Raw genomic sequence first — 57671 nt, forward strand, 5'->3', positions numbered from 1 at the left:
CCTCCTTAGACTTTCTCATACAAAAAGGTGGAAAGCTTCCTGAACCCGAAACTGGCCGGGTTATATATGGCTTCTGTCGCACCGGTAAAGAAGATGCCACCCTTTTCTAATGATTCGCTGATTTTTCTGTATACTTCATTCTTTGCTTCATTTTTGAAATAAATGGTCACATTTCTGCAGATGACCGCATGAAAGTTCTTTTCATACCGGTCAAGAAGAAGATCATGCTTCTTGAACTGCACACGGCTTTTGATGGCATCGGTAATGAGGTAGTCATTACCCGAGCGGTGAAAGTACTGTTCAAGCTCCTTGGCTTCCACATTCTTGAGCTCTGAATCCTTGTACTTGCCTTCCTTGGCTTTTACAAGGATGGTATCATCGATATCCGTTGCAATGATCTTTGCATTTCTGATCTTATGCTTTTCCATGATCATCGCCACAGAATAGGGCTCTGCTCCTATGGAGCATGCCGCGCTCCAGATCTTAAGACTATTGAATCTCGGTACAAGCACATCATTTACCGCCGCTTCGAATTCATCGAAGATTTCTTTGTTTCTGTAAAACTCCGTGACATTGATGGTGATGTAGTCCAGAAACACACGCCTGACATGGCTGTCCTTCTCGATAAGGGCAGCGTATTCCTTAAGGTCGCTGCACCCTGCACTGGTCATGACACTTGTGATTCTCCTATGCAGCTGTTTCTCCTTATAGGAATCAAGATCCATCTTAAGTCTGTCTTTTACCCATGCTTTGAAAATATCAAATTCAAGTTCCATTTTTCACCTTCACAATCTTTAGAATATGTTCCGAGATTTCTTCCGGTGTGAGAATCTCATCGACAACGCCTGAGGAAACGGCAAAACCGGGCATACCGTAGACTACGCAGGTTTCCTTGTTCTGTGCAAGATTATATCCGCCTTCATCCTTAATGGAGATCATTCCTGAAGCGCCATCCTTGCCCATTCCGGTGAGGATCACTGCAAGAAGCCCTTTTCCGTATTTCACTGAGGCCGACTCAAAAAGATAATCTGCAGCAGGTCTTACGCCATGAAGCTTAGGTTTCTGATTGAGCCTTACCTTTGTCCCTTCAATCACCATGTGGTGATCTCCAGGCGCGACATAGACCACACCGCTTCTGATGTCCATATTGTCCTCGGCTTCCAGAACCTTCAAGGCACATTCGCTGTCCAGTCTTTCCGCAAAAGACTTCGTAAATCCTTTGGGCATATGCTGAACGATGAAAACCGGAAGGTTAAGTTCCTTTGGAAGGGACCGTACGATTTCAAAGAGAACTTTTGGTCCTCCTGTGGACGCTCCGATGACGATGGCCTTCACCTTTTTATGATCAAAGCTTCCTGCTGGCAGAAGACTGTCCTTTATGCTGTCCTCAGCTGTCCTTTTTTCTTTTCTTGGACTTTTCGAGATGAGATCGAAGACCTTCAGCTTTTCTTCAAGCTCTTCCGTGATGAAATTCGTGTCTCCTCTGTCGGAAGACTTCTCGATGAAATCAAGTGCGCCCATCTCGAGAGCCTCCATGGTCACAGTGCTTCCCTCTTTTGAGTGAGAGCTCAGCATGATGACCTCTATGCCCGGATGTTTCTCCTTGATGATCTTCAAGGCATCAATACCGTTCATCTTCGGCATCTCGATGTCCATGGTGATCACGTCGGGTCTGTGTCTTTCTATATTGTCTATGGCGTCCTGTCCGTTTCTTGCGGTCCCGACCACCATGACTCCGTCTATCTTAGATGCGGCATCTGAAACGATCTTTCTCATGAAAGCCGAATCATCCACCACCATGAGTCTTATTTGCATCCTTTATCCTCCGTTTAAAGTACAACGATACTTTTGCTTGCTGTGCGGATGTCCACATTGAAATCCGAAAGATCCACGATCATGGTCCTTCCGATGGACCCTCCAGTATGACTGCCAAGAATCGGGATACCCAGATCCTGGAGTATTTTCTCCACTGCTTCAACATTCCTTTTCCCGATATCGGATGTCATCTTCTTGTCGGGAAAATTGAACATGCTTGCTCCGCCTGCGATCTTTGCCACAAGATTTCTGGTCTGTATGCTCCCTCCGTAGAGCTCCATGATCATCTTGGGGATGGCAAGATCCGCAAACTTCTCCGCTTTGACTTCCTTATTGAAAACCGTACTGTCCGGCAGCATGATATGACTGAGTCCGCCGACTTTTTTCACTCTATCGTACAGCGCGATGCCCACACATGAACCAAGGCCTAAAGTGATGATTTTCTGCGGATCTTTTCCGATCTTATAGTCGGCTATTCCGACCTTCATCTGTTCTTCCATTAATCAAACCACCAAACTTTTATCGATTCTACGCTTCAAGCTGCATCTCTTCCTTCAGATCCAGCAGTTCTCTTGTCTGCATGAAGCTGAAGAGTTTATTGGTATCCATAAGTATAATTATGTCTTCATCAAGCTTGATGAATCCCTTGATGTATTCACTGGAGATGCTTCCTTCACCAATGGATGAATCTTCAAATGACTCCTCATCTATGGTCTTGATGCCAAGTATGTCGTCAACGATGAGCCCCAGGTGAGCACTATGCCACAGGATCACGATGATCTTGCTGCTGGGCTTTATCTCCCCCGGTGTGCCATAAAGCCTCATATTGAGATCGATGATGGGCAGGACCTTTTCATTGTATTTGATCACACCCTGGATGTAATCTGCAGTTTCCGGCAGCTTCTTAGGGCTTGAATAGTCGATGATTCTCTCGATCCGGTCTATTTCCAGAGCGAAGTTCTGCTGGCAGTTGTTGAATATGATTACTTGTTTCATCCACTTTGTCTCCTGTACAGTATTTCTTATTTTCTATATCGACTGTTATTGAAATGTTTTAATGGAAGAGTTTAATTTTATTCCATATGTTACAATAAATCCTTTATTCTCTGAACGCCTTCAAAAAATCAGACCCTGAGCTCAGTTTCCTGAACAGGGTATGCCCTGCAGCGTTGCATCGCAGCAGGGCATATCTGTATGACTATATACGGACGTCTGCAAGTTTTGCGCTGATGGCACTTAAAGACTCCACCGCAGAATTGATACTTGTAATCTGACTGTTTTCTTCTTCGATGGTTGCCTGAATCTCTTCAATCGAAGCCGCATGCTCTTCCGAGATAACCGCGATATTTTCAACTCTCTTTCCCATTTCACTGAAGGTTTCAAAAAGAATCCTGAGATTATCTGATTTAAGATTCGTCAGCTCATTAACACGGTTGAAAGTCGAAGCTGCATCTTTGTAGTTTTCTTCCAGCTGCTTCATCAGACCCAGTCCTTTTTCAGTCGCTTCTTCTCCCCTATGTACCCCACCGATTGTCTTGTTTTTCATTGCAGTGATTTCCGTAATCAGCATAGAGGCTTCATCAACATTCTGTTTGCTCATGTCGGCAAGCTTTCTCACTTCTTCAGCGACTACCGCAAAGCCTCTTCCGTGCTCTCCTGCTCTTGCAGCTTCAATGGCTGCATTTAAAGAGAGAAGATTCGTCTGACTGGAGATGGTGATCAGTCCCTGGAAGATTTCATTAATGCTGTCTATCTTGTTATTCAGCTCAATCATATCCTGACTGATTTCCTGTACGATAATCTGAATGTTTTCCATCTGATGAGTTGAGTCTTTCAGCTCTTCAAGGCTTCTTGTGATTTTTACAGAAGAATGACCCGCCCGTTCTGCAATTTCATCTGATGCTTCTTTAATCTCGCCCAGTTTATCTCCGTTGTCCTTCACCGAGACCAGAATGTTCTGGATGCTTCCTGCCTCTTCCATGATTCCTGCTGCAATTTCCTGAGAAGCCGCATTGATAGATGAACTGACTTCCTTGATTGTCTTCATGTTGTCACTGAGCTGCCTGATTCCTCCATCCAGTTCATGTGCACTCTCCTCTGAAGTCTTCAGAATGAGACCCAACTTCTCTACAAGCTCCGATGCTTCCTTCTCTTTTTCCTCTGCGCTCATGATATATTCATTTCCCCATTTTGCCACGTAATAAAGCACGAAGGCATTGATGTCAAACAGAGCGATGAACGAGATGAACTCATTGAGATTGCCGGAAGGCAATATCGATGTGGGGAGGAAATAGAAGAGAACCGAAAGTACTGCATTCAGTATAACGGTATAATAGATGACCATTCGGGTATTGAAGTAGAGACCGATGGTTAAAAGAGAAATATAAAACGTGAAGAACAGCTTGTATTCCCCCTGGAATGCGATCATAAGCGCGAGCCCCGAAAGAGCTCCTCCGGATGCTATGATGAGACACTTCAGGTGCTCATTGAATATGAACCGGTTGAGAATGGTGATGGCGAGAATGATCGGCGCTACCCGGATCGTCAGATCCAGCGCATAGGATAAATCATAGTTTAAATAAGCCTGCAGAACGAGTATGGCTAAGATTCCCCATTGCAGTCTGATGGTGAAGCTGTTCACTCTTGAAGAGTTATGAATTCTGTCTTGTTTCTTGGTTTTCATCTTTCGTGTCCCCTTTTCATATATGTATATATCAATAATCAGCCGTCAGATTGGCAATCTGTAATCATTACTGTCTATAATGAGATTCCGCCTGCTCAGGCTTTGAAGAATCCCTAGTTCTCTAGCTAATATCACCTTGTGGTGTAATGACAAATTAAGACACTTCCTATAACCGCTTTCTTATTTATATATTAGTTAGTGATGTTCATTCACTATATCGGTTCAATTACCTGATTTTATAGTATGCATGAAATATTATGTTTCCGGATTGTAATAATTTCCACAAAAACAGTATAAATTCATGAAAAACAGGTTTAATCTCCTAGGTACTGAAGAACAGGATATTTCCATGAAATTATATGCTCTCTCCCAAAATCCGTAAGGTGGAATGTTTTCGTAAGATTGAGTATAATGATAATATATAGGCTAAATATTGAAATCGATAAAGATGTTTAATCTGAAACACTATAAGGAGGCTATGATGAGGAGTGAGTCTGAGGAAAGAAAAAGGCAAATCAGAAACAATGTCATAGATTGGATTAAATCGATTGGTATCGCAATAGCAACCACGATGTTTGTGACGACTTTTGTTTTCAATACGGCAGTCGTACAAGGAGACTCCATGAATCCGACACTTGAAGACAGCGACAGACTGATCGTAAAAAAATATGAGACCTTCCTTAAAACTGAAGAATACAAAAGAGGCGATCTCATCATATTCGAATCTCCACTGGAAGATGATGATCGGGTTTTCATCAAAAGAGTCATCGGACTTCCGGGAGAGACAATCAACATTACAGACGGGGAACTTTATGTAAACGAGATGAAAATCGAAGAGCCATATATCGACAAAAATATCTATACACAGCCCCTGCTATATGGAAGAGACTATCTGGTCTCGGAGAATGAACTCTTTGTCATGGGAGACAACAGATATCCCGATAAAAGCAATGACAGCAGAAGTTTCGGCAGTATCTCCTTCGATCATATTGAAGGAAAGATTGTACTGAGAATTCTCCCTCTTGATAAAGCAGGTACAGACTTCAGTAAATAGTATGTCAGATGAAGTACATTTTAGAGTATTTCCTTATCGAAAATAAACACTACTTCTGGAGGTAAAAATGAAAAAGATGATGCTTGCCATAATCCTGTCCGCCTTTGCATTGACGGTTACAGGCTGCAACAACAGAGATTACAACGATCTCCTGACTGAGCCCCAATATGACCTGGCAGAGTATCGGTCAGAAATCGGCAATCTGTTCTATGAGACTGAGGATAAGGTCGGAATCACCACATCATTCGGTTTTTTTATCTACAGTCTGGATGAAGACAAACTGATTTCAGCTTTTGACCTGGATGAAACAAAAGCCTTTGGAGAAGATTTTTTCGCTGATGCCAGGTTAAGCAAAGACGAAAAGTCAATTTATCTCTTTGGCTACTCTCATGAAAAAACTGTTGATGACTACTTCTACAGATATGATTTAGAGAACGGCAATTTGTATAAAGAGGAAGAAACATTCGATGAAAATGAATTATATCCCCTTCCTGACCAGAACCGGACAGCACTGAAAACCACCAGCTGGAAAGCAGAAGATCTGGCCTACTTTAGAAAAGATTCAGGTACACCCTACTACCCATTCAAAGACATTGACTAAGAGATGGAAAAGATCACTTAAAGCAGAATGTAAGCCTCCAGAAGAACGTCTGATTCTTCTGGAGGCTTACATTATTGTGTCTTGTTCAATTACTTGATCTGATACTGAATCCGACTAGCTGTTCAGATTTCTGATCACGTCGTAATGGTGATCATGACTTTCGATGAATCCCTGAACTTTGGTTTCGATTCCTTCGTAATCATCAAAGCTGATAAAAGCCGTTTTGAGCGCATCGATGAGCTCAACCGGCAGATCCTTTCTCGCAGCCAGAACATCCTTCGGAATGTCCTCTGTCTTTGAAATGATCACTAGACTCTCCACATCAAGTCCTTTGAACTTAGCTGCATCAAATGCCTCATTGTAGGTAGCACCTGCATCCACTTCTCCTGATAGAACAGCTTCGATGACATTGTCATGATTACCGAGGAAGTCCACCTTGCTGAAGATTCTGTCCGGATCTAGTTTTGATTTTTTCATGCTGTCTCTGGCATAAAGATATCCTGATGCGCTGCTTGCATCCACATATCCGAACTTCTTTCCCTTGAGATCATTCATGTTCTTCACGCTGCCGTCTTTTCTTGCGATGATGTATCCGTTGTAGGAAGCCTTGCCGCTGACCTTGGGCGTGACCACAGGGATGGCGCTGCACTTGTCGTGGGCGTTGACATAGGCAAATGGGGAAAACCATCCGATGTCGATGACATTATTCTCCACCCCTTCACTTAAAGCTTCATAGCTTTTGACGATGATGGTTCTGGCTTTCTTGTTCATGGTCTTAGCCACACGTTCAAGAATCGGTACATACATTTTTCTGATCTGCATCGGGGAGATGAACGGATTGACCCCGAATATGATCTCATTGTCCTTCTTGAGATTGACCGCTTCCTTCTGGAGCCTTTCCGCCACTTCGCTGATTCTTCTGGAATAGCTCAGCATCTCCTCGTTCTTTCTGTTCTGGGTTTCCACAAGGGTTATGGATTTTGTGGTGATGTTGTGGGTTTCTTCCACAGCCATTGTGACATCTTCCACAGCTTTTTCAATTTCCAGTGTGGTCTGTTTCTGAGCTGAGGATACTTTCGTGAGCTCTCCGATATTAGCACGGACATCGCCCAGCACCTTTCCGATTTCATGGATGACCGCTGAGGATTCCTTGACCACCTGATCCGTTTCATCCATCTTGTCACCGATCTGTCCCATGGCCTTGTTGGAAGCGGTGATCTTTGTGAGGATGCCCTTGATAACCTCTTCGATGACCGTGATGGCCTCGTCGGTCTGCTCGGCTAGTTTTCTGATTTCACTGGCGACAACGGCAAAGCCTCTTCCCGCTTCTCCGGCTCTTGCCGCTTCAATGGCTGCATTGAGCGCCAGAAGGTTTGTCTGGCTGGAGATCTTTCTGATGTAGTCCACGATCTCATTGATCTTGTTGGAAGAGCTCTGAAGTTCCACATTGTTGTCCTCTGCCACCTTGATGAGATCCGACAGTCCGCGGATAAAGACGCTTATGCTGTCGATGGTCTCTTTGTTCATATGAAGCATGTCGATGGAAGTTTCGGAGTGTTTCTCGATCTCGATCACCGAAGAGTTGAGATCACTCGTTGTAGCCACCAGTTCGTTGACACTGGCATTGATTTCTTCTGAACTTGCGGCGTTCTGTTCGCTGTAGTTTTCGATCTCATAGGAGATCTTTGCAAGAGTGTTGAAGGTGTTGATATTGTCCTTCGACAGCCACAGAAGCTGCTGGGAGTCAAAGCCCATGTCTTCTGCGATGCCAAAAAGCGCCTCATCCAGATCATTGATATCTTCAGTCTTTGAAGCTGCAGCTGAATATGATTCGCCCTTGTCCCTTCTCAGAAAATGGTCAAGAAGGATGACCCCTGCGATGAGAAGAAGAGACGCTGCCGCCACTCCGATCCATTCAAGCTCAAGAAGATATCCCCCCACCTGTACGATGAGTACAAGAAGTGCTGTAAGAATGTAGAATAAGCCTTTTTTACCGGTCATAACTGTTCCTCCAATTTTTTTCTAAACTATAGCCATATATTCCCTGATCCTGTCTTTGATCATGAGGGTCGTACCCTTATGGAATCTGCCCAGAATATCGCCTTCCTCATCCATCACCTTGCAGAAGGTCTCGATCTCGCTGGGTGTACCGATGACGCCTGCACGGATGAACTTCCCTGCGATGAGCGTCCCACCGATGACGACATTTCCCGGCCGCTCGTATCGGATCTCGTTTCCTGCACTGAGCTTCGCCTGATAGCTGCCTTCACCTGTAATGATGATGTCACCGCTTGAAGTGATGGTGGCATTCTGCGCATAGACGAGCTTTATGACCCTCTGGTCCTGAAGCTCAAGTTTCATGGACTCGGCCATGTTCTTCAGCATCTCATAGAGGTCATTGAGTTCAATGAACCCCTCTTTATGAAGAAGCCTGATTTCCTTGAAACAGTGGGCGAAGGATCTTTTCAGTCTGTCTATGGTTTCCTTCTGCTTCTCGTTGAAGAGACTTCTGATTCTGTCCATTTCATCCAGGTTGAGACCGATCTTTTCCTTTCCTTCATGGATGCTGTCCATGATCCCCTGGACGCCTCGTCCTTCCGTCATATGAAGTCCGGAGAAGATTTCTTCCGTGACGACGATCATCTTCTCGATGATGGTGAGCAGAAGATTGAACGCACTGTTCTCGTCCCCTGCATGAATTCTTCCTCCGATGATCTTTCCCTGAATTTCCACATTCTGATGGGCATTGATTTCCGAGTGATACACCGAGCCGATTATGGAGATGTTTCCTGAAGCTTTGATGACCATATTGTCCTGGACATTTCCTTTGACCACAACATCGCCGTCAAAATCGATGTCTTCCGTGTCCTTATCAAGGTCTCCTACAACGGTCAGAAGTGGAAGAACCCCGACCTGTCCGTTTTTAAGATAGGGCCTTCCATCCCGAAGGGCATAAATCCTGTTTCCCCTCATCTCAGCGCCTTCAGTGGATTCAATATCTCGGTCGGTTACTTTCTGCACATTAATTTCATTTCCTTTGACATCCATGCCGGGAACCCCCATGACCGCTTCAGAAAGCTTCTCTGCCAGCAGGCTTCCGGTGGAAATCACAGGCTCAAGTCCTCTCAGGATGTCTTTCACAAAGATCTCATCGCAGTACCTGATTTCCGTCTGTCTGCTCTCTACAGGAGCCTTCCCTGCAGCTGCCACAACGCGTATGGTGTCTTTTGCATTACATGCTTTCTTCAGACTCTCCCTGTCGATGAATTCAGGCAGCACACCAAAATCCATAAGCACCTTGATGCACTCCTCTTCAGTTAAAGGATCCGTTTCAATCTCCTCTTCATGGGGAGAAATCTGAGCCCTGAAGGTCTTTTCCAGATCTTTAAGGCTGTAGCGTATCCCTTTTATCCGTTCCACCTTAAGATATGCACGAAGAAGATCCTCCGAAAAGTCTACGGTAAGGTGTCTTTTCGGCCTGATGTCTTCAAAGGCAAAGCTTACGTCATCTTCGGCTCTTAAGGTCTGAGTGCCTGATCTTGCTTCCCCGTTTACAGTCATGATCACCTGGGGATGATTAAGAAATACTGATGCATCCACTCCACGTCCCTGGGGATTTGTGATGGTCATCTCTCCAGATCGGATTTCGATGGTTCCGTTCTGATTTTCATCCGCTTTCTTCGGTACATTTTCTTCTTCCATCATTTCGATTTCGTATCGACCGGGTATCTTTTTGAAACCCATGATCTTCTTGTGAGGTTTTTCAACTTCCACTATCTTAAGCTTCTCAGCTGTGCAGTGAAAATATTCCAGGGCTTTATCTATGGCTTCTTCTCTGTTCATCGCTTCAAATTTCATCGTATTCCCCCTCAGTCACTGTTTACCCTTAAATATCTGTCTCAAATTATCATAGTATTAATGATATCGGTTTAATTCTGTGAGAATTAAGGATAATCTCCACAAAACTTTCTATGTTCGGCATATTTCCCCACAGCTCCGGAAATAGGACAGATAGTGGCTGATCGAGACCTGTAACGTGCTTCATAACAAGCGCTTATGGAATACTGGCAGAGTCATAAAAGGATTATTCAGTTAATTAAATTGCATAAAATTCATTTTACACTTGACAGAAAATGTCAATCACGGTATAATTATCTCGAATTCGAAATAATATTCAATAAGGATGACTGATCAATATGATGAACGAAAATAAAAAACAGCGTGATGAAGAACTTTCACTGAAGCTCTTTATCGTGCTCACCAGAGCACTGGATGCTGTAAAGAAGAACATAGAAAAGGACATCAGGTCCTATGGCCTCAACCCTACAGAGTTTGCGGTTCTGGAGCTGATCTACAACAAAGGTGAGCAGCCCATACAGAGAATCGGAGAAAAGGTCCTCATTGCAAGCTCCAGCATCACCTATGTGGTGGACAAGCTTGAAAAGAAGAATCTTCTGCTAAGAACACCCTCTCCAGAGGACAGAAGAATCATTTATGCTTCCATAACCGATGAAGGCAGAAAAATGATGGATGAGATCTTTCCCGTACACAGCAGCCAGATCCAGAAGATTCTCGGTGGGCTTGATGAGAGCGAGAAGGAAGATGTGATCATGATGCTTAAAAAGCTGGGACTCTATGCAAAAAGCGTCTGATTTTTTAACCGATATCTCGAAAAGAAGATATCTTGATTCAAGCAATAACTTAAGGACAGAAAGTCCTGGATGACAAAGGAGTGACCCTATGCTGAGCATTGATCCAAAAACGAATACCGAAAGAGAAAACTACAAGCTCCTCATCGGGAGCATCATCCCAAGACCCATCGCTTTTGTCACATCCGTATCGGAAGACGGCACCATAAACGGTGCACCCTTCAGCTACTTCAACGTGGTATCATCCAATCCGCCGATGATCTCCCTTTCCATTCAGAGAAGGAAAGGTGAGATGAAGGACACCGCCAGAAACATTCTCGCGAAGAAAGAATTTGTCGTCCACAGTGTAGACGGTGAGAACCTGAAAGACATCAACGAAACTGCGGCGTCGCTCAGGCCAGATGAAAGCGAAATTGAGCGGACAGAACTGACCCTAATTGAAAGCGAGATGATCGGTGTTCCCGGCATTGAGGAATCCAAAGTGCGCATGGAGTGCATTCTTGAAAAACACTTTCCCCTCGGTGAAGGTGAAGACATCACTGCAGATCTCATCATCGGAAGAATTGTAAGATTCCATATAGACGAAAGAATCTACGATAAAGGCAAAATCGATCCTGTTGCCCTTGGTGCAATGGCGAGACTTGCAGGAATCAGCTATGCGAGTATCGGAGAGATTACAGAAATGATCAGACCGGACTGAAACTAAACGATGAGAAGAATTAAAGTAAAAAAATAGAGAAATGAAAAAAACGGAGGATAATACAATGAATAAACTAAAAGGAATCCATCACGTCACAGCCATCACAAGCAGCGCAGAAAAGAACTATGAGTTCTTCACCTATACACTGGGTCTCAGACTGGTCAAGAAAACCGTCAATCAGGATGATATCCAGACTTATCATCTCTTCTTTGCAGATGATGTGGGCGGTCCCGGAACGGACATGACCTTCTTCGACTTCCCTGGCATCCCTAAAGGAACCCACGGAACCGATGAAATCGCAAAGACCTCGTTCAGAGTTCCTTCCGATGAAGCGCTAATCTACTGGGTGAAGAGATTTGACCGTCTGAAGGTAAAGCATGAAGGCATCAGCGAGCAGTTCGGAAAGAAGACCCTTTCCTTTGTGGACTTTGACGATCAGAGATATCAGATGATCTCCGATGAGAAGAACAAGGGTGTTCCTTCAGGGATTCCATGGCAGAAAGGGCCCATCCCGAATGAATTTGCCATCACAGGACTGGGACCCATCGGTCTGACCATATCAGATTTCACCTACTTCAAGTCGGTTCTTGAAAAAGTGTATCAGATGGAAGAGACCGCGCAGGAAGGAAACTATCACCTCTTTGAGATGGGCGAAGGCGGAAACGGCGGCTCAGTCATCGTGGAGGAAAACAAGGATCTTCCTGCAGGAAGACAGGGCTATGGCACAGTCCATCACGTGGCTTTCAGAGTGGAAGACAAGAAGGAACTGAACGAGTGGATCGAAAGATACCAGTCCTTCGGTCTCAGAAATTCAGGCTTTGTGGAAAGATACTACTTTGCCTCACTCTACGCCAAGGTCTCCCAGGGCATCCTCTTTGAGCTTGCTACAGACGGACCAGGCTTCATGGGTGATGAGCCATATGAGACCCTCGGCGAAAAGCTTTCTCTTCCACCATACTTTGAAGAGCAGAGAGAAGAGATCGAGAAGCTCGTAAGACCTATCGATACTGTAAGAAGCACAAAGGTGTTTGAGAAGGAATACGAAGCGTAGACCGAAATATCCAGTTCAGAGTACATCAGAGATTCATCAGAGATTAAATTCAGACATAACGAAAAATAACAGCTCCTCAAAAAGGAATCTGTTATTTTTTCGTTCTATTTCATTGTCTTTCGGATAGGCTCATTTCATCTTTTCACATATATACTGAACCAGACAGCTTCACGAAATCTAGATATTCTTAAAGAGACAGTCTGAAACTGACGCTTATATAATGACATTAAAAAAGGCTCTGTTTGAAATCTGTATTTTCAATTGAATGTCGTTTGAAAATTTAGTATAATTAAATATGTAGAGTTTATATTTTATTACAATATCTGATTCATATGATTTCATGGGAGTGTATATAATGGCTAGCTTATTTGATAAAAAAGAAAGAAGTCCTCTATCCGTTCTGATATATAGTGTTTTGCTTATTATCATTCAGGCTTTAAGCAACAATTCGAAAATCATGAACATTCCTTCTGTAGACATTACATACAGATTCATTCTGATATTCGCATGTATTTATATAGTATTAAAGGGGATAATGCTGATTAAAGGCACATTACAAGAAAAGATTAAAAGAACACTGATAGAGAAAATACAGATTTTATTCTTTGTTTTTTTGATGATTTTAATGTTTTTTGTGACAATTGATAATGTAATCCGTACATTTAATATACTGATTTAATTTCAAAGTGATGTAATTTACATTTAAAGTTTCTCTTGGATAATTTGAATTTTATTTCTGTCATTATGGCCCTTCTATATTGGTCAAGAAAGTGATTCAGCTGAATCCCTTTTACAAAGCCTGAATTTCATCGAAATTCACAAACAGAGCCAAAAAAGGAATCCTAAAAAATTTCGAGATTCCTTTTTTTGTTATCTGCAATAGATTTCAATCTGTGTCAGCACCTTTAATGATGAAGGGTCATCGGACTTTATGAGGTTCTACATTCTGACCCAGCTTATCTTCTCACTGTTCAGGATAAGTTCATGGGAATCGTAGAATATCTCCATCTTCATGGATAACCCCCTCGGATTCGATCTGCTCCTGTCCGAAATATTCCTCATTTCTCATTTTTTCCCATGTATCCATCTTCATGCTGTGTTAAATCATTCCCTTTACTCTCCTCATCTCACTGATTAACGGCATCACCAGGATTCTGCAGGTATACCGCTGATGTATCCATCATAACAAAAATCCCATGGCTTTATAACGGCCATGGGATTTTCTTTCTATGCGATATTAAACTGTCTGATGACTTCTCTCAGCTCATCTGAAAGCCTGGCAAGGTTTTCGGATGCTCCGGCAATCTGCTGAATGGATGCAGACTGTTCCTGCATGGAAGCGGACGCTTCTTCTGTGGATGCGGAGTTTTCCTCTGAGATGGCGGTCAGGTTCTGAAGGGCATCCAGTATGGATTCCTTCATCTTCATCATGACCTTGCCGGTCTCATTGAGATGATCGGTATATTCTATGGAAAACTTCGTTGCAGATTCTATTGCGCTGTACATATCCTTGCTTGAGGATACTGTACTTGACTGCTCGCCTGTTATGCTCACTACTCTTTCCATGGTCTTGACTGCATCCAGAGCATTTTTCTGAAGCTCCGAAACTGTCTTGTCGATGGCTTTTGTAGAGGTTGCAGACTGCTCTGCAAGCTTTCTGATTTCCTCGGCAACGACTGCAAACCCTCTGCCTGCTTCGCCTGCTCTTGCCGCTTCAATGGCAGCATTCAGCGCAAGAAGATTTGTCTGGTCTGCGATGCTTGAAATCATGGCACTTGCCTGTCCGATATTTCCTGCACTCCTATTGGTCAGCTCGATGATGTCTGCAATTTCTTTAACTGATGCAGTACTTTCCTTCGTAATCTCCATGAGCTTTTCCATTTCGTTCATACCGTATTCCACGATCTCGGAAACCTGAACTGAAGATTCACTCAGCTGAATCAGGAACTTGTTGTTGGTCTCAATGCTTTCACCTAGGGATGCAGCCTTGGTTGAACCGTCTTCGGTGTTTGAAGCCTGCTCTGAAGCTCCCCTTGCGATTTCTTCTACAGTTTTGGATACTTCTTCAGCTGTCAGTGCAGACTGCTCAGCGCTCGCCATAAGCTGCTTGGAGGACGCCGCCACCTCTTCGGAGGAAAGGCTTACCTTCGATATGATCTGCCGGAAGCTGTCGATGATGGACTGAAGAGCCCTTGAGATGTCTCCCATTTCATCTTTTGATGATAGTGCTTTTGCAGAGAGATTTTCACGAAGATCAAGATCTGCCAGTATCTTCGCTTTTTCAACCACCTGACTGATGGGTTTTACGATTCTTGAACCTAAGATGTAGGTTACGATCATGCCGATGAATATGGCAAGGAGCGCTACGATCATCATGTTTCTCTGTAGAGCAGCTGCTGCTCCTGTGACTTCGCTTTCCGTTGCAGTGACAACAAGAATCCAGTCTGTATCTTCAATAGGTGAATATGCAGCATAGAGGGTTTCTCCGTTCATCTCGTAGGTATCCACTCCAACCTTGTTCGTGAGCATCTTTGTAAAAAGATCTGCTGCAGACTTCTGCTTGGGATCTGTTTCCGCAAGTTTTATAGGATTGGCCTGATCATTCACTTTCGCCCGGTCCTTGTGGGCAATGACGGTACCTTCACTGTTTATGATGTAGGCATAGCCTGTCTTTCCGTATCTGATTCCATCAGTGAGCACGCTCAGCGCTTCACCTGGATATCTGCCAAGAAGCCCGCCTACAACTCTTGTATTGACCATAATCGGTGTAGCATAGACAAGAACTGTTTCGTTTGTGGCTGGGCTTATCCCAAAGTAGCTCACCTTTTCGCCGTCAAATATATCCATCACTCTGTCGTCAGCTGGAAGCTTGACCACTGACCCATTGACATAATTCAGTGTACGGTCGGGTCTGATGATGGATACATCTTCAAATTCAAGCTTGTCGAGCTGTCTCTTGATGAGGTTGGACTGTGCTTCAAGGCCCATGGCCTTCATTTCATCCAGCTCTGCCAGTACCTCTAGAGAAAGTCTCTGGGTGTGCATTTCGCTGTTTATGAGCTTTGCCCCTTCTATGGTTTTATAGGACAGATCCATTTCAGCCTGCTCTTTCAGGATTTCTGATGCCGTCATGGTTGAAACAATCCCCATGGTCAGTGCAATGGCGGTGATAAGTGCCGTGAAGCTTAAAATTAGTTTGGTTCTGATTTTCATCTTTTTCCCTCTTTCCCGTTTTGATCTGGAGACATACTCTCACAAATGGCCTAAAGCCATATTATCCAGTTATCATTCTCTTGTCTTTTAAACTGTATCTTTATGGATATCCGGTCATTCCCTCTTTGTCCCCGTAAGGAAAGACCTTCTTAATCAAGTCCCGCTCACATCCTCTACTGCACAATTTCATTGTCGCGTAAGTGTGGAAAAATTATATCTGTCTTCATGGCCCTTAAAAATAAAATTTCGGACCATATATGATATCGGTGAAAAAAAGAAAACGTTAATATCTAAACAAAGAAAAACTGAGTATGAAGGAAACATGAATCATATAGAGTATATTTCGTTTCAATTTATCGGTAATTTTCTCTGCCTTCTGGCTTTCATGAATCCAATGCTCATCATTAACTGTTTTTCTCCAAACTAAAAACCGCCCTCGAGCGGTTTTTGTGTGTTCTCTATTCAGGTCTGTTACTTCGAGCTTTCCTCACTGAAGTCCACTTTGAAGGAGATCTTCACGTTCACTCTGTAGTTGACGATCTCTCCGCCTTCAACGATGGCCTGCATGTCTTTGACATAGACACTCTTGATGTTCTTGACAGATTTGGATGCTTCCCTGACTGCTTCTTTCGTCGCAGCTTCCCATCCTTCCTTTGACTCGGCAAGTATTTCGATAACTTTGATTACTGACATATTGCGCCTCCTTTAAACATTTCATTGTTCAGAATATACCATAGAGGTGGAGCTCCACTATGACAATTCCTGAAACATTCTGTAAAGGCTGCTGCTCAACTGTTCTTGCTTATCTCTTCTTATTACGAAACCTTCGCTTCTCTCTTTCCCTGTATGATCGAAAGAATCACAAAAGTCATCATGAGGATGAGGACCACAACGATGGCGCTCATTCCGGCAAAAATACCGAGTGCATCGGAAAGGGCACCCGTAAGAATCGGCATGACGATGGCTCCGACTCCGCCCAGTACGAGAAGCACACCCATGGCCATGGGGTAATCCTTGATGGTTTTCCCGACTTTTGAAACCGTAGTCGGATAGATTCCTGCCATGGAAAGTCCGATACCGATGATGGCGATGGTGATTACGGTCACGTTTGTCGTTGAAAGAAGCAGAAGATAGAAAAGCACTGTTCCGCTTGTGGTGACGATGAGGATGGTATCCTTTCTCACCCTGTCGCCGTAGACGCTCACAGTGATTCTTCCGACGAGAATGGCAACCCACAGGATGGAAGCCAGAAGCTGCGCATAGCCTATGGTCATGATCTCTGCATCTACAAAGTACTTGACGATCCATCCGTTGATGGTGGATTCTCCTGCCAGATAGAAGAAGAGGATGCCCGCGTTGATCCAGAACACTTCCGATTTCAGGAACTCATAGCCCTTCCTGCCGGCCTTGGCTTTCACTTTTTCCTTCATGTCCATTCTGGAGAACATGAATATGGAGAGGCTTGTCATGATGATGATGATGATGGCACTTAGTTTCCAGCCGTTGTCTCCTGCGATCCTTGTGGAGAATATGACCAGTATCGGTGCGATGATGGCACCCACCGCAAATACACTATGGAGAAAACTGAGGGCGGAAGGACTGCTGTCCGATACCTCGTTGACCATGGTGTTGTTGAAGTTGCTGACACTTCCTCTGCTGATCCCCGTAAAGAGGAAAGCAAGAAGTAGAATAAAGGGATTGCCCGTTATAATCATGAGGATAAATCCTATGGTGACAAATGAGCTGAGCATGACAATGGATCTTTTTCTGCCGATGTATAGAGGCAGCACACCCGCCACAAATCCTGATATCAGGTTTCCAAGAGAGTGCATGGAGATCAGCGATCCGCTCATGGTGTCGGACAGGTTATACTCCCGGCTGATGAGCGGCAGTAAAGAGCCCATGATCATGGCAAATATTCCGTTGACGAAAAATACATAGAATACGGCATTCAGGATAAATTTCTCTCTCTTATCCAGCCGGGTATAAAAGTTTTCTTTCTGCATGTCTCTGTTTTCCTCTTCTTTCATCTTCATACTAAGATGTCCCAATTCCATCGGGTGTTCTCACATCCTGTTTATATTTTTTCTTTTGTAAAATGGATGAAAGGCAGACCTCTTAAGTCCACCTTTTCATCTTATTGATCTTCCTATGCTTCGATGAAGTAATCTCTGTACTCACCGGATATTCTGTCGCCGAGTCTTTCGATCCCGCCGTAAAGATGCTTTGTGATCATATCATCCACATCCTGCGTTCTGGTTTCTCTGATGATTCTGACAAGCTCTTTGTGCTCTTCGAATATGGCATAGAAGTTCTTGACCACAACAATGTCCAGCATTCTGAACCTTGTGTAGTGCACTAGAAGCTTCTGGATTTCCTGCCATACGATGAGTTTGTCCGTCTCGATGAACCAGTTTTCATGGAACTCGCTGTCCATTTCATAGAACTCTTCTGGTGAAAAGTCCTTGGAAAGCAGCTCTTCCTGTTTCCTGAGGCTTCGTTCCAGACGGGTGATGAGATCCTCATGATTGAGCGAAATCGCATCCTTTATGACCTTTGACTCAATGGCCGTTCTCATATAGATGAGCTGCTTTATGCTGTCAAGGTCAAGAAGCGATACATAGCTTGCCTTATAGGGTATGGAAAAGATGAGCCCTTCGTCTCTTAATCTCTGGAGCACGTGTCTGCTGGGCGTTCTTGAGATGTTGTACTTCTCGCAGATTACCTGCTCCGTCACCATGGTGCCCGGCTTGATGGAAAGATTCAGGATCTCTCTTTTCATGAGCTCATAGACATCATCGCCCACAGTATTCAGTTTATATGCCGAGTTTCTATCCATGACACTTTCTCTCCTTGTAATGCAGCATATACTGCCGCTTTAGCTAAATATTTTTCTGTTTATCTCATTTCCTGCATGTCCACATGATCCATGTCGGTGAACTCGATGTTCTCTCCGCACATACCCCAGATGAAGGTGTACTTTCCTGTTCCTACGCCTGAGTGAATGGACCAGCTTGGAGAAATGACTGCCTGTTCGTTCTTCACGATGATGTGTCTTGTTTCCTGAGGCTGTCCCATCATATGGAAGACCATATCCTCTTTCTTCAGATTGAAGTAAAAGTATACCTCCATTCTTCTTTCGTGGGTATGGGCAGGCATGGTGTTCCATACGCTTCCCTCTTCGAAGTTCGTCATGCCCATGACCAGCTGACAGCTTTCGCATACATCAGGATGGACATACTGGTTGATGGTTCTCTTGTTGAGATTCTCGGGATTGCCAAGGTGCACTTTCTTCGCCTGTTCCAGAGTAATAATCCTTGTCTCATATCTCTTATGGGCTGGGCTGCTGTTGAAGTAGAACTTCGCAGGATTCTCCTTGTCTTCGCTTCTAAACTCCACATCCTTTGTGCCCATACCGATGTACAGTCCGTCATACTGACCCATCTCGAACTCTTCTCCGTCAAGCTTGACCTTGCCTTTTCCGCCGACATTGATGATTCCGCCTTCTCTTCTCTGGAAGAAGAATTCGGTGCCAAGCTCCTTGCCCGCACCAAGAACAACGCCTCCGTTTACTGGCTTGATTCCGCCTGCAATGATTCTGTCGTTGTGTGAATAGACAAAGTTTGCCTCGTCATCCACAAATACCTCTTCAACGAGGTAGTGGTCTCTCAGTTCATCTGTGGTGTAGAATTTTGAATCCTCGGGATGATTGGAATATCTGGTCTCTAATTTCATGCTGTTTTCCTCCTAAAATTATCGTGCCAGCCAGCCGCCGTCGACGGCAACGGTAAATCCGTTCATATAGCTGGATGCTTCAGATGCTAAAAATACGCAAGGGCCGCCGATGTCTTCCTTTGTGCCCCATCTGCCCTGTGGGATCCGGTCAAGGATGTCCTGATTTCTCTTTTCATCCGCCCGCAGTGCTTCTGTGTTGTCCGTTGCCATATAGCCCGGGGCAATGGCATTGATGTTGATGTTGTACTTTGCCCATTCATTGGCCATGGCCATGGTGATGCCCTTGATTCCTGCTTTGCTCGCAGTATAGGATGGCACTCGTACACCGCCCTGATAGGAAAGCATAGATGCGATGTTTATGATCTTTCCGCCTGTTTCCTGCTTCATGTACTGTCTGGCCGCAGCCTGTGAGAGGAAAAATACGGTTTTCAGATTGATGTCCATGACATCGTCCCAGTTCTTCTCGGAAAACTCCAGTGCGTCTTCACGCCTGATGATTCCGGCGTTGTTCACAAGGATATCGACATGTCCCATTTTCTCGACCGCTTCTTTGATGATCTCTTCGACAAACTCGATGCTGTGAAGATCTTTCGAAATGCCATGAAACTTTCTGCCCATTTCTGTTACGAGCTTTTCTGTCTCATCGAGGGTTGTGGATCCTACGCCTATAATATCCGCTCCAGCTTCAGCTAGTGCAAGTGCGATGCCCTGACCAAGACCTGTTCGTGCACCTGTCACGATTGCTACCTTGCCTTTTAATGAAAACATTTCCATAGTGGACCTCCTTACTCATGTAATTGTATACATCATATACAATCATTGTAACCTTTATGAAACATTATATCAACCAGAATTCCATCATATTCATAGAAGATTCACCCGCTCGTCATGTGAATACCACATTATCCAGGCTGAAGAAATTTTCGTTTCTCTTCCTGATGCTCAGTACGTGCAGATTCCTCCTCATAAGGAAATCCGACAGGCTTGATGACCCTCATTCCACTTTCTCCCAATATAGAAAAAGTGAGACCTGCAGATGAAAATCATCCTTCTTCAGGTCTCACTTTAAAATGCCTGGAATTTCTAAGCGGGAAGTTATGGCCTTTACCTTCGGCGCTTCATCTTCAGTATGATCGGTCAGGTCTTAATCCACCCTGATCTTGATCACAGCTTTTCTGATTGCCGTATTCTCTGAGGCGATACACTGTGGTCTGTGCACATCATCCGGAAAGAATACTGCGAAGTCTCCTGGTTTAAGATCAAGAAACACTTCTCCGTCAATGCTTCCGTCATAGAAGCAGTTGTCCTTTTCTTCAAGAAGGTCTGAAATAACCTTAAGATCATCATTCTTTCTGATGTAGCCGATCTTTTCCCTTCCCTCCATGAGAAACTGGATATCGATGTGTCTTTTATGGGACTCAGGACGACGAGCAGAAACTTCTTCCGTCTCTACAGTTGTGACAAATCCGAAGATTTTATCTTCGTCAATGACAAACTTTTCATCCGCCACGTCCTTTTTCATCATCTCTTCAAGATAACTTAAAGCCTTATGGAGTCTATCCCCATAGATCTTCTCTTCTCTCTTCCATGTGCTGATGCTGCTGTATATCATCTGTATTCACCTTCCCCTTCTTTTACTTCTATAATAGTCCTTCCTATTTTATCAGGTCAAGCATCTGCGGCAGTGTCAGGGACAGTGCCGGTATGAAGGTGACAAGCAGCAGGATAACCGCAGTGACGATAAAGAATGGAATCAGTCTCCTGAACACCTGCTCGATGGTCACTCCACCGACCTTGCAGTTGGTAAAGAGTAATGAAAATTTATTCATTTCATTCCTCCTTAGATTGTATTCGTCGTATACAATGTATACAATCATTATAAGCACGAAATCTGTAAACGTCAACAGGTGTTTAACATTTAATCTATCTTTTCACAATTCAGCTATTTCCACTGATGCTCAATACGTTTCGGCTATGAATCGGATTCTTCTCCTGGAAAAACAAAAAGATTCTCCAAATGTTTCTTCCATTTTCCGGAAAATCCATTCAGAGAATCTCTTATGGGATGATTTATTTTAGAGTCGTTTTTAAGGGGCACAAAGGTTAATTAAAGACTATTTTTACCAAGGAGAGTGAAACAATCATCTATTCATGTGCCCTTATACAAAATCTATGTTTCGCTGGAAACATAGCGATTGTAGAAATAATCATTGTTCAGAAGCAGTTCACTGAAGGTGCCCTCTTCCACAATATGTCCCTGATCCAGGATAAAGATCCTGTCGTATTTCTCCATGAGAGACTTTGTCAGCCTGTGACTGATGGAAAGAACGGTCATCTCCCTCATGTTCAGGATCAGTTCTTCGATCTCATAATCCTGTTCATTGTTTTCTGAACCGGCGGTTTCATCTAAAATCAGAATGGATGAGTGATTCACCAGAGCCCTTGCAATGGATATCCTTTTCTTGTCGATATCACTAAGCTCTTCGGCCTCAAGCACTTCTCCATTTTCGTTTTCTAAATTAAGCAGTCCTACTTTTCCCATACTATCCCTAACTTTCATCCAATCATATTTCCCGTGAATTGTCACATTATCAAAAAGAGAACCTCTGATTACCGGGATACTGCTGCTGATGAGAGAAATTTCTCGTCTGAGCAGATGATTTTCGATCATTCTGAGATCCATGTCTTTTATGCTGATGTTCCCCTCATAGGATGTTTCCTCTTTTGTCAGTATTCTGATCAAATCTTCAGTCCCGGATTCCTCATCCCCCAGGACAAGGTATTTCTTTTTAGGCTCAATATCTATAGTGATGTCCTTAAGTATCTTCTTCTTTTCTTTTATGCAGTTCACTTTTCTCATACAGATGGATTTCTGGTCAGCATGATCAGCAGCTTCTTCAAAATCGAAGTTCCTCCTGTCAGGCGCCAAGGGATAAATACGTTCATGTGCTGCATAACTTTCTTTAAAGGCGTAGTTCATAGAAGATACTACATTAAACCATTTCTCTCTAGCATGTAGAATACTCATATTGAACCTCCTTTTCATGTTATTGGATGACATGTACGTTTTATACCAGTGATTGACTTTATTGTCTTTCCTATTTCACTACTGTTATGACATTGATACGCTGGAACATACGAGGAATATCATTCTCTCCTGCAAAAGCGTTAACGGATAGAACAGTACTAAGTAGTAGGACAGTCACCAGAGTCTTTGCAATAAACTTTTTGAACACAATATTTTCCTCCTTTATACTATGGTATTGATTTTATACTCACATTATACGTCTAAATTTTCTGACTAAACCCCGAACTTCTTCGGGATTTCAGGGGTATTTTGTTCAAAAACACTTAAATCTCAATGAAAACGTGCAAACGTTCCGTTTGAGACTGCAATTCACTCCTTATTCATTAAAGTGTATAAAATTATGTAAATATTGCATAAATTAGAAATAACTGTAGCATGGCGCCCTGCTGTCAGGTCATTCCAGTCAATGGATAAATGAGAAAATCTCATATCACCTTTTCTCATAGGATTATTCATCATATAGAGAGAACTGCAAAAAAATAAGAACTCTTCTATTTCAAAGGGATATACTTTATAATACATATGATTTACAATAAGAACATAAGATTGAAAATGAGGGATCCGCATGTTTATCAGCTACAATTTGATACAGTTTGGAGAAAAACTGAAAGAAATCAGAAAAATCCTGGGACTCAGCCAGGTGGACATCCAGAATCTGGCCGGTGTCAGTTCTGATGCACTAAGAAGAATTGAAAAAGGAGAAGTCATTCCAAGATATGAGACCCTGGAACTTCTCTCCTCCATATATAAGGAAGACCTTCTGGAGCTTCTTAAGAATGCCAGAGTAAACAGACTGCTCACGGAATATCATGACGAGCTGGATGACATCATCACCACTTATGATGACCAGAAAATGAAGAAACTTGAGGAAGACATCAGAAAGAGCTTTACCGGAGAGAATGAGTCTTCCATCGTAAACCCTAATGAAGTCATACAGTTTCTCCTGCTCATAAGAGGGGCATCGCTCTATCATTCAAGATTTTCCAGTGACCATAAAGATGCAAGAAACATCCTGACTGATGCGCTTAAGCTGACCATACCCAAATTCAAACTGGTCGACTTTAAAAACTATAAATACAGCTACATCGAGCTTCGAATTCTGCTTCTTCTGTCCATACTCATCGCTGAGGATGAGGAGGTTCCCCTAAGCACAAAGATTCTCTACTTCATCCTGGACAGACTAAGAGGCAGTGTCACTGCCAAGTACCAGAATTTCCTGATCATCAAGATCTATACAAACCTCTGCTACAACTTCCACCTGGAGGACAACCACAGAAGAGTCATTAAAGTAGCCAAAGAAGGCATAGATTACTGTCTGAGCCAGGAGACCACCCATGGTCTGAATTCTCTTTATTACCGGAAAGGGATTGCGGAGTACAAGATGAGGCATAAGACTTACAAATCCTCTCTCTTCTCTGCCTTCTTCATTCTGAAAATCACAGAGAAACAGGACCTTTTGGACATCTATCTGGAAGTGACAAAAGAGCAGTACGGAATTGAGATTCCCGAAGAATTCTTGAAAAGCAAATGACGCTCCAAAAGGAGCGTCATTTTTTTATGTCTTTTTCTTTTTTCTTGTTTACCGGACGGACTTCTGTCAGTCCAGATAGGTGTCATTGTCTCTTTCTTTATTCACGATCTCATTTTTCAGATCTACGTCAATCTCGGACCTGCCGAAGTAGTCTCCAGTGATGATGAGATTTGAAATGAGCGGTGCATTCGCGAGGTGTTCGCGGTCGTGAGGTTCTCCAAGGATCTCTCCTGTTGCAAGGATAACCGAACCTTCTCCTTCTCTTAGAAGATTGCTGCCCATGACCTTGTCCGCATAGAGTTCTTCATCAACTCCAAGCATATATAGAAGAGTAGGAAGCATATCCACCTGTCCGCCTAAAGTATCGATACTGATGGGTTCCATGCCTGGTACATGGATGAAGAAAGGTACTTTCTTTTCATTGTCGGGTAAATCGGATTCGTGGTACTTATGGATACCTTCATGGTCGCCAAATACCACTATGGCTGTATTCTCCAGTTCTCCTCTTTTTTCCAGTTCTTCATAGAACTTGCCGAGATGATAGTCTGTGTAATGAATACTCTCAAGATATCCAGCATCATTGTTCTCGCCTTCCGGGATACCCAGATATCTGTGTTCTTCTTCTATGGTGAAAGGGGTATGGGAAGTAACGGTCATGACATAGGAGTAATAGGGAGACTCTGCTTTACCGATCTCTTTAAGAGACTGCTTGAAGAGCGATTCATCCAGGATCCCAAGACCGCTGTACCGTTTATCTTCAAATAATTCTTCGTCGATATATCTGTCGATTCCGATATTGGGGTAGACAATGTCTCTGTTCCAGAACTCTGCCATATCCCCGTGGATCGCCATGGTTTCATATCCACTTTTCTTCAGAAGTTTCGGCAGTGCAAAGTATTCATTCTCGCCGTAGCTCATAAACGCACTACCCTTTTGTGTTGGGTAAAGGCCTGTATTAAACATGAGCTCAGCATCGGAACTTACGCCTTCCTGAGTCTGTTCTTTAACATTACTGAAGCTGATTCCGTTTTTCATCAGTTTATTGATATTGGGTGTGATTTCTTTACCTTCAAACTCATAATCGAGTGCAAAGCTCTCAAGTGATTCAAAATGAACGACGATGATATTTTTTCCTTTAAGCACACCTTGAAGATCTTTGTACTGCTCATCAACATTAAAATGAGACTCGTTCATATTGAACCATCCTCTTATAGAAGCCAGTTCGTCTTCGTCAAGACTTTTCACCCGGTCCACCACATAGGAAGCCATATTAATCATGTGGTTACCTACAGGCGAGAGCATCAGTGCATGATTTTCGTAGTTTTCTATACCCACTGTCCTTCTTACTGTAAACATCTGTGTGAGCATGACAATGAAGCTCATGGCAAATGCTGTTCCGAAAAGCATTATCCTTTTCAGCATCGCTTCCTGTCCTTTTGTAAGTAAGGATTTATCGATCACCTTCTTGCTTCTGAAGAGCATAAAGAGCCATACAGGCAGGTCGAGAAAAACAAGGAAGTTAAGATTCATGAAGTATTCACTCGTACTTGCAGCAAACTCAGTACTGATGTTTTTCAGATACAGAACATATAGACTGAACAATCTGTTCAGACCATCAAAATAGGTCATGTCTGCATAGAAAAGGAATGAGTAGAATACATTCACTGCGAAAAAGTAGAACAGTTTCTTTCTTCCCTCAAAGAGGAAGGAGAACGAGACGATTACACTTATCGGCGCAAGGCTCAGTAAGCTCATGATCAGCACCCTCGGGCTCGCATCATACAATGTGACCAGAAGGAACAGGGATTTCATATAAAGTATCCCTACCATCAGCAGTGGAAGTACCCATTTGTTTAATGTCAGTTTTTTAATCAGTCGATTCATTTTCCTCACCTCGTGCATACTGCACCTATTATCTTACCTTTGCCTACATCATAACAAAATAAATCATGAATATTGTGTTTTCGACTCATGTTTAAGAATAGCTTCATGTCACCTTAAGCATTCGGAAACAATGTTCATAATTTTTACAGAATCGATTCAAGAGTCACATTTAAAGTTCAAATTTCTAACTTTCTGTGAACCTGAAAACCCTTTGTTCTGAGCGCATATATTGATATATAATAAGTCTTAACAGCTACATATATTTTTCTAGCTAATCTATAATACCATACTGAAATCATATTAAAAGAAAAAAAGTCTTAAATTTAAATAAAAATAATGGTCTAAATACTCTAACGGTTAAAGGGGGGATGATTTTGGGGATATTCAGAAAAAGACCGCTTAATAAGGAATCATATCTTACATTCATCACGGAGTATAAATCCATCATGTTCAAAATCGCATACGGATACCTTTCATCAGAAGCCGATGCCATGGAAGCAGTGGATGAGGCGGTATACCTCGGGTATGCCAACATGAAGCAGCTGAAGGAGCCGGAGTATTTAAAAACCTGGCTTACAAGGATTCTCATCAATGAATGTCATAAAATCTTAAGAAGCAGAAAAAGAGTCATCGTTTCCGGAGAAGTTCCTGAAACCAGATCAGATGACACAAGAATCTCCATGTCCCTAAGATCAGCGGTGGAAGAACTCCCCGAAGCTCTTAAGGAGATCATCATCCTCCGGTATTTCGCAGATTACAGTGTAAAAGACACTGCGGCTTTTCTTGATCTTCCTCAGGGCACTGTAGCCACCAGAACAAAGAAGGCCCTTGAACTTCTGAAGGAAGATCTCATCTCCATGGAAGGAGGAATTCGCCATGAATCCATATGAAGAAAACCTTAAGAATCTGATCGAAGATCATATCACTGAACCCACTGAACTTTCTGGTGTTGAAGACCGCTTTGACAAACGGTTCAGAAAAGAAAGAAGAAATTCTCGTATAAAAATCAGCTCTGCCGTGACAAGCCTTCTTGTGCTCTTCATGTTCATCACAGCAAATACCGATATGGCATGGGCGGAAAGTCTAAGGAAGATTCCTGTGCTCAAAGAGCTTTTCACCAGTATGATGTTCAGTTCAAACTATGAAGATCAAATTGAAGAACTGGGGCTGGTCTCTGACAATGGAGAACATCAGCTTTTTCTTCAATATGCCTTATCGGATGATAAAAAGATATCGCTATATCTTCAATTCCCTGAATACATAAAGCTGGAAGGATATGACAGGCTTGTAGTGACTGTTCTCAATGTTTACGACATAAATACCAATGAAGACTATACATCCGCCTTCCTTCCTGAAAACAGCGCTTATCCTGATTATTTTGAACATAACTATCTTAGCCTCTTCGGATTGCTGCCTCCAGGTCCAGAAATGCATTTTCCTGATGAAATGGGCTTTATACTCTCTGCATCAATCGAACATAGAGAGTTCAGCTCTACTCACGGTATGAAACTTATTAGTACAGAAGATTTAGGGGAGTTTTCCTTTGAAACTTCTCTCCAGAAGATGTCCAGGACAAAGAACAATGAAATCAATAAAACACTGACGCTTTCTGGAAACAGACTGCACTTAAATTCCATCGAAAGAAGTCCACTTTCAACAAATCTTATTATCACAGAAGACCCTGACAATACACATCGGATTACAGGTTTTGAAGGTATGTTTGTTGATGCTGAAACAGGTGCTGTAATCACTGACGATTTATCCTCTATCATGTATGATAAGGATTTTCGTATTCATAGTATAGCTTTGGGTTCTCAGTCCATGAGATCTGGAGCATACGCTGCAGATCTCATAATTACAGGTGTATACCTTCTGGACAAGCAAGCGGAATACATTACTGTAGATTTTGAACAGAAGACAATGAGTCCTAGCATTGAAGGAATAAAGTTGTCCATGGTCAGCTCCGGAAAAAAGTCTCTTTTAACTTTCCTCATAGAGAAAAATGACCCATACAGTTCTCCTTTTCATTTCAAGTACAAAACTCAAGAAGGCGAATACAAGTACCTCCCTCACGGTTCTTATAGTGGCGGTGGAAGCGAAAACACTACAGTATCCTATGTCTTCGAGGAAGAAATCCATGGTACAATCACATTAAGATTACATGGACAGAACAATAATCACTTAATACCCTTGAAAGAACCCATAGGGACCGTAATTGATGTCCCTGAAGCATTTGAACCTACTCCCTAATAAACCTAAAAGGATGTGGAATAATGTTCAATTTTGATCAGAACAGACATGTCGCCAACAGAGTCGGCCAGGAAGTGGAAATCAAAGAACAGGCCAGAAAAGAGAAGAACAGGCTGGAAATTCCGGATGAGAAAGCCAGAGACAATGAAGATTTTTCCTATAAAGCTCAGAAGAGAAAAAGACTCTGGAGAAACATCAGCGGCATCTTTGCAATTCTCGCCGTTTTATATGTTATCTACTGGTTCGCCATGAATCTTTTCGGTTAATTCACACCGCAAAGATTCGCTTATTAGAGCTAAACATTAGATACACTTCGAAGGTGTATCTTTTGTTTGATCAAGAAACACACAATTTAGAAAAGGCTCTGTATAAAATGGATACTGCGTCAAATCTGTTATTTATGTATATGTAAACATAGAGGAGGAACGATTTGAAACTCAAAAAGCATTTCATCCTGATCTTAATAATCATAACTATTTCAAGTGTTTCTGCATGCAAAGATGATGATCAGGCATTATACAGTCGAAACATAGTTGTTGATGGTACGGTGTTACCATTTTACGAAAGTTCACTGACCTATAATGCTGAATCTGAGGAGCAGATAAGAAGTCAGCTTTATTCGATTCTGAATGCGCATATCTCAAAATTTCCAGGAAATAGTAGTGATTATATCATTGTGAACCATGATGGAGAAAATCTCACTGAAGATTTTCTTGTTGATCAATTACCTTCCCATATGGAAATGCAGGATATGATAAAGAGAATCAAAGAAGATGGGTATCTTGTAGTAAACAAGAAACACTTCAGAGTAACCACCATCGAAAAAGAGATCGAAGCGCTTTTTGATGGGAAACGCCAGGTATTTCCTGAAACACTGGATAAAATAATTGAAGACAATATGGATGCTTACGAAAGTAAAGACTATGAAGCGATTAATCAGTATCTTAGGAAGAATAATATAAAAGTCTGGGATGTAATAAACAATTGATGATATAGTTTATGAAGGGTTTATTGACACCTTATCGCGTCCTATATAAATAACTACGAAACCATTATACTGATTCACAGAGGAGAAAATCGATGAAATATAAACAAAGCATTATATTAATATTAATGATCATCAGCATAATAATCGTTTCAGGATGTAAAAACGCAGAACAAACATTCTACAACCGAAATATAGTTGTAGATGGTACTGTACTTCCAATTTATGAGAGCTCACTAACCTATAATGCAGAACCAGATGAACAGATTCGAAGTAAGTTGTATTCAGTTATTAATGAAACACTCGCAAATCTTCCAGGAAGTATAGAATATGTCATCGTAACCCATGATGGAAAAGATTTGACAGATGAATTTCTAATCGAAAAATCTCCTTCACATAATGAGATGCAGGACATGATAAAAAGAATCAAAGATAATGCCTATCTTGTTGTAAGCAAAGAGAACTATAGGGTTACAACTATTGAAAAAGAAATAAAGGCTCTCTTTGCCGGTGAAAGAGCTGCAATACAGCCTGAAGTACTAGAAAAGGTAATTAAAGACAACAAAGAAGCCTACGAAAACAAGGACTATGCATCAATAAATCAGTATCTTAGTAAGAATAATATTAAAATCTATGAGAAATGGGATCTAAATAACTGATGAGCTAAAGCATCAATACTTTTGGGGAGGGCAACCAATGAAAATGATACTATCTGAGATCATTGAATCCGCTTTATTTTTTATCATTTTAGTACTTGCGGTTTATGTATTGCAATATTTCAATATTGATTTCAATTTCTTCTATGTTGTATTTGGGTTGCTTGTAATGTGGACTACTGCCAGAGTCTTTATGAGAAGAAGAAAATCCCAAAAAATGCATACTAACAATTAAAGTTGTATTCTAACATACGATGAGCTGAATGCAATTTCTTCAGGCTGACATATTATAGTCGACCGTTCCAGTATATCGTGATATATTGGAAGTGTGATAAAAACACATAATTTAACCATACTGAGTATACTGGATGAAATTTCAACTAGCGATCAGCACTGGTTACACCTCAAATTAACCAAAATCAAGGGATTCACTCGAATCCCTTTTATCATTTTCACTATTCTAAAATAATTTTAAAATAATTTCCATAACTGAAATGAAAATCACCACTTGAACACTCTAATAGGTAAAGGGGGCGAAAAATGGGTTGCTTTTCTCAAAAAGGAATAGATAAAGAAGAATACATCAGGCTCATTGAAGAGCACAGAGAAGCCATGTACCGCATCGCCTACGGCTACCTCGGGAATGAAGCGCTTGCCCTTGAAGCCATAGATGAAGCGGTATATCTTGGGTATGCCGGCAGAAAATCCGTAAGAGAGCCTGAATATGCCAAGACATGGCTTACAAGGATCCTCATGAACGAGTGCTGCCGTATGCTGAAAAAAAGAAGTTCACTTACTTTCTACGAAACCCCTCCAAATATCGAGGATGAAACCTCTGAAACCATATCCCTACCCACAAAAATCGCCATCCAGTCCCTATCTGAGGAACTGATGCAAGTCATTATTTTAAGATATTTTGCAGACATGACCATCAAAGAAACTGCAGCTTTTCTGGATGTACCAGAAGGCACAGTATCAACCAGAGCCAGAAAGGCACTGTCAGTACTGCGTATAGAACTCATGGACGAGGAAGGAGGAAATTTGAATGAAGAAAAGTCATGAACGTTGGAATGAATATCAGGCTGCTTCCTCTGAATACCCGGAAGAGCTCTATAGAACATCAGAAAGACTGGAAAAGCGAATAAAAAAAGAATCGCGAAAGAAGAAATTCCTCTTTACTACGATTCCTACAGCAGCAGCTGCAATGCTCTTTGTGATCATCGTAAACACAAGCATTGTTTTTGCAAGGACAGTTTCAGAGATTCCTCTCCTATCTAAGATATCGGAACTGGTCATGTACAATGAATCACTAAGAAGCGCTGTGGAAAACCGAAACATCCAGTACGTGAATTTAAAGGCAGAAAATGATGGGGTTGAACTGAAGCTTCCTTATGTCATTGCAGATTCCCGCAATCTTGTCCTCTTCCTTGAAATGCCTGATCTTGAAACCGCAGATAATGAATTCTACGATGTCAGCATAGATCATCTTACAGATCTTTCCAACGGAAACTTTATTTCAGGCGGATTCTTCAGCTATGGAGGCACCTATACTGAAGGGCAGGATTCTCTTCTGAAACTGCAGCTCGAAATCATAGAAAGTACATATCCTGGACAGAAGACGATTGAAAAGCTCCCTAAAAACTTTGAGCTCTCGGTTTCCCTCAGAAAGCTGCAGAGTATTCCAGTGAAGTATGGAGCAGAAAGCCATAAACTTCTTGCATTGGATTCATATAAATTCACCCTTAATCTGGATGATTTCAAGGCACCCGTCATATATCCGCTAAATAAAGAAGTGACCATAGAAGGGCAGAAGGTTCTGTTCAAGGAAATGATCAGTTATCCGGTACGTTCGGAAATCATCTTCGAGTTTCCTGAAGAGAACACTCATGATCTGGAACTTCGCCTTTCCCTAGTTGAAGATGGCATAAAGTCATCACTCGGTAGCTATGCTTATATTCAGAAACACTATGATGGAGTCAGAAGACAGACCATCCACATCACAAGCGACTACTTCAATCCTCCCAAATCTCGAAGCATAAGCATAGACCGATATGCCATAAAACCAAAAAACGTGGATATCAGAACCAGTATCGATATGAACAAAAAGACCATGAGTCCTGAAATTGAAGGAATTGAGCTCACGGATATAACTAGAGCGGATGGAGAGATCATCTTAACTTTCAAGGCATCTGAGCTTTATCCCTACCCCCCCTTCAGCTTCACCTTGGGAGATGAAAAGTTTATTGAAACAAATGACATTAAAACACAAAATGGTACCACCCACATTTACTCTATTACAGACGACAATTATGATACCCTGGAGCTCATTCAGGTCGCTGGACCGGAGTATACACTTGATGAGCCCATTCTCATCCCAATCCCAGTAAGTCAGTAATATACTAAATTAAAGCAAGGCTCATGAAACGGATTCAAATTCCGGTTCATGAGCCTTATTATCGTCTTTATACCTTATTTCTCTTTTTCAATAAGTTTATTGAGATCTGACAGTTCCTGAACACCTATATGACACATGAAGTTCTCGCAGACGTAGGCTGTTGTCTTTCCATCCTCCAGATCTCTCCATAGCGTAAAGAGATCTTCATCCTGCTCTTTATCTTCTGGAGAATGAACTGCAAAAGTATAATCAGGAAGGTACTGAGCGCCAAGATACTTCTTCATCTCAAGCATAGTTTCATCATCTTTCTTCCCTGAAAGCACCACTTCCTTTGGTCCTTCCACAAGCGTCATATAGCCTGTCAGAAGATATGTAAATCCCTGAGGGTCCTTCATGATTGCTCCGCCGAGGGTTCCAAATAGCCTGGTCACAATATCCCTGTACTCGGTCTTTCCTGTAATGCTCCAGAGCTTAGTCAGCGCGACTGCCGCCATGGAATTTCCAGATGGCAGTGCAGAGTCGTAGACATCTTTTGCCACCATGACAAGTCTGTCGTGGTCGCTGCTGTTCATCCTGAATACTCCATCCTTTTCATCAAGAAAATCATTAATCATTCTGTCAGCAAGCTCTGAAGCAAACCTCAGATACCCGTTATCAAGGGTTGCCTCATGAAGGGACAATGCCCCATAACAGAGATACGCATAGCTCTCAAGAAATCCCTTTTGGGTCCCTCTTCCGTTTCTGTAGGATGCGTAGAGACTTCCCTTTTCATCCATCATCTGCTCCTTGATGAAATGAAGAGCTCCTTCAGCGTGTCGGATATAGCGTTCCTCCTGGAATACTTTTCCTGCATAGGCAAAGGCTCCGATCATCAGTCCATTCCAGGATGAGAGGATCTTATCGTCCTTACCCGGCTTTACCCTTTTCTCCCGATACTCAAGCAGCTTTTTGACCATCGCTTTTCTTCTTTCATTCAGGTCTTCTGTAGGAAGATCCGGCAGATCCTGATGGATAAGGTTGATGATGTTCTTTCCTTCAAAATTGCCCTCATCCGTTATGCCATAATAAGAAGCAAACCAGGCGCCTTCTTTCTCTCCAAGCACACTCAGAACTTCCTCTTTTGCAAACAGGTAGTACTTGCCTTCTTCTCCTTCACTGTCCGCATCCTCTGCGCTGAAGAATCCTCCTAGATCCGCAGTCATCTCTCGTAGAACATATTCCATGGTATCCTCTGCGATTTGACGATACAGTTCTCTTCCTGTTGCCGCATAACATTCTGCATACACTTTTATGAGCAGTGCGTTGTCATAGAGCATCTTCTCAAAATGAGGAACCAGCCATTTCTCGTCCACAGAGTATCTGGAAAATCCATAGCCCACATGATCGTAGATCCCTCCCTTGTACATCCCCATAAGCGTTTTTTCAGCAATCTCCATAGCCACAGGATCTTTTTCCTTTTTCCAGTATCTCAGAAGAAAGAGAAGATGCTGAGGAGTCGGAAACTTCGGTGCCTTGTTGAAACCGCCATAGATGGGATCGAAAGCCTCCTTGAGGGTCATGAAGCATTTTTCGAAAACCTCAGGAGAGATCTCCCCTTCCTGATATTCCGATACCGTCTCGGAAACTACCTGCACGGCATTTTCTGCTGCTGAAAGGATTTTGCTTCGTTCATTTTTCCAGAGCGCACTGATATTACTGATCAGATCTCTGATCCCCATGTGTCCCGGAGGCGGATTCTTCGGAAGATAGGTTACCGCATAAAAGGGCTTGCCGTCGCTTGTCATGAGGATGTTCATAGGCCATCCTCCCTGCCCGGTCATAGCCTGACAGAAGCTCATATACACATGGTCCACATCGGGTCTTTCTTCTCTGTCCACCTTGATGGGAATGAAATGCTCATTGATCATTTCTGCCACTGATTCGTCCTCAAAGGACTCCTCTCTCATGACATGACACCAGTGACAGCTTGAGTAGCCGATGCTTAAGAATACCGGCTTATCCCTCTTTCTGGCATCTTCAAAGGCTTCTTCTCCCCAGGGGTACCAGTTGACGGGATTATGGGCATGCTGCTGAAGATAGGGTGATTTTTCATGAATCAGGCGATTGGTCTTCTTTTCATTGTCCATTCTTAATTTCCCCTCCATTCCTAGAGTGACAGACAGTTGATCATAATAAATCCTGAAAGCTCCTCTTCTGTGATGATGTCGATCTCTATTCCCTTTGCTTTCATTTCCATGGCTTTCTTCACCTTTGTTCCGTAGTTGCCGAAGCTCCACTCCCGGCTTCCCTCTCCACCCACAATGAGGACATCTGTCTTCCTGGTCACTGTGCTGCATACAGCTGCCCCGCACCTTTCAAGAAGTGCCGCAATCTGTTCCTTGGAGCCGCTCACAAAGTTGCCAGTGAGGCAGATGGTCTTCCCGGTAAAATCAGAGCATTCATTCCCTGAATTTTTCACAGGGTCGATGCATTCATCAAAAATACGCTTAAGTGCAGCATAGCCTTCCCTTGTTTCATGGATCAGTATCCTTATAACCTGACTTCTGATTTCATCATAGGGATAGACTCCTGAAAGAGACAAGTGCTCATCCATCCAGCTTTTCAGGTGGATCAGCTTTTCCTTTGTCAGCTCCCCGCTCACAAGGATCCCTTCCAGCATGCTTTTGAAAACCTGAAGATCGGAAGTACTTCCTGAATAAGCGCCGAGCTTTTCTGACTCATCCTCAATATCCGTCGATAGAGTCGTAAGTATATGAAGCTCATTTCGAGACACGATACCGTCGGACAGAATCTCGTCGATGAGGGGAATGATCCGGTCAAAGGGTGTGCTTTTTCTGTATTTCCTGTAGGTTGTGACCCAGTGATTGAGCCTGACCATTTCCAAATCATCCACCACTTTGTCTGCAGCAAATCCCCTGATGAGACCAGACAGTTCGTTCAGCGCCTTTTCACTCTTTGCCCGGTCCAGCTTACCCACAGTTTTTTCTGCATTCATCCGGTAAAGACCGACATCCTCAAGGGTGATTTCATGCCTCTCTTTTAGACACGAAAATAATCCGTGACAGGCCAGGGCATCATCCAGCGCATTATGATGATTCAGAAGATCCACATGGAAATAGTCACACATGCTGTTCAGCCGGAAACTGCCAAGCTCGCTGTAGAATCTTCTTGAAAGCTTCATGGTGCAGAGGCTGAAAAGCTCTGGAATTTCCTGCCCGCATCCTGATATGCACTTTGACAGTACATTAAGATCAAAGCTCGCATTATGGGCAATGAGTACATTATCCAGGAAGTAGCCTGAAATCTCACGCCAGAGCTCCGGAAATTTCGGCTGCCCTCTCACCATGGACCTTGAGATTCCATGAATCGAAACATTGAAGGAATCGAAGGAATCTTCAGGATCAACAAGGTAATGCCGGGCAAAGACCACCTCTCCCTTTTCTACCCTTACGATACCGATGGAACAGATGGAATCATTTTTTCGGTTGGGTGTCTCAACATCGAATACAGTATAGGTATCCACATAACGTTTATGCATACTTTTCCTCCCCGCTGTCTGAACCAGTCATTTAACAGCATAGATCATCTCTTATTCCTATTTTAAGCTATTTGTAGAGAAGATAAACACAAATCTAGAATAATTAGACCAGATTGACTTCATCCTTCTTGCCAGTCAGACTGTTTACACCGCAAGATATGCTTGAGCCTCATAAATATTGTTAATTTTATAACCATGTCGACTCTCTACAACTTTCTTGCTTGAGGCCATAAATGGGCTTTATATGACGATTACAGAAAATATTATCGACAATATCACAAAAAAGTGTTTACGTCGCTCGCAAATCGTGTTAATATATTAACAAATAGGTTACCAACAAGCCTATTTCATATGTATCTCCCTAACACATACATAGAAGCAGAAAAACCTCTTCCTTACATCAGGAGAGGCTTTTTTGCGTATGCAGAACTATTCATCGTAATAAGGAACAGCGATTTATCAGTATCACCGTTCCTTATATTCTTTATTTTTTGCTGTGGCTCAGACAGTTAAATGAGACCACTATTGAATGCAACTTTCCGGAATCAGGGCTTAACAGAATTTTATGAACCCCTCAAATCCTTCATTAAGTAGCCTCAGCGCCAGAATCTCCGCATTTTCCTTCTTTCTGAACGCACCCACCTGAACCCGATAAAGTTTCTCACTCTCATCTTCTTTGACTGTTTCTTCTGCTTGAGTTCGGATCTGAAGTCCCATGAATCTGACAAGAGCATTGACATAAGCTCTTGCCATGGTTTCTGTATTCTTCGTCATCCATTCTGAAATAGCGGGATGATCATGAAAATTTGTTTCCATGAGAACCGGTGTCATGCCAAGCTTTGCAGGAACCCTGATTTCACCATAGCCTTTCCCCTGGAAAGCAGCCATCCCGTCTACAAGGTCCTCTGACCTGTTGCTTTTTATGGGACAGATACTGTTCAGCTCCATGACAAGATACTCAGCCAGGAGTTTCGAGTCAGGTCTTTTCGGGTGGTAAAGCGCAACAGCACCTGAGGCTTTACCTTTCCCTCCAGCATTGGAATGGATGGCTAGGTAGATATCGCAGTTTTTCCCTTTCGCCTCTTTTGGCCTTCCCTCAGCTCCGATATCAAGAGACAGCGTCGCAAGATGCGTCTCACAGAAATACTCCTCATCAAGAATATTTTTGATGCGCTTTGAAAGTTTAACCATTTCTTTCTCTTCATTTGTGTTTCCTGTGGCATAAAGATTACCTGGCTGCCTGCTTGGAGATAGATAGATTTTCGCTTTTCCCATAAGTCACGCTCCTGCCTCATTATTTAAGCATTTACTGCCTTCTATATGAACATATGCTTAACGTTCTGAAAAAGCTCAGTAAATTTATGGGGACGGTACTTGAATTTTGTTTTGAGGTATGTTATATTCTTTATGGAAAGAAGGTGAAACGGTTGGCAAGACAGGCAAGAATTAAAGATCCCTATGGGACTTTCCATATTACACAGTCCGGCGGAAAGAATCGTGTTCTCTTTGAAGAAGACGACGACCGGAAACATTTTCTGGAAATCTTAAGACGGGCTCAGACAAAGTTCCAGTTCAGGCTGTATGCTTACTGCCTTCTGTCAGACAACACCTACCATCTGGTTCTTGATCTTAACGGTGCGGACATGAGTAAAGTCATGAAGAGCATCAATATCGGATACGCCATGTATCTTGATACCAGGGAGCCCCTGTTCAAGGACAGGTATAAAAGCACTCTGCTCGAAGATACGACCAGCACCGAAAACGTCATTAAAAAGATCCATGAAAAAGGTGACAGTGAAACCATCTTTAACAGCTTCTGCACTTACGACCTGAATAATCCCCTTAAACTGGATTGGGTATCTCCCCTGACAGGTTTAAGTAAAAAATCTGAAGAAGAAGACTGCAGAAACTGTATCGAAACCATAGACGAAGCACAGAAGAAGCTGCTTCAAGTGACCCTTGAAAGAGGAATGAGCTTAACTGAACTCCTGAAAGAGAAGGAACTGAGAAACGAGCTGATTCTGAAATTCAGAAAAAACTCCACCCTGTCCCTGAAGGAACTGGGCAGCCTATTTGGAGGACTTTCTGAATCCAGCATCTGCAAGATTTTAAACACAGCATGTGAGAAGTAAGGCATGGAAACATGCACTTAATCCGATAATCAATTCAAGTACTGTCCCTGGACAGTAAATAGCGGCGGGAGGTTATAATATGGCATTTTCCTTTCAGGTAGACCTGAAAAGCGATTTTACGAAAAAAGACAAAAACAGTCTGGATATGGAAAAAATCTACGATCTTCTCATTGTAGGCGGAGGGCCTGCAGGGTTAAACGCTGCGCTCTATGCCAGAAGAAAAGGTCTGGAAGTCGGGATCATCACCAAAAGAAAAGGTGGACTACTTCTTGACACATCCATTGTAGAGAACTATCTGGGCATCAAAGAAATGAGCGGCGAAGCCATTGCAGAAGAATTCCTTGAGCATGTCAATACCCTTGAAGTGCCCATAAAGGATGACAGCGAAGTCATCATGCACTCAAGAGACGGAGAGCTTCATCTTCTGACGCTTTATTCAGGAGAAATCTTCAAAGCGAAGACCATCATGGTCGCCACAGGATCTGATCCTCGGCATCTTGATGTACCGGGAGAAGACACCTATGCAGGAAAAGGCGTAGCCTACTGTGCCATATGTGATGCCCCGCTGTTCAAAAACAAGGATGTGCTCATCGCAGGTGGAGGAAACTCCGCTGTTGAAGCGGCACTGGATGTAGCAAAAGTTGCAAACTCCGTGACCCTAGTACACAGAAGTCAGCTGAGAGCCGACAGCATCCTTGTGGAAAAACTTTATGCGGATCCCAGAATCACAGTTCATCTGGAAACCCAGATTCTGGAGATCTTCGGCGAAACAGCCATGAAAGGAATCCGGGTACTGGATAAGGTAAACAACAAGGAGTATGAGCTCTTTGCTGATGGCCTTTTCATTGAAATCGGCCATGTACCAAACCTCGGACCGTTTAAGGATATACTTAAGCTCAATGATTTCAATGAGATCATTGTAGACGGGAAAAACCATACCAGCATCGAAGACGTCTTTGCTGCCGGCGATGTGACTACTCTCCCTTTCAAGCAGATCATCATTGCAGCCAGTGATGGTGCTAAAGCCGCACTTGCTGTCAGTGAATATCTCAATGCGAAGAAAACAACTGAATCATCAGTACTGCAGACAACAGAAAACGAGCAACTGCCACAATTTAATTTTACGGAGGAAATAAAATAATGAAAATGTTCAATGAAGAAATCCAGGGTCAGCTTAGAGAAGTATTTGAGGAACTTAAGGGCGATGTGACCATCGCACTGTTCACAAAAGAAGGCGAATGCATTACTTGCGAAGAGACAAAAGCCTATATGCAGGAAGTGGAAGAGCTGAGCGACAAGCTCCATCTAGTGGAATACGACATGGAGAAGAACAGCGATCTTGCAGAAAAGTACAATGTTAAGATGGTACCATCCATCGTACTTCTTGACAGCAATAAGGAATATCATGGTGTGAAGTTCAACGGTATTCCAGCAGGACACGAAATCAACTCTTTCATTCCTGCACTTCTTGAAGTTTCCGGTCACGTAAGTGAGATGCCTAAGGAACTGGAAGAAAGAATCATGAAGATCGACAAGCCGATGAACATCAAGGTGTTTGTCACACTCAGCTGTCCTCACTGCCCAGGAGCAGTGCAGAAAGCCCATAAGCTTGCCCTGATGAACCCTATGATCGATGCTGAGATGATTGAAGCGGAGACCTTCGGAGAGCTTTCCATGAAGCATAATGTTTCAGGTGTGCCTAAGATTGTCATCAATGATCAGTATGACCTTCTTGGTAACCAGCCTATCCAGGAGTTCCTGAACACCATGGAAAAAATTTCCTAAGCCTTAAGAACTGACTTTCCCCTAAATAGATAAGATGCAAGAAAGGATGACGATTCCGCCATCCTTTTCTTCATCCCATATAAGGAGAACTTATGGAAACAACAGCAAAAGACAAAAGAAGGAGAAAAAGAATCATGAAGATTGCCATCGGCATCGTCATTGGAGGACTTGCAGGATATCTGTATTACTACTTTATCGGTTGTGACGGCACCTGCCCGATCTCCTCAAACCCTTACCGTTCAATTCTATACGGTTCCGTTATGGGCACACTTCTCGGATCCGCATTTTAGGTTAAAAATATAAACTAAAGATTAAATCAGTGAGGTACCATCTTGAAGAATCATAAATATCTGTATGCCATTACCCTGGCTTTTTTTGCCCTGCCCTGGTCAACATCCATTTTGCCCTACTTGGTGTGATCTGTATGGCCATCCCCTTCTACCTTCTTCAAAGAGATACGAAGAAGACCTGGTGTCAAAACTACTGTCCCCGCTCCAGTCTCTATATGACACTTGGCAGGAAGAGAAAGAAGAAAGGCAAGGTAACCCCCATGTCCTTCATCAAAGGCAGACTGAAATATGTAGTGCTTGTGTACTTCGGCATCAGTCACTCCATTGCAGTCATGTCCACGGTGCAGGTAGCCCTTGGTAATATGCCGCCTATGCTTATCCCAAGATTCATGATCATTCTGCCCATAAGCTCAGGCTTTCCTCAGCTGGTTACCCTCACGGGCATTCCTGTGTGGATCACTCATCTGGCCTTCAGAATGTTCTCCATGATGATGACGACCACCATCATAGGACTTACCCTCTCCTACGTGTACAAACCAAGAACCTGGTGCACCATCTGTCCCATCAACACCATTTCCGATATCTACATTATGGAAAACAGAAAGAGACAGTCCCCGGGCATACAGAAAAAGGCTCTGTATGAAAGTAGTGTTGAAAAAAGGCATAATTAAAGGGATTCATTTCGAACCCCTTTTTCGTTGACTATAATAATAATATATACTGATTAGTTTTTAGTATTAGTATTCTGTAGGGGGTGTGGATTTTGCACAAAGCTCCAACCTTACAGGTCATAAACTCTTTGTTTCTTCGACCACTTTTTTTGATTTTTCTTCTATTTCTCTATGGGCTTCAAGGATAGCAAATTTAACCGCATAGAAAATGATGAGAAACAAAATCACAGCTGGGATGATATATATTAGTATGCTGAGTGCTTCCAAAATGATTCCTCCTTCAAGTTGATAGTGATATTTTAGACTTTGGTTATAAAGAGCGTAATACATATTCCAGACAGCTAACTTTTATTAAATGTAAACTGGCCCCCTTCCTTGAAAATCTTTGATTCTGACATTGCAGTTTGATGAGTGTGCATGTATCAAAAGCTGTTTGCTTTTCAAGGCTCTTTTTTCGCTCTTGAAAAACTCCAGCCATTTAAACCAATACAGGTAATTAGCTAAATACTTGGTTGATACACCTTTGAACTTTCGCATCCATCCTCTTAAATTGCTATGCAAGGCATTGATGTTCTGGATGTGATAGATACCTTCTTTAAACTTCCCATTCTTGATTTGAACAAGTGAGACACCATGTTTATTCGCATAGGTTTTATAGCTGCTCAGCGAATCCGTACACATGATGGAGTCTTCTTCTATTCTGTCATTGAATATCTTTTCTAAGTGTGTATAGCTCATTCTTCCTTTACAAGTCAATTCAGTAATGAGATTTCCCACTCTGTCTTTTGCACAGACAACGCAAACAAGCTCGGAAGAAATTCCTCGCTTCCTTTTCACCGCAGAGCTGTTTTTACCCTTTAATCCACGCTTTCGGGATGTGCGTGGCATCGTGAATACTTTGCTCTTCTTATGATTTCCCTTGAAGGATTCTCTGAAAAATAGTTCATCTACTTCAACGACTCCACCTACGCTACCGACACCGATATATGCTCGAAGTGCATCCAGTATCTTATGTCTCCAGAAGAAAGCTGTTGTAGGATTGATTCCTATTTCATCTGCTGTCTGACGGATGGAATATCCATTAATCATACACTTTGCGAAATGCAACCAAATATCTACATCATACCTACTATTATGCTTTGGGGACAAGGTAAAATCAGTAAATGTTTTTCTGCAGGACTTACAGAGATATCTTTGTTTGTTTTTGTATTTCCCATACCTGGAAACTTCCTCATGTGAGCAATGCGGGCAGACTTTCCCCTTGGAGAATCTGGATTCCTTGATGTTCTTCGTGATTTCCTTTGAAACTGCACCAAATGTTATCACTTCTTCCAGATAATTTAGTATTTCTTCTTTGTCTGCATAACCTAAAGAATTTATATCTTTTTTGATAGATTCTATAGTTGGCATGAGAATACCTCCGCAATAGTTTATATAATTATATTATACCAAATTTTGCGAAAATATTCCATTTTCAACACTACTTTCATACAGAGCCCAGAAAAAAGCATCCTAGTTTGAGACCGGTAAACTATATATCATTAAAAAAGACATTAAAGGAATAGATTCTCTGATGAATCTTCCTTTAATGTCTTTTTCTCGTGTCGTTTTCTATACTGATCATCTTATTTCTGTCCTAAAGCATCTTAGCCAGTGCCTGCCTCTATATTACCTGTTCCAGGAAGTGCTGTTATTATACTGGTACAGTGCTATGATTTTCCACATATTCGCAGAAACCCCTTGCCTGGCTGTTTGGAATCTGATGAATCTCCTTTCTCGAACCTTGAACTTCTATAATGATCTTCCCGAAAATGAAACCTTTCTGATGCATCATGGAACTGATTTCATGATAAGTCCACTCTCCATAATTCACATCATTCAACGTATTGTAGTTTTTACCGATGAAGATGACTCTCCTGTCCGTTGCAATCAGCAGTCCCCAAACATTTAAATGTATTCCTTTTGCGATTCTTTCAACATTTTCGCCCTCCGAAAGAATATCCGGCAAAAGTGCGACCAGGAAATAATCTCCTCTGCGGATAAAGGCGTTTGTGCCATCAAGGTTTTCAATCTGTTCCATTATCTGTGTTCTTCTATCCATTTAACAACTCCTCATTGTTGATTGCAGGCTGTAAAAACCTGAACTTAATATCATAGTAGACCGTTCATCAATAAGAGGTCTCAATGAGATTGTGACCACAGGCAAATCCACCCTGAGGCTTTCTTCTGCTGCCACTCGCCAAAGTTGGCTCTTGGAGAGCATCATACTCTCCAAGAAATGAAATCACCGGATGCTGGACAATCCTTTGCTTTGACTGTACTTCTTACTATGATCTGTTTTCCCAGTATGCTTCCGCTTCCGCTTCCATTTTCTTCAGACGTGTGTAATAGTCAGGAAACTCATTGAGATGCGCCAGTGCAATCTTTGCAGTCGTAAGGGGATCATCGTTTGTGACATTGGTGTTCTCATCTTGACTTCCATGTTCCAGTTCCACATTCATTCCTGCACAAAACTCAGCCACATGGAACTTCTTCCAGTCAATGCCTAATTCTTCTCCATAAGCCTTGGCTTCATCCTCTGTAAATCTCTTTTTCTCTGACATTTCCATGCATCTCCTTCTTTAATTATGGTATCGCTTTATTATTTATTTCACCTAAAAAAGAGCTCTTTTTCTGATAGCCTTCTTTCTTTTAGTGCTGTCTGTCACCTCTATTATCTCACTTATTCACGGGATATCAACACCGAGGAAAAGTTATCAATAAAGAAGTGATTTGGGGTGATTTGGGGTTCCAGTTTCTGCACCGGAAAATCGATTTTCGCCTTAAGTTCCATTGGGCTTATTATTTTCGCGACGAAAAGTCAGGAGAAATCAGTTGCGTCCATCTGATAAATAGCATAAAATCCAATCACACAAAATTCAATTTCTGTTGTATACTGGTGTTAGAGAAAAACTCAGGAGGAATAGTTATCATGAAAATCGGATCTCACGTTTCCATCAAAAATGGGCTTATCGGTGCGGCTATGGAATCTTTCAGCTATGGCGCCACCTCGTTTATGATCTATACAGGTGCCCCCCAGAACACCCGAAGATCTCCCATTGAAACAATGAAAATCATGGAAGGACACGCTTTCATGAAAGAGCACAACCTGTCGGACTTCGTGATTCATGCCCCCTATATCATCAATCTGGCTTCCTACAAACCAGAAATCTTCAACCTGGCAACGGAGTTTCTGAAGATTGAACTGGATAGAACCACTGCTTTAGGTTCCAATTATCTGGTGCTTCATCCAGGAGCTTTTACAGATATGGATGTGGAGTATGGTATCAATAAAATTGCTGAGGGACTGAATATGGTGCTGGACAAGGACACAAAGCCCTTCATCTGTCTGGAGACCATGGCCGGAAAAGGTACAGAAATCGGAAGAAATTTTGAAGAGCTCACGAGGATCATAGAACTTGTGGAACACAAAGAAAAACTCGGCATCTGTTTTGATACCTGTCATACCCATGACAGCGGGTATGACATCATACATGATTTCGATGGAGTGATAAAGGAGTTTGATGATGTCATCGGTCTTGATAGATTAAAGGTTTTTCATATCAATGGCTCACTGAACATAAGAGGTGCCAGGAAAGACCGTCATGCAAATATCGGAGCACGGGAAGGCAACCCCAAAGGAATAGACCAGATTGGTGCTGAAGCATTAAAGTATATTGTCCATCATGAAGTGACAAAAGACAGGCCATTGATTTTAGAGACGCCTTGGCTGGACAAGAAAACGAATCTGTACACCGAAGAAATCGCTTTTTTACGTGGTGAATAGATACTAAGATAGATTTCATTCCAATTATGGATAGAGCTGAAAAATCCTTGAACTGGCCGCTTAGGTCTATCCAAGGATTTTTTATTTTAATATTATTTATATATTTAATAGGTACCTGAGCGGCGCATAATTGCACCAGCTCAGGTCTCTATGACTTCATCCATATACCATTCTGTTTATCAAAAACTGTTATGGGAATCATCTATCCATCTTATACTGCAGCTTCTATGGCTTCCTTAAGAATTCCTTCCACTTCTTCAGCCACATCATCAAGCTCCATGCCTTCCATGACTCCTGCAAGACTTGTGGGTTTCATCATACCGATCTTCACACCGTCTTCCTTTTCGTATACAACCATTTTGCAGGGCAGCATGTAACCAGCTTCAAGGTAACGGTCAAGCACCACTTTCGCCTTTGGTGGACTGCAGACTTCCATGACCTTGAAGTCTTTATTGAAATCCAGTCCCTTTTCCTGCAGTTTATCCTTGAAATTCATTTCCCATAGAACACCGAATTTACGATCAGAGAGAGCCTTTTTCAGGCTTTCAGATGCTTCTTCAAAAGACTTTTCTGTTTTCAGTTCAAATATCATACTCATCTTAAGATCCTCCATGTGTTATTTTTATTCAATATACCACTAGGGGGTATATTAATCAAGATTAAGAGGGTGAAATTCATCTTTTGTATACATCTGTCCATTATCTGTTTAGAGCTTCATTGACACTGAAATCTTAATCCTATAGAATAGTCTGAAAATAAGGTTTTACAGGAGGACATCCATGCAGGAATTACAGGAGAAAAAAGCGAAATATGAAGACTACATCATAGAAATGAGGCGACATTTTCACAGCTATCCGGAGCTTAGTCTTGAAGAGTTCGAAACCACAGCTTTTATCGCTGCAGAGCTCGATAAAATGGGCATCCCGTACATCAAAGGAAACCCTACAGGTCTTGTGGCAACTATAAAGGGAAATCATCCAGGAAAAACAGTAGCCCTTAGAAGCGATATGGATGCACTGAAAATCACTCAGAAAAATGATGTTCCCTATAAATCCAGAACAGAAGGAAAGATGCATGCCTGCGGACATGATGCGCATATGGCCATCCTGCTGGGTGCAGCAAAGATGCTTATGGACTCCCTTGATGAGATCCATGGCACAGTTCACCTCGTTTTCCAGCCAGCAGAAGAAATCGGAAAAGGCGCAAAGATCATGATTGAAACCGGAAACTGGTATGAAGAAACGGACAACATTTTCGGCGCGCATATCTGGTCCAATCTCCCCTCAGGAAAAGTCTCACTGGAATCCGGTGAAAGAATGGCCGCAACAGACAGATTCAAGATCAGTATTGAAGGTCTCTCCGGTCATGGATCCATGCCTCATCAGACCGTTGATGCAGTGGTTGTGGCATCCGCCCTGGTCATGAATTTCCAGACCATCGTCAGCCGTGAATACAGCCCCCTTGATCCACTGGTTGTTTCCGTAGGTTCCATCCACTCAGGTACTGCCTTCAATGTCATTTCAGGAACTGCCGAACTGGAAGGAACAGTCAGATACTTCAGCCCTGAAATCGGAAAAACCATTGAAAACTCCATAAGTAGAGTCATGGAAAATACTGCCTCTCTTTATGGTGCAAAAGCAAAACTTTCCTATGTCTACAACCTGCCTCCAGTGGTGAATGAAGAAGAGTCTTCCGCCATTGCCTATGAAGCGGCAGCAGAAGTTATGGGTAAAGAGAATATCGTACTTCAGGAAAAAACCACAGGCGGTGAAGATTTCGCCTTCTATCTTGAGCGTAAACCCGGATGCTTCGCATTCATCGGCTCAGGAAATCCTGAAAAAAGCACAAACTACGCCCACCATAATGATCACTTCAACATTGATGAAGATGTCCTCTCCACAGGAAGTTCCCTATACGCTGAGTATGCACTGACCTATCTGAAGAAACACAGACTTTAAGACTTTCTTCAAAGAATATTACTATAGAACAACTAGCAAGGCTGATGGAAACCTCATGATTCCATCAGCCTTGATTTTATCTTAATCATTCTTCTGCAGTTTTATTAAGAGTTACTTCTTAAAAAGATCCTTGAGCGCATCTGCCATGGCAGAGTTTAATGGCTCGTCGTTCTCTTTGTTGATCTTGTTCAGGTACTGCTTCACTTCGCCCTTTCTCATGGCAGTCCCTTCCTTTTCTCTTCTTGCCTGGAAGGCCGTAAGCTTCTCGCGATAGCCGCACTTGCATTTGAAGTACTTGCCTTCTCCTTCACCCACAAGTTCCATCTTCTTCTTGCATTCAGGGCATCGGGCGTTGGACTGTGAACTGAGTGTCTTTCTGTAGCCACATTCTCTGTCCTGGCAGACAAGCATGGTGGAGTTCTTTCCTTTGACTTCCAGCATGTTCTTTCCACAGGTTGGACATTTATGTCCGGTAACATTGTCATGACGGAAAGTGGCCTTTGAAGATTTGATTTCCGTAATGACTTTTCTTGCATAGTCTTCCATCTCTCTGATGAAGGCTTCTTCTGTGAGCTGACCGTTTTTGATCTTCTCAAGCTTGGCTTCCCATCTTGCGGTCATCTCGGGTGAAGTCAGATCAACCGGTGCCAGATTCAGAAGCTGCCTGCCTTTTTCCGTGATGTGGATCTCCTTGCCTCTTTTTTCAAGAACAAAGGAAGAAAACAGCTTTTCGATGATGTCCGCTCTTGTTGCAACTGTTCCTAGCCCGCTGGTCTCCTTCAGGATGGCTTCCAGCTTTTTATCGGATGACTCCATATATTTACCAGGATTTTCCATGGCAGACAGAAGTGTGGCGTCTGTGAAATAGGCCGGAGGCTTGGTCTTTCCTTCCTCCAGGATCACTTTCTCCACTTTCAGTCTGTCTCCCTTTTTAAGAAGGGATTCTCTCTCTTCCATTTCCTCTTCGTCCTGTTCTCTCACAAGGGCTCTATACCCCTGGCTGATGGTGACCTTCGACTTGTTTTTGAAAGTCTCTTTACCTATGGCACCTGTAACCACCATTTCCTTATAGACGTATGGATCCATGAGGACACTTAAGAATCTTTTCACAACCAATAGGTAGATCTTTCTCTCTTTGTCCGTAAGTGTCGTAAGGACAACAGACTCTTCTGTCGGGATGATGGCGTGATGATCGGAAACCTTGGCGTCATTCACATAGCTCTTCTTTTCCTTTATGCCTTTTCTCAGGATCTCTCTGCCCACACTTGTGAGGTCTCCCTTGGCGGAAGCTTTGACTCTGTCGGCCAGTGTACCCACGACATCTCTAGAGATATACCTTGAGTCCGTTCGGGGATAGGTCAGTATCTTATGACGCTCATAGAGCGCCTGCATGGTGTTCAGGGTTTCTTTGGGGCTCATACCGTAAAGATTGCTGGCATCTCTCTGGAGCTCCGTAAGATCATATAGAGGCGGCGCCTCTTTTCTCTTTTCACTGACCTGCACATCTTCTATGAGCATATCTTTTCCGTCGAGCTGTTTATATTTCTCCTTAGCCTCATTCTGGTTGAAGATTCTTCCCCCTTCATGCTGAAAGAGAACACTTCCTGCTCTGACCTTAAGGGTATGGTAAGGAACCGGCTGAAAAGCTCTGATTTCCTCTTCTCTGGACTTAACCATGGCGAGGGTCGGTGTCTGAACTCTACCTAAAGAAAGCTGAGCATTATGCTTGACGGTCAGTGCACGTGTCGCATTGATGCCTACAATCCAGTCCGCCTGACTTCTGGCTTCTGCAGATTTATAGAGATTTTCATAGTTTCTCGCATCTTTCAGATTCTTAAACCCGTCTTTTATGGCCTTCTCTGTAACGGAGGAGATCCAGAGCCTCTTCATGGGCTTCCTCACGCCGGCTTTTTTGATGATCCAGCGGGCAACAAGCTCACCTTCACGTCCCGCATCAGTAGCAATAACAATACTATCTACGTCCTTGCGGTCCATGAGAAACTTAACGGTCTTATACTGCTTTGCGCTCTGACCAATGACAGAAAGCTTCATCTTCTCCGGGATCATGGGCAGAAGTTCCATCTTCCACTCCTTGTACTCCGGCTTATATTCTTCTGGCGCCGCAAGCGTGACCAGGTGACCCAGAGCCCATGTGACCACATAATCCTTTCCTTCAATATATCCGTCTTTTCCCCCATTAATACCTAGGGCTTTTGCGATATCTTTTCCCACTGAGGGTTTCTCAGCGAGTACCAGTGTCTTACTCATACTTTCTCCTTCATGCCATACCATCATGGCTCTTCTCTTCAATATTTATCTGAATCTCTATCCCTATGATTATATCATATGCAACCAGGCAGGATTTTCATGATTCCTGGATCTATGGTAGCCTTATGGTTCATAAAAGAGAAGAGATGGATGATATATGACGCCATCCATCTCTTCTCTATATTCTACTGATAAATCACTCTGAAATCTTCAAAGACGACAATGAGATCTTCACTGAAGGAATACCCCATTTCAGCCCCCTCATTTCTGAAGAACTTTTCATGGCCTCTCTGCCAGGACTCGAGATTATCATCCTCACCTTCACGGCTGCAGATTTCATAGGTCATTTCATTGTAGGGGATATGGGTAACCTCAACTGTTTCGATTACACATCTTGGGTTACCTTCAAAATCAGTAACCACCGAAAGATCACCGATCTCGGGTAATCTTTCTCCATCGATCTCAAATGAATTTCTGCTGCTGGCTGTTGCCTTTTTCTTTCCTGAAAGGACAAGCTCCAGAAGCGACTCTGCAAGTTCCTTTGTCAGCTCAAAATGAAATACCGAGTAGCAGCGGGTATCTTTGTCTCTTCCTGTTTCTTTAATGAACCTCGCCCAGTATTCAGCTGCTTTTTTATCCATAACCATGACAGTCAGCTCCTTCTGATCAGTATTAAAGGGAAGTGTTCTCCTATCTGTTCTTGGACTTGAACTCTTTTCTTGCTTTCTTGAGCTCTTTTTTGCCGCCGAACATCTCTCTTATTTTCTTCTCTTCGATCTGCCTTGAACTCAGTCCGTCATATTTCGTCTCTTTCTTCAGCTTCTGATAGTTCTCATATCGCTCTCTTGTAAGAAACCCTTCTTCAAGTGCATGTCTGATGGCGCAGCCTGGTTCTTTTTCATGGCTGCAGTCATTGAATCTGCATTTTGTCTGAAGCTCCATAATGTCCACAAAAGACTCTTCAAGGTCCGCGTGGTCAATGCCCAGCTCTCTCATTCCAGGAGTATCGATGACTGCACCGCCTTCAGGAAGAAGAAGCAGTTCCCTGCTGGTTGTGGTATGTCTGCCTTTGTCATCATTTCTCAGGCCCTGAGTGGCCATGACCTCTCTACCTAGGAGTCTGTTGATCAGTGTGGACTTGCCGACACCGGAAGAGCCGATGAATGCCACCGTTTTGCCTGTACCAAGGTAAGGCTTAAGAGCTTCGTAGCCGTGCTCATCGCTGCCGGAAGTGACCAGCACATCGTAGCCGATGGTAATCTCTTCCACCTCTCTCTTTTTTTCCAGAGGATCCTCACACAGATCAGATTTGGTCAGTACGATGACAGGAACCGCGCCGCTGTCCAGGGCTACTGCAAAATATCTTTCCAGTCTTCTGAGATTGTAATCATTGTTCAGTGCCATACACAGAAATACCACATCGATATTTGCGCCCACTGCCTGAGGCTTCGGATTTCGCCCTGCCGCTTTTCGGACAAACAGGCTTTTTCTCGTCAGGATCGCATGGATGATGGCATATCCGTTTTCGTCATCCTTCCGGTCAACCATGACAAAGTCTCCCACAACCGGGAAATCTATGGGTGAAGCTGCAAGGTATCTCATCTTTCCGGATACCTCTGCATGAACCTCGCCCTCGATCAGTGCGACGGTATAAAGATCCTTATGCTGCGAGATGACTCGCCCTGCATAAAGTCCTTCGTGCATTTGAGCTTCATTTTGTATTCTCTCGGTGAAGCCCAGGTTTTCAGTTCTTTTTTTCAATTCTTTTTCCTCCAAGTCAGTTTTTCATTGGAGGTTACGCATCCTTAAAAGGCATATCCTCCGGTCTGGTTTTTTAAAACATCTGCAATATCATTTCTCATAATCTACCACTCCTTTCAAGTTAATATGCCAGATGTATCACCAGAAGGTTCAACATCTACAAACATTATAATACTAAACCATTCGTCAGCATACATAAAATTCAAAATAACCCGTCAATCCGTAATCTGAAGACCCATACCTGACCTATCTCGCATTATTTACACCTCATTATAACGAGATGTGCATATCGTCCTCATTTACTATCTATTTCCCTGAGACTCTGTTATACTGATGTAGTCCTAATAAAGGATAAATAACAGTTTAACAAGAAGATTTAGCTTTCGCCTTAGCGACAGAGGATTTTAGGGACAACTGTTCTAAGGAGGAAAAATCAATGGAAGACAAGAAGATCATATGCAGAGACTGCAACAACGAATTTTTATTCACAGTAGGTGAACAGGAATTCTACAAGGAAAAAGGTTTCGAAAACGAACCAGTAAGATGTCCTGATTGCAGAAGAGCAAGAAAGAACGAAAAGTTCAACAGAAGATAATCTTATAAATCAGCAGCTGCGCAGGCAGCTGCTTTTTTTATTGAAGATGTAATATACAATCTTCAGATTATTCTACAATTAAGGTTCTACAATTTATATAAAACTTTTTCGGGAAAACGCTTTTAATTGCAAACCACCTGTGTTATAATAAAGCTGTCCTTGAAAAGGGATAATAAAATACAGTTAGTTACAAAGATTTCAATTTCGCCTTAGCGACAGAGAATTTTAGGTATAACTGTTTCTAAGGAGGAAAAATCAATGGAAGACAAGAAGATCATTTGCAGAGACTGCAACAACGAATTTTTATTCACAGTAGGTGAGCAGGAATTCTACAAGGAAAAGGGATTCGAAAACGAACCAGTTAGATGTCCTGATTGCAGAAGAGCAAGAAAGAACGAAAAGTTCAATAGAAGATAGTCTAATAAAATCAGCAGTTGCGTAAGCAGCTGCTTTTTTATTTGTCATTATTTCAAAGAATCCTCTATATGAAGAACAACGATATCTCTATATCCCTTCCCTCCAAAGGGACATCGCCGTCTTAAATACCGTCTGCGGAAACATCATTGTTTCCGCAGACGGTATCTCTTCAGGTTTCTTCTGCTACCCCATGTTCCCTAGCTGGCTGAGGACCATCTCACTGTAAGGTCCTTTCTTTTTCATCAGATCTTCATGGCTGCCTTCTTCAAGAATCTTTCCTTCGCCGATCACATAGATACGGTCAGCATTTCTGATGGTTGAAAGTCTGTGTGCGATGATGATGCTGGTTCTTCCTCTGAGAAGCTTCACCATGGCTTTCTGAATATCTTTCTCGGTTTTTGTATCCACAGAACTTGTGGCTTCATCCAGAATGAGCACCCTCGCATCACTGAGCACAGCTCTTGCGATGGAGAGAAGCTGTCTCTGCCCCTGACTGAGTGTATCCGTATTTCCTGAAACCATAGTGTCAAATCCATCAGGCAGCATGAGAATGAACTCCTCCGCATGGGCAAGCCTTGCTGCAAGGATGATTTCCTCTTCAGTCGCATCGGGCTTTGCATATCTTATGTTGTCTTTTATGGTTCCTGAAAAAAGAAATGTGTCCTGAAGAACCACGGAGAAATTCTCCATGAGACTTCTCCTTTTTATGGACCTGATGTCCCTGTCGTCAAAGGTGATCTTTCCTTCATCAAGATCATAGAATCTGGTCATGAGATTGACGATGGTCGTTTTTCCCGCACCTGTCTCCCCCACAAGGGCTATGGTTTCTCCAGGATTTATGCTAAAACTGACATCTTCAAGTACTTCTTTTTTACCGTCGTAGGAAAAATGCACATGCTGGAATTCTATTTTACCAAGAGGTCTGGTTATTACTTCCGCATCCTGACCATCTTCAACTTCCTCATCCTCATCCAGAATCTCAAATATTCTTTCCGCTCCAGCCAGAGCAGACTGGATGTTATTGAACATACCCGCAATATTGTTTAGCGGTCTTGCGAACTGCTTGGAGTAGGTCAGAAAACTCACAACAATTCCGATGCTGAGTGCTCCTCTGACCGTCATTACGCCTCCTGCAAGGGCTATAAGCGCAAAGGAAAGATTGCTGATGACATTCATAAACGGCATAAGAAAACCTGCCCATATCTGAGCCTTTGTGGCATGATCGCACAGCTCAGAATTTGTTGTTCTGAACTCTTCCTCCATCTTCTCTCTCTGATTGAAGGCTTTGACCATCTTAAGACCGGTTATGCTCTCTTCCGTTATCCCGCTCAGCTTTCCGAGCGCTCTCTGTCTGCCCATAAAATAGACTCTGCTTCTTTTTGCGATGACTCTGGTGAGGATCATAAAAAGAGGCACCGAAACCAGTGAAAGTCCTGTCAGTATGAGATTCAGATAGAGCATCATGCCAAGGGTACCCACAAGGGTAAAAAGCGACGCGATAAACTCGGTGGTCGTCTGAGCAATGGATCCGCTGATGTTGTCCACATCATTTGTCATTCTGCTCATGGTGTCCCCATGAGGCCTCTCATCATAAAAATTCAGCGGGATTCGCTGAAGCTTTTCAAAAAATGTTTCCCGAAGATCCTTGACCAGCTTCTGGGTGACCTTAGCCATGAGCACACCGTTAATTGTCTGCAGAAACCAGACCGCGGCATAGCAGATGAGAAGCGTATAGAGAATCCGATGAAGAAGAGAGGTATCAACAATCTGTGCTTCAATATCATAGGTATTTATGGCCTGCCCGATGAGCAGCGGCACTGAAAGAGAAATGGCCGATGCCAGAAGTGTAAGAATCGTGGCGGTAAAGATCGCTTTTCTGTATCTTCTGAAGAGACTGATGAGCCTTTTCAGCGTATCTCTGATGTTCTTCGGTTTTTCCACAGGATCGAACCTTTTCGCTCCTCCCCCGAATCTTCCGAATTTGGGCATATTGTCCATTTTTTCAGTGTTTAATTGTTCTTTAGCCATGCTCCACCTCCAAATCATCCTCACCGATCTGAGAGGTGTAGATTTCTCTGTAGATTTCACAGTTTTCCATGAGGTCTTCATGGCTTCCGAATCCGACCCTTTTCCCATGGGAAAGCACAAGTATCCGATCTGCGCCAAGTGCTGTTCCGATTCTCTGTGTAATGATGATCGTGGTCTTTTCCGGACTGAAGGCTCTTATCCCCTTCCTGACCTTGGCATCTGTTACGGCATCAAGGGCACTTGTGGAATCATCCAGGATGAGCAGTCCTGATTTCTTGGCGAGAGCTCTGGCAATGGAAATTCTCTGCTTCTGTCCGCCGGAAAGATTGACTGCTCCCTGCATGATTTCGCTGTCGTATCCTTTATCCATTTTTTCGATAAAGTCATGCGCCTCTGCAGTTCTTGCCGCCTGAACAACCCGTTCAAGGGGAATATCCTCTTCTCCCCATGCAATGTTCTCTCTGACGCTTCCCGAGAAGAGCATGGTCTTCTGAGAGGAAAGAGAAATGGCTTCACGAAGACGGCTGATATTGATTTCTCTGATATCCGTCCCGTCCAGAAGGATCTTCCCCCTTTTGACATCATAGAATCTTAATAGAAGCCAGGCGAGGGTTGATTTTCCGGATCCTGTAGGTCCTATGACCGCAAGGGTTTCTCCTCTTTCAAGGGTAAAGGACAGATCTTCAAGAGCAAATCTTCCGCTTCCTTCCGGATAGGCAAAGGATACCTCCTGAAACTCCACTTTCATTCCCTCACCGCTAAGGGTTCCTTCACCCTCATCCAGATCGGATTTCGCACTGAAGATTTCCGATATACGTTCTGTGCTGGCCTTGGTCCTGACGAATGTATTGAAGATATTCGTAATCATGATGATGGAGGTGAGTATCTGAGTCATGTAGCTGATGAAGGCTGCAACCTTTCCAACTTCAATTTCTCCACGCATGAAGAAAATGCTTCCGATATATAGAACCAGTGCGATTCCGACACTCACCACAAGGCTCAGAACCGGAGCAAAGTAGGCCACGATGACCTGAGAAGAAATCCCCTTTTTCTCGAGGTCCGCATTGGCTTCTTCAAACTTATCCTCTTCATGGCTCTGACGCCCGAAAGCCTTGACGAGTCTTATACCCATGAGATATTCCTGGATCACGAGATTCAGCCTGTCCATGGCTGCCTGAACTTTAGCAAATCTCTTGTAGCTCATCTTCATGCTGACGGTGATGAGAAGTGACACGATACCCACGACCAGAAAAAGAACAAGGGAAAGATTCGGGCTTAAGGCAACAGCCAGAATCATACTTCCTATTCCTGTCACAGGAGCCTTGAAGAAGATTCTCATCATCCCGTTCACGAACTGTACCGACTGGGCAGTATCGTTTGTCATTCTTGTGATCAGCGAACCGCTGTCGATCCTGTCCGCACTCTCCTCTGAGAAGTTCATGATCTTTGAGAACAGATCTTCCCTCAGATCCTTCCCGAACCTTTGAGATACCTGCGAGGCCAGAATATTTCTCATTGCGGCAAACACCGCACCAAGGGCAGTGATGAAAATCATAAGCAGTCCCAGTTCAAGGACAATCTGAACCTCACCCTTTCTTACCCCATCATCAATGATTCTTGCCATAATGGTAGGCTGAAGCAGATCACACATGGATTCGAAGAATACAAAAGTGACCGCAGTAAAGAACAGCACCCTGTATTTCCTGAAATATCTTCTATAAATCCCCATCTTCTTTCTCCTGTCTGAATATCATAATATCAATATTATAGCATCTTCTTCTTTCCTTCTTCTCCTTGAGGTCTCGGCTTAGGGTACAAAAGTTCGAAGGAACAGACCAGAGATTCATCCAATCCGAAGAAATTATTAGGTTAAATGTCCAGGATGCTTTATAATAATGAAGATAAAACATGGCGCTAAATGGAAAAAGCCTATACCTTTCCATGCCATATGGAGGAAAAATGATTAAACTAATGGCAGATTCAACCTGCGACCTATCCCAGGAAATCCTGGATAAATATGACATCAGCATAGCACCCCTTACTGTGACCATGGACGGCAAAAGCTACAGAGACCGTATCGATATTACAGCGGATGAGTTCTACAGCATGATGGAAAAACTTGAAAATCCCCCAACAACAGGAATGCCAAGTCCTGTTTACTATCTCGACATCATGAGAGAAGAGGCGAAAAAAGGAACCAAAGAAATTCTCTGCATATGCATGTCCAGCGGAACCAGCGGTGCCTACCAGTCGGCAGCACTTGCCAAAGACTACTTCTACGAGGAGAATCCGGAGTCGGATATAAAAATCTACGTCGTGGACTCCAAGTCCATGAGTCACGGCAGCGGTTGGCTCATCATGAAAAGTGCCATACTTCGTGAGAAAGGTGCATCTTTTCAGGAACTCATCGACTTCAATGAAACCTATAAGACCAACGTCAAGCACTTCCTGACAGTAGATGATCTTGATCATCTCATCAGAAGCGGAAGACTTTCCGGTGCCAGTGCGATCATCGGTAAAATGCTTAAACTCAAACCCATCATGACCATGAAAGACGGCAAAGGTTCCATTGTGGCCAAGGAAAGAGGAAGAAGAAAAGTACTTGCTCACTATATCCGTGAATTCCAGAAGAGAAATGATGAAGCGCTTACAGATTTTGTCATTATCGGTTATACCACAGACAAAAGCTATGCAGACAACCTGAAAGCTAAGCTGCTTGAAGAGACCGGCTTCAAGGGTGAGATCCATCTCATGCAGATGGGCGTTGCAGTAGGTACCCATGTAGGTCCTGGCGGACTTTCCATGTTCTTCATGGAAACCGGAAACCGTAAGGATAACCTTCTCATCAACGAAATGGAATCGCTCATCGAAATGAAGAACGAGTTCCTGATAAAAATTCTCGGTGAAATAGAAAATAAGATGCATCTGTATATTACGGTTTTTCCGTAGATAAACAGATGCATTTTTACTTTATATTCGTCGTGCTTTTCTAAAAGAATACCTGTCTTTGGACAATCGCAGGCTATTTTCTCACCCCTTTATCATAACCTTATAGAACTCGATCATAACCCTTAGATTATCCATATGTATCCGCTCATCCGTTGAATGAATTCTGTCGAGATCCTCATTATTCATTCTGATGCAGCTGAATCTCAGTATGTTTTCAGATAAACCCTCATATTTTCTGGCATCCGTTCCTCCTGCCATAAGATAGGGAAGAACCTTGGTCTCCGGAAAAACTTTATGGATATTCTTCTCCAGTTTTCTGAATGCTTCACTGTCATGGGGTGATACAGCTGATGCTTCTTCCTTGACGAGAGTCTCGTACTCAAGAGGAAGATGACGGTTCACCTTCATCATATGAGCGATGACATTCTCGTAAGTATCCCCTGGAAGAATTCTTGCGCTGAAAGTGACACTCGCTTCCTGAGGCATGACATTTGGCGCTGTTCCGGCATTCATCATCGTTGCCGCAATGGTCGTCCTGATGAGAGAATTCATGGTCGTACTCTTCGAGAGTACCCGTGACAGATAGGGAAAACTTCTGTCTATGGACTTCAGAAAGATGCCCTTTCTGCCCATATAGGGTGCCATACCCCTAAGCATCTCTGTCACCGGTGCAGTGAGTCTGGGCTTCATGGGGTTTTCTGAAAGCCTCAGAACCGCTTCCGATAATACTGTAATTGCCGATGTCCGCCCTGGCATTGAGGAGTGACCACCGTCACCCTTCGCTTTCACCCTGATCATAGAGGATCCTTTCTCTGCAACACCAACAAGTGCCACCGGTGTCTCTAGCCCCTCTACTACCCCTTCAACCACAGCTCCCCCTTCATCAAGGACAAGATCAAAAGTGATTCCTCTTTCCCTGAAGTAGGCAGCAATCTGTTTAGCCCCGTTCATTCCTCCGATTTCCTCATCAAAACCGAAAGCGATGTAAATATCCCTTTCACCCACATACCCTTCTTCAAGAATTTCCTCCATGGCTTCCATGATGGAAATAATCTGATTCTTATCATCAAGGGTTCCTCTTCCGTAGATATAGTCCTCTCTGATCTCACCGGAAAAGGGCGGTACTGCCCAGTCTTTTATCGTGCTTTCCTCAACAGGGACCA

Annotated in this window: 55 protein-coding genes (1 of these 55 only partly in view); 23 read left to right on the forward strand and 32 right to left on the reverse strand. The window is 43.0% G+C overall.

Annotated features, from left to right (window positions below; all coding sequences use genetic code 11):
• Positions 1-5 precede the first annotated feature (5 nt).
• The 5 genes from RTX25_RS05580 to RTX25_RS05600 form a co-directional block, all read right to left on the reverse strand.
• Positions 6-776 carry a protein-glutamate O-methyltransferase CheR gene (locus tag RTX25_RS05580; protein ID WP_312651555.1) on the reverse strand — a complete coding sequence of 257 codons (771 nt, stop codon included), beginning with the start codon at positions 774-776 and terminating at the stop codon, positions 6-8.
• The gene (locus RTX25_RS05585) at positions 766-1815 is read right to left on the reverse strand and encodes a chemotaxis response regulator protein-glutamate methylesterase (RefSeq protein WP_312651557.1); all 1050 of its coding nucleotides are present in this window, start codon (positions 1813-1815) and stop codon (positions 766-768) included. The genes RTX25_RS05580 and RTX25_RS05585 overlap by 11 nt, the downstream gene beginning before the upstream one ends.
• A gap of 14 nt (positions 1816-1829) precedes the next feature.
• Entirely contained in the window at positions 1830-2315 is a 486-nt protein-coding gene (locus RTX25_RS05590) for a chemotaxis protein CheD (RefSeq protein ID WP_312651559.1), read from the reverse strand.
• Positions 2316-2343: 28 nt separating this feature from the next.
• Complete coding sequence (locus RTX25_RS05595) at positions 2344-2811, reverse strand: chemotaxis protein CheW (protein ID WP_312651562.1); 468 nt, start codon at positions 2809-2811, stop codon at positions 2344-2346.
• A gap of 202 nt (positions 2812-3013) precedes the next feature.
• Positions 3014-4498, reverse strand: a complete 1485-nt coding sequence (locus RTX25_RS05600) for a methyl-accepting chemotaxis protein (RefSeq protein WP_312651564.1) — start codon at positions 4496-4498, stop codon at positions 3014-3016.
• A 481-nt stretch (positions 4499-4979) separates the two neighbouring features.
• Here RTX25_RS05600 and lepB point away from each other — a divergent pair, with 481 nt between their 5' ends.
• A complete protein-coding gene (gene lepB / locus RTX25_RS05605; RefSeq protein WP_312651566.1) occupies positions 4980-5552 on the forward strand; it encodes a signal peptidase I in 573 nt (190 codons plus the stop codon).
• 67 nt (positions 5553-5619) lie between these two features.
• Positions 5620-6153 (forward strand): hypothetical protein, encoded by a 534-nt coding sequence (locus RTX25_RS05610; protein ID WP_312651569.1) that lies wholly within the window; start codon positions 5620-5622, stop codon positions 6151-6153.
• A 114-nt stretch (positions 6154-6267) separates the two neighbouring features.
• Here RTX25_RS05610 and phnD read toward each other — a convergent pair whose 3' ends face one another.
• Positions 6268-8154, reverse strand: coding sequence for a phosphate/phosphite/phosphonate ABC transporter substrate-binding protein (gene phnD / locus RTX25_RS05615; protein WP_312651571.1), 1887 nt, complete (start codon positions 8152-8154; stop codon positions 6268-6270).
• A 21-nt stretch (positions 8155-8175) separates the two neighbouring features.
• Positions 8176-10011, reverse strand: a complete 1836-nt coding sequence (locus tag RTX25_RS05620; RefSeq protein ID WP_312651574.1) for a FapA family protein — start codon at positions 10009-10011, stop codon at positions 8176-8178.
• A 338-nt stretch (positions 10012-10349) separates the two neighbouring features.
• Between RTX25_RS05620 and RTX25_RS05625 the strand changes: the two genes are divergently transcribed.
• The 3 genes from RTX25_RS05625 (at position 10350) to RTX25_RS05635 (ending at position 12553) form a co-directional block, all read left to right on the forward strand.
• Positions 10350-10805, forward strand: coding sequence for a MarR family transcriptional regulator (locus RTX25_RS05625; RefSeq protein ID WP_312651576.1), 456 nt, complete (start codon positions 10350-10352; stop codon positions 10803-10805).
• A gap of 88 nt (positions 10806-10893) precedes the next feature.
• Positions 10894-11502: a flavin reductase family protein gene (locus RTX25_RS05630; RefSeq protein ID WP_312651578.1), complete on the forward strand. Its 609-nt coding sequence runs from the start codon at positions 10894-10896 to the stop codon at positions 11500-11502.
• A 64-nt stretch (positions 11503-11566) separates the two neighbouring features.
• The gene (locus RTX25_RS05635) at positions 11567-12553 is read left to right on the forward strand and encodes a ring-cleaving dioxygenase (protein ID WP_312651581.1); all 987 of its coding nucleotides are present in this window, start codon (positions 11567-11569) and stop codon (positions 12551-12553) included.
• A gap of 1227 nt (positions 12554-13780) precedes the next feature.
• Here the strand turns inward: RTX25_RS05635 and RTX25_RS05640 are convergent.
• The 10 genes from RTX25_RS05640 to RTX25_RS05685 form a co-directional block, all read right to left on the reverse strand.
• Positions 13781-15766, reverse strand: a complete 1986-nt coding sequence (locus tag RTX25_RS05640) for a methyl-accepting chemotaxis protein (protein WP_312651583.1) — start codon at positions 15764-15766, stop codon at positions 13781-13783.
• Positions 15767-16237: 471 nt separating this feature from the next.
• On the reverse strand, positions 16238-16459 hold the full coding sequence (locus RTX25_RS05645) for a dodecin family protein (RefSeq protein ID WP_312651585.1): 222 nt from the start codon (positions 16457-16459) through the stop codon (positions 16238-16240).
• 122 nt (positions 16460-16581) lie between these two features.
• Positions 16582-17802 carry an MFS transporter gene (locus RTX25_RS05650; protein WP_312651587.1) on the reverse strand — a complete coding sequence of 407 codons (1221 nt, stop codon included), beginning with the start codon at positions 17800-17802 and terminating at the stop codon, positions 16582-16584.
• A gap of 113 nt (positions 17803-17915) precedes the next feature.
• The gene (locus tag RTX25_RS05655) at positions 17916-18605 is read right to left on the reverse strand and encodes a GntR family transcriptional regulator (RefSeq protein WP_312651590.1); all 690 of its coding nucleotides are present in this window, start codon (positions 18603-18605) and stop codon (positions 17916-17918) included.
• Between the two features lie 59 nt (positions 18606-18664).
• Complete coding sequence (kduI, locus tag RTX25_RS05660; RefSeq protein WP_312651592.1) at positions 18665-19501, reverse strand: 5-dehydro-4-deoxy-D-glucuronate isomerase; 837 nt, start codon at positions 19499-19501, stop codon at positions 18665-18667.
• Between the two features lie 18 nt (positions 19502-19519).
• On the reverse strand, positions 19520-20275 hold the full coding sequence (gene kduD / locus RTX25_RS05665; RefSeq protein WP_312651593.1) for a 2-dehydro-3-deoxy-D-gluconate 5-dehydrogenase KduD: 756 nt from the start codon (positions 20273-20275) through the stop codon (positions 19520-19522).
• Positions 20276-20645: 370 nt separating this feature from the next.
• Entirely contained in the window at positions 20646-21113 is a 468-nt protein-coding gene (locus RTX25_RS05670) for a YhcH/YjgK/YiaL family protein (protein WP_312651596.1), read from the reverse strand.
• A gap of 43 nt (positions 21114-21156) precedes the next feature.
• Entirely contained in the window at positions 21157-21330 is a 174-nt protein-coding gene (locus tag RTX25_RS05675) for a hypothetical protein (protein ID WP_312651598.1), read from the reverse strand.
• 341 nt (positions 21331-21671) lie between these two features.
• Positions 21672-22529 carry an ABC transporter ATP-binding protein gene (locus tag RTX25_RS05680; RefSeq protein WP_312651600.1) on the reverse strand — a complete coding sequence of 286 codons (858 nt, stop codon included), beginning with the start codon at positions 22527-22529 and terminating at the stop codon, positions 21672-21674.
• A gap of 70 nt (positions 22530-22599) precedes the next feature.
• Positions 22600-22737, reverse strand: a complete 138-nt coding sequence (locus RTX25_RS05685; protein ID WP_312651603.1) for a hypothetical protein — start codon at positions 22735-22737, stop codon at positions 22600-22602.
• A gap of 417 nt (positions 22738-23154) precedes the next feature.
• Between RTX25_RS05685 and RTX25_RS05690 the strand changes: the two genes are divergently transcribed.
• On the forward strand, positions 23155-24120 hold the full coding sequence (locus RTX25_RS05690; RefSeq protein WP_312651605.1) for a helix-turn-helix transcriptional regulator: 966 nt from the start codon (positions 23155-23157) through the stop codon (positions 24118-24120).
• Positions 24121-24186: 66 nt separating this feature from the next.
• Here RTX25_RS05690 and RTX25_RS05695 read toward each other — a convergent pair whose 3' ends face one another.
• Positions 24187-26004, reverse strand: a complete 1818-nt coding sequence (locus tag RTX25_RS05695) for a sulfatase-like hydrolase/transferase (RefSeq protein ID WP_312651607.1) — start codon at positions 26002-26004, stop codon at positions 24187-24189.
• 374 nt (positions 26005-26378) lie between these two features.
• Here RTX25_RS05695 and RTX25_RS05700 point away from each other — a divergent pair, with 374 nt between their 5' ends.
• The 7 genes from RTX25_RS05700 (at position 26379) to RTX25_RS05730 (ending at position 32290) form a co-directional block, all read left to right on the forward strand.
• Positions 26379-26894, forward strand: a complete 516-nt coding sequence (locus RTX25_RS05700) for a sigma-70 family RNA polymerase sigma factor (RefSeq protein WP_312651609.1) — start codon at positions 26379-26381, stop codon at positions 26892-26894.
• Positions 26881-28254, forward strand: coding sequence for a hypothetical protein (locus RTX25_RS05705; protein ID WP_312651612.1), 1374 nt, complete (start codon positions 26881-26883; stop codon positions 28252-28254). Before RTX25_RS05700 ends, RTX25_RS05705 begins: the two co-directional genes overlap by 14 nt.
• Positions 28255-28277: 23 nt before the next feature.
• Positions 28278-28520, forward strand: coding sequence for a hypothetical protein (locus tag RTX25_RS05710; RefSeq protein WP_312651615.1), 243 nt, complete (start codon positions 28278-28280; stop codon positions 28518-28520).
• Between the two features lie 164 nt (positions 28521-28684).
• Positions 28685-29242, forward strand: coding sequence for a hypothetical protein (locus tag RTX25_RS05715; protein ID WP_312651618.1), 558 nt, complete (start codon positions 28685-28687; stop codon positions 29240-29242).
• 92 nt (positions 29243-29334) lie between these two features.
• Positions 29335-29898 carry a hypothetical protein gene (locus RTX25_RS05720; protein WP_312651621.1) on the forward strand — a complete coding sequence of 188 codons (564 nt, stop codon included), beginning with the start codon at positions 29335-29337 and terminating at the stop codon, positions 29896-29898.
• Between the two features lie 537 nt (positions 29899-30435).
• Positions 30436-30957: a sigma-70 family RNA polymerase sigma factor gene (locus tag RTX25_RS05725; protein WP_312651624.1), complete on the forward strand. Its 522-nt coding sequence runs from the start codon at positions 30436-30438 to the stop codon at positions 30955-30957.
• Positions 30941-32290, forward strand: a complete 1350-nt coding sequence (locus tag RTX25_RS05730; protein ID WP_312651627.1) for a DUF4179 domain-containing protein — start codon at positions 30941-30943, stop codon at positions 32288-32290. Before RTX25_RS05725 ends, RTX25_RS05730 begins: the two co-directional genes overlap by 17 nt.
• A 74-nt stretch (positions 32291-32364) precedes the next feature.
• Here RTX25_RS05730 and RTX25_RS05735 read toward each other — a convergent pair whose 3' ends face one another.
• The 3 genes from RTX25_RS05735 to RTX25_RS05745 form a co-directional block, all read right to left on the reverse strand.
• The gene (locus tag RTX25_RS05735) at positions 32365-34416 is read right to left on the reverse strand and encodes a thioredoxin domain-containing protein (protein ID WP_312651630.1); all 2052 of its coding nucleotides are present in this window, start codon (positions 34414-34416) and stop codon (positions 32365-32367) included.
• A gap of 20 nt (positions 34417-34436) precedes the next feature.
• Complete coding sequence (locus RTX25_RS05740; RefSeq protein WP_312651633.1) at positions 34437-35828, reverse strand: exonuclease domain-containing protein; 1392 nt, start codon at positions 35826-35828, stop codon at positions 34437-34439.
• A 552-nt stretch (positions 35829-36380) separates the two neighbouring features.
• Entirely contained in the window at positions 36381-37103 is a 723-nt protein-coding gene (locus RTX25_RS05745; protein ID WP_312651636.1) for an N-acetylmuramoyl-L-alanine amidase, read from the reverse strand.
• Between the two features lie 152 nt (positions 37104-37255).
• Between RTX25_RS05745 and RTX25_RS05750 the strand changes: the two genes are divergently transcribed.
• The 5 genes from RTX25_RS05750 to RTX25_RS05770 all read left to right on the forward strand — a co-directional run bounded on the left by RTX25_RS05750 (position 37256) and on the right by RTX25_RS05770 (position 40706).
• Positions 37256-37960 carry a transposase gene (locus tag RTX25_RS05750; protein ID WP_312651638.1) on the forward strand — a complete coding sequence of 235 codons (705 nt, stop codon included), beginning with the start codon at positions 37256-37258 and terminating at the stop codon, positions 37958-37960.
• A gap of 79 nt (positions 37961-38039) precedes the next feature.
• Positions 38040-39101 (forward strand): FAD-dependent oxidoreductase, encoded by a 1062-nt coding sequence (locus tag RTX25_RS05755; protein ID WP_312651641.1) that lies wholly within the window; start codon positions 38040-38042, stop codon positions 39099-39101.
• On the forward strand, positions 39101-39745 hold the full coding sequence (locus tag RTX25_RS05760; RefSeq protein WP_312651644.1) for a protein disulfide oxidoreductase: 645 nt from the start codon (positions 39101-39103) through the stop codon (positions 39743-39745). Before RTX25_RS05755 ends, RTX25_RS05760 begins: the two co-directional genes overlap by 1 nt.
• A gap of 92 nt (positions 39746-39837) precedes the next feature.
• Entirely contained in the window at positions 39838-40035 is a 198-nt protein-coding gene (locus RTX25_RS05765; RefSeq protein WP_312651647.1) for a DUF6132 family protein, read from the forward strand.
• A gap of 125 nt (positions 40036-40160) precedes the next feature.
• Positions 40161-40706, forward strand: coding sequence for a 4Fe-4S binding protein (locus tag RTX25_RS05770; protein ID WP_397428521.1), 546 nt, complete (start codon positions 40161-40163; stop codon positions 40704-40706).
• Between the two features lie 117 nt (positions 40707-40823).
• Here the strand turns inward: RTX25_RS05770 and RTX25_RS05775 are convergent, their stop codons facing one another.
• The 4 genes from RTX25_RS05775 to RTX25_RS05790 all read right to left on the reverse strand — a co-directional run bounded on the left by RTX25_RS05775 (position 40824) and on the right by RTX25_RS05790 (position 43309).
• Complete coding sequence (locus tag RTX25_RS05775; protein ID WP_312651653.1) at positions 40824-40973, reverse strand: hypothetical protein; 150 nt, start codon at positions 40971-40973, stop codon at positions 40824-40826.
• Positions 40974-41057: 84 nt separating this feature from the next.
• Positions 41058-42116, reverse strand: a complete 1059-nt coding sequence (locus RTX25_RS05780; RefSeq protein WP_312651658.1) for an IS1595 family transposase — start codon at positions 42114-42116, stop codon at positions 41058-41060.
• 283 nt (positions 42117-42399) lie between these two features.
• Entirely contained in the window at positions 42400-42807 is a 408-nt protein-coding gene (locus tag RTX25_RS05785) for a PH domain-containing protein (RefSeq protein WP_312651661.1), read from the reverse strand.
• A gap of 226 nt (positions 42808-43033) precedes the next feature.
• The gene (locus tag RTX25_RS05790) at positions 43034-43309 is read right to left on the reverse strand and encodes a DUF5661 family protein (RefSeq protein ID WP_312651664.1); all 276 of its coding nucleotides are present in this window, start codon (positions 43307-43309) and stop codon (positions 43034-43036) included.
• A 368-nt stretch (positions 43310-43677) separates the two neighbouring features.
• Here RTX25_RS05790 and RTX25_RS05795 point away from each other — a divergent pair, with 368 nt between their 5' ends.
• Positions 43678-44532 (forward strand): deoxyribonuclease IV, encoded by an 855-nt coding sequence (locus RTX25_RS05795; RefSeq protein ID WP_312651667.1) that lies wholly within the window; start codon positions 43678-43680, stop codon positions 44530-44532.
• Between the two features lie 211 nt (positions 44533-44743).
• Here RTX25_RS05795 and RTX25_RS05800 read toward each other — a convergent pair whose 3' ends face one another.
• Positions 44744-45130 (reverse strand): DUF302 domain-containing protein, encoded by a 387-nt coding sequence (locus RTX25_RS05800; RefSeq protein WP_312651670.1) that lies wholly within the window; start codon positions 45128-45130, stop codon positions 44744-44746.
• Positions 45131-45311: 181 nt separating this feature from the next.
• On the opposite strand from RTX25_RS05800, the gene RTX25_RS05805 reads away from it, so the two are divergent.
• Positions 45312-46490: an amidohydrolase gene (locus tag RTX25_RS05805; RefSeq protein ID WP_312651673.1), complete on the forward strand. Its 1179-nt coding sequence runs from the start codon at positions 45312-45314 to the stop codon at positions 46488-46490.
• Positions 46491-46601: 111 nt separating this feature from the next.
• On the opposite strand, the gene RTX25_RS05810 is transcribed toward RTX25_RS05805, so the two are convergent.
• The 3 genes from RTX25_RS05810 to rsgA form a co-directional block, all read right to left on the reverse strand.
• A complete protein-coding gene (locus tag RTX25_RS05810) occupies positions 46602-48758 on the reverse strand; it encodes a DNA topoisomerase III (protein WP_312651676.1) in 2157 nt (718 codons plus the stop codon).
• Between the two features lie 185 nt (positions 48759-48943).
• The gene (locus RTX25_RS05815) at positions 48944-49405 is read right to left on the reverse strand and encodes an ASCH domain-containing protein (protein ID WP_312651679.1); all 462 of its coding nucleotides are present in this window, start codon (positions 49403-49405) and stop codon (positions 48944-48946) included.
• Between the two features lie 43 nt (positions 49406-49448).
• Positions 49449-50519, reverse strand: coding sequence for a ribosome small subunit-dependent GTPase A (rsgA, locus tag RTX25_RS05820; protein ID WP_312651682.1), 1071 nt, complete (start codon positions 50517-50519; stop codon positions 49449-49451).
• Positions 50520-50955: 436 nt separating this feature from the next.
• On the opposite strand from rsgA, the gene RTX25_RS05825 reads away from it, so the two are divergent.
• On the forward strand, positions 50956-51114 hold the full coding sequence (locus tag RTX25_RS05825) for a zinc-ribbon domain-containing protein (RefSeq protein WP_312651685.1): 159 nt from the start codon (positions 50956-50958) through the stop codon (positions 51112-51114).
• Between the two features lie 258 nt (positions 51115-51372).
• Entirely contained in the window at positions 51373-51531 is a 159-nt protein-coding gene (locus RTX25_RS05830; protein WP_312651685.1) for a zinc-ribbon domain-containing protein, read from the forward strand.
• Between the two features lie 183 nt (positions 51532-51714).
• Here RTX25_RS05830 and RTX25_RS05835 read toward each other — a convergent pair whose 3' ends face one another.
• Positions 51715-53559, reverse strand: coding sequence for an ABC transporter ATP-binding protein (locus RTX25_RS05835; RefSeq protein ID WP_312651688.1), 1845 nt, complete (start codon positions 53557-53559; stop codon positions 51715-51717).
• Positions 53552-55288, reverse strand: a complete 1737-nt coding sequence (locus tag RTX25_RS05840; protein WP_312651691.1) for an ABC transporter ATP-binding protein — start codon at positions 55286-55288, stop codon at positions 53552-53554. Before RTX25_RS05840 ends, RTX25_RS05835 begins: the two co-directional genes overlap by 8 nt.
• Positions 55289-55518: 230 nt before the next feature.
• Here RTX25_RS05840 and RTX25_RS05845 point away from each other — a divergent pair, with 230 nt between their 5' ends.
• The gene (locus RTX25_RS05845; protein ID WP_312651693.1) at positions 55519-56508 is read left to right on the forward strand and encodes a DegV family protein; all 990 of its coding nucleotides are present in this window, start codon (positions 55519-55521) and stop codon (positions 56506-56508) included.
• Between the two features lie 81 nt (positions 56509-56589).
• On the opposite strand, the gene RTX25_RS05850 is transcribed toward RTX25_RS05845, so the two are convergent.
• Positions 56590-57671, reverse strand: the 3' portion of a protein-coding gene (locus RTX25_RS05850) for a M20/M25/M40 family metallo-hydrolase (RefSeq protein WP_312651695.1). The gene runs 244 nt beyond the window's last position; the window shows 1082 of its 1326 coding nt (coding positions 245-1326); its start codon lies beyond the right edge, outside the window; it ends in the stop codon at positions 56590-56592.

This window comes from Proteiniclasticum sp. (genome assembly GCF_032054185.1).
In the GTDB taxonomy this organism is placed as follows: domain Bacteria; phylum Bacillota; class Clostridia; order Clostridiales; family Clostridiaceae; genus Proteiniclasticum.

Bases quoted from the DNA above. Each gene is read 5' to 3' on its own strand.
- kduD (WP_312651593.1), bottom strand. From the start codon at position 20,275: ATGGAAATGTTTTCATTAAAAGGCAAGGTAGCAATCGTGACAGGTGCA.
- RTX25_RS05675 (WP_312651598.1), bottom strand. From the start codon at position 21,330: ATGAATAAATTTTCATTACTCTTTACCAACTGCAAGGTCGGTGGAGTG.
- RTX25_RS05835 (WP_312651688.1), bottom strand. From the start codon at position 53,559: ATGGCTAAAGAACAATTAAACACTGAAAAAATGGACAATATGCCCAAA.
- RTX25_RS05655 (WP_312651590.1), bottom strand. From the start codon at position 18,605: ATGGATAGAAACTCGGCATATAAACTGAATACTGTGGGCGATGATGTC.
- RTX25_RS05830 (WP_312651685.1), top strand. From the start codon at position 51,373: ATGGAAGACAAGAAGATCATTTGCAGAGACTGCAACAACGAATTTTTA.
- RTX25_RS05810 (WP_312651676.1), bottom strand. From the start codon at position 48,758: ATGAGTAAGACACTGGTACTCGCTGAGAAACCCTCAGTGGGAAAAGAT.
- RTX25_RS05625 (WP_312651576.1), top strand. From the start codon at position 10,350: ATGATGAACGAAAATAAAAAACAGCGTGATGAAGAACTTTCACTGAAG.
- RTX25_RS05720 (WP_312651621.1), top strand. From the start codon at position 29,335: ATGAAATATAAACAAAGCATTATATTAATATTAATGATCATCAGCATA.
- RTX25_RS05740 (WP_312651633.1), bottom strand. From the start codon at position 35,828: ATGCATAAACGTTATGTGGATACCTATACTGTATTCGATGTTGAGACA.
- RTX25_RS05795 (WP_312651667.1), top strand. From the start codon at position 43,678: ATGAAAATCGGATCTCACGTTTCCATCAAAAATGGGCTTATCGGTGCG.
- RTX25_RS05585 (WP_312651557.1), bottom strand. From the start codon at position 1,815: ATGCAAATAAGACTCATGGTGGTGGATGATTCGGCTTTCATGAGAAAG.
- RTX25_RS05735 (WP_312651630.1), bottom strand. From the start codon at position 34,416: ATGGACAATGAAAAGAAGACCAATCGCCTGATTCATGAAAAATCACCC.
- kduI (WP_312651592.1), bottom strand. From the start codon at position 19,501: ATGAAATTAGAGACCAGATATTCCAATCATCCCGAGGATTCAAAATTC.
- RTX25_RS05695 (WP_312651607.1), bottom strand. From the start codon at position 26,004: ATGAATCGACTGATTAAAAAACTGACATTAAACAAATGGGTACTTCCA.
- RTX25_RS05800 (WP_312651670.1), bottom strand. From the start codon at position 45,130: ATGAGTATGATATTTGAACTGAAAACAGAAAAGTCTTTTGAAGAAGCA.
- RTX25_RS05755 (WP_312651641.1), top strand. From the start codon at position 38,040: ATGGCATTTTCCTTTCAGGTAGACCTGAAAAGCGATTTTACGAAAAAA.
- RTX25_RS05745 (WP_312651636.1), bottom strand. From the start codon at position 37,103: ATGGGAAAAGCGAAAATCTATCTATCTCCAAGCAGGCAGCCAGGTAAT.
- RTX25_RS05645 (WP_312651585.1), bottom strand. From the start codon at position 16,459: ATGTCAGTAATCAAAGTTATCGAAATACTTGCCGAGTCAAAGGAAGGA.
- RTX25_RS05680 (WP_312651600.1), bottom strand. From the start codon at position 22,529: ATGAGTATTCTACATGCTAGAGAGAAATGGTTTAATGTAGTATCTTCT.
- RTX25_RS05590 (WP_312651559.1), bottom strand. From the start codon at position 2,315: ATGGAAGAACAGATGAAGGTCGGAATAGCCGACTATAAGATCGGAAAA.
- RTX25_RS05635 (WP_312651581.1), top strand. From the start codon at position 11,567: ATGAATAAACTAAAAGGAATCCATCACGTCACAGCCATCACAAGCAGC.
- RTX25_RS05580 (WP_312651555.1), bottom strand. From the start codon at position 776: ATGGAACTTGAATTTGATATTTTCAAAGCATGGGTAAAAGACAGACTT.
- RTX25_RS05845 (WP_312651693.1), top strand. From the start codon at position 55,519: ATGATTAAACTAATGGCAGATTCAACCTGCGACCTATCCCAGGAAATC.
- RTX25_RS05730 (WP_312651627.1), top strand. From the start codon at position 30,941: ATGAAGAAAAGTCATGAACGTTGGAATGAATATCAGGCTGCTTCCTCT.
- RTX25_RS05710 (WP_312651615.1), top strand. From the start codon at position 28,278: ATGTTCAATTTTGATCAGAACAGACATGTCGCCAACAGAGTCGGCCAG.
- RTX25_RS05780 (WP_312651658.1), bottom strand. From the start codon at position 42,116: ATGCCAACTATAGAATCTATCAAAAAAGATATAAATTCTTTAGGTTAT.
- RTX25_RS05765 (WP_312651647.1), top strand. From the start codon at position 39,838: ATGGAAACAACAGCAAAAGACAAAAGAAGGAGAAAAAGAATCATGAAG.
- RTX25_RS05690 (WP_312651605.1), top strand. From the start codon at position 23,155: ATGTTTATCAGCTACAATTTGATACAGTTTGGAGAAAAACTGAAAGAA.
- RTX25_RS05725 (WP_312651624.1), top strand. From the start codon at position 30,436: ATGGGTTGCTTTTCTCAAAAAGGAATAGATAAAGAAGAATACATCAGG.
- phnD (WP_312651571.1), bottom strand. From the start codon at position 8,154: ATGACCGGTAAAAAAGGCTTATTCTACATTCTTACAGCACTTCTTGTA.
- RTX25_RS05825 (WP_312651685.1), top strand. From the start codon at position 50,956: ATGGAAGACAAGAAGATCATATGCAGAGACTGCAACAACGAATTTTTA.
- RTX25_RS05650 (WP_312651587.1), bottom strand. From the start codon at position 17,802: ATGAAGATGAAAGAAGAGGAAAACAGAGACATGCAGAAAGAAAACTTT.
- RTX25_RS05640 (WP_312651583.1), bottom strand. From the start codon at position 15,766: ATGAAAATCAGAACCAAACTAATTTTAAGCTTCACGGCACTTATCACC.
- RTX25_RS05630 (WP_312651578.1), top strand. From the start codon at position 10,894: ATGCTGAGCATTGATCCAAAAACGAATACCGAAAGAGAAAACTACAAG.
- RTX25_RS05610 (WP_312651569.1), top strand. From the start codon at position 5,620: ATGAAAAAGATGATGCTTGCCATAATCCTGTCCGCCTTTGCATTGACG.
- RTX25_RS05815 (WP_312651679.1), bottom strand. From the start codon at position 49,405: ATGGTTATGGATAAAAAAGCAGCTGAATACTGGGCGAGGTTCATTAAA.
- RTX25_RS05600 (WP_312651564.1), bottom strand. From the start codon at position 4,498: ATGAAAACCAAGAAACAAGACAGAATTCATAACTCTTCAAGAGTGAAC.
- RTX25_RS05620 (WP_312651574.1), bottom strand. From the start codon at position 10,011: ATGAAATTTGAAGCGATGAACAGAGAAGAAGCCATAGATAAAGCCCTG.
- RTX25_RS05670 (WP_312651596.1), bottom strand. From the start codon at position 21,113: ATGATATACAGCAGCATCAGCACATGGAAGAGAGAAGAGAAGATCTAT.
- lepB (WP_312651566.1), top strand. From the start codon at position 4,980: ATGAGGAGTGAGTCTGAGGAAAGAAAAAGGCAAATCAGAAACAATGTC.
- RTX25_RS05790 (WP_312651664.1), bottom strand. From the start codon at position 43,309: ATGTCAGAGAAAAAGAGATTTACAGAGGATGAAGCCAAGGCTTATGGA.
- RTX25_RS05595 (WP_312651562.1), bottom strand. From the start codon at position 2,811: ATGAAACAAGTAATCATATTCAACAACTGCCAGCAGAACTTCGCTCTG.
- RTX25_RS05805 (WP_312651673.1), top strand. From the start codon at position 45,312: ATGCAGGAATTACAGGAGAAAAAAGCGAAATATGAAGACTACATCATA.
- RTX25_RS05760 (WP_312651644.1), top strand. From the start codon at position 39,101: ATGAAAATGTTCAATGAAGAAATCCAGGGTCAGCTTAGAGAAGTATTT.
- RTX25_RS05705 (WP_312651612.1), top strand. From the start codon at position 26,881: ATGAATCCATATGAAGAAAACCTTAAGAATCTGATCGAAGATCATATC.
- RTX25_RS05785 (WP_312651661.1), bottom strand. From the start codon at position 42,807: ATGGATAGAAGAACACAGATAATGGAACAGATTGAAAACCTTGATGGC.
- RTX25_RS05840 (WP_312651691.1), bottom strand. From the start codon at position 55,288: ATGGGGATTTATAGAAGATATTTCAGGAAATACAGGGTGCTGTTCTTT.